At 60.0% G+C, this 57671-nt stretch carries 45 protein-coding genes (2 of these 45 cut by a window edge); 18 read left to right on the forward strand and 27 right to left on the reverse strand.

Translation table 11 applies throughout. The annotated features are described in order from the left end of the window. The 4 genes from larB to HUU46_14965 form a co-directional block, all read right to left on the reverse strand. A protein-coding gene (gene larB / locus HUU46_14950) for a nickel pincer cofactor biosynthesis protein LarB (protein ID NUM54943.1) crosses the window boundary here: on the reverse strand, positions 1-666 show its 5' portion. The gene continues 93 nt to the left of window position 1, outside the view; 666 of the gene's 759 nt are visible here — the first part of the coding sequence; the start codon lies at positions 664-666; the stop codon falls past the left edge of the window. A 12-nt stretch (positions 667-678) separates the two neighbouring features. Then, positions 679-828 carry a hypothetical protein gene (locus HUU46_14955; protein NUM54944.1) on the reverse strand — a complete coding sequence of 50 codons (150 nt, stop codon included), beginning with the start codon at positions 826-828 and terminating at the stop codon, positions 679-681. 64 nt (positions 829-892) lie between these two features. Beyond that, on the reverse strand, positions 893-1300 hold the full coding sequence (locus HUU46_14960) for a hypothetical protein (GenBank protein NUM54945.1): 408 nt from the start codon (positions 1298-1300) through the stop codon (positions 893-895). 48 nt (positions 1301-1348) lie between these two features. After that, a complete protein-coding gene (locus HUU46_14965) occupies positions 1349-3160 on the reverse strand; it encodes a carbamoyltransferase (GenBank protein NUM54946.1) in 1812 nt (603 codons plus the stop codon). A gap of 247 nt (positions 3161-3407) precedes the next feature. Between HUU46_14965 and HUU46_14970 the strand changes: the two genes are divergently transcribed. Continuing rightward, entirely contained in the window at positions 3408-5741 is a 2334-nt protein-coding gene (locus HUU46_14970) for a hypothetical protein (GenBank protein ID NUM54947.1), read from the forward strand. Positions 5742-5801: 60 nt separating this feature from the next. Further along, positions 5802-7514, forward strand: a complete 1713-nt coding sequence (locus tag HUU46_14975; protein ID NUM54948.1) for a hypothetical protein — start codon at positions 5802-5804, stop codon at positions 7512-7514. Positions 7515-7547: 33 nt separating this feature from the next. Here the strand turns inward: HUU46_14975 and HUU46_14980 are convergent, their stop codons facing one another. Next, positions 7548-7847 carry a gamma-glutamylcyclotransferase gene (locus HUU46_14980; GenBank protein ID NUM54949.1) on the reverse strand — a complete coding sequence of 100 codons (300 nt, stop codon included), beginning with the start codon at positions 7845-7847 and terminating at the stop codon, positions 7548-7550. 210 nt (positions 7848-8057) lie between these two features. On the opposite strand from HUU46_14980, the gene HUU46_14985 reads away from it, so the two are divergent. Further along, positions 8058-8666 (forward strand): ATP-dependent Clp protease proteolytic subunit, encoded by a 609-nt coding sequence (locus HUU46_14985; protein NUM54950.1) that lies wholly within the window; start codon positions 8058-8060, stop codon positions 8664-8666. Positions 8667-8799: 133 nt separating this feature from the next. On the opposite strand, the gene HUU46_14990 is transcribed toward HUU46_14985, so the two are convergent. From HUU46_14990 to HUU46_15010, 5 genes are all read right to left on the reverse strand, one after another. After that, positions 8800-9837, reverse strand: coding sequence for a DUF4097 family beta strand repeat protein (locus HUU46_14990; protein NUM54951.1), 1038 nt, complete (start codon positions 9835-9837; stop codon positions 8800-8802). Then, positions 9834-10628 (reverse strand): hypothetical protein, encoded by a 795-nt coding sequence (locus tag HUU46_14995; GenBank protein NUM54952.1) that lies wholly within the window; start codon positions 10626-10628, stop codon positions 9834-9836. Before HUU46_14995 ends, HUU46_14990 begins: the two co-directional genes overlap by 4 nt. 604 nt (positions 10629-11232) lie before the next feature. Continuing rightward, entirely contained in the window at positions 11233-11739 is a 507-nt protein-coding gene (locus HUU46_15000; protein NUM54953.1) for an RNA polymerase sigma factor, read from the reverse strand. A gap of 453 nt (positions 11740-12192) precedes the next feature. Beyond that, positions 12193-12516, reverse strand: a complete 324-nt coding sequence (locus HUU46_15005; protein ID NUM54954.1) for a type II toxin-antitoxin system PemK/MazF family toxin — start codon at positions 12514-12516, stop codon at positions 12193-12195. Further along, positions 12503-12733 carry an addiction module antitoxin gene (locus HUU46_15010; GenBank protein NUM54955.1) on the reverse strand — a complete coding sequence of 77 codons (231 nt, stop codon included), beginning with the start codon at positions 12731-12733 and terminating at the stop codon, positions 12503-12505. The genes HUU46_15005 and HUU46_15010 overlap by 14 nt, the downstream gene beginning before the upstream one ends. A gap of 531 nt (positions 12734-13264) precedes the next feature. On the opposite strand from HUU46_15010, the gene HUU46_15015 reads away from it, so the two are divergent. The 3 genes from HUU46_15015 (at position 13265) to HUU46_15025 (ending at position 17634) form a co-directional block, all read left to right on the forward strand. Next, positions 13265-13750, forward strand: coding sequence for a hypothetical protein (locus HUU46_15015; GenBank protein NUM54956.1), 486 nt, complete (start codon positions 13265-13267; stop codon positions 13748-13750). Positions 13751-14349: 599 nt separating this feature from the next. Continuing rightward, the gene (locus HUU46_15020; GenBank protein ID NUM54957.1) at positions 14350-16884 is read left to right on the forward strand and encodes a dehydrogenase; all 2535 of its coding nucleotides are present in this window, start codon (positions 14350-14352) and stop codon (positions 16882-16884) included. Between the two features lie 6 nt (positions 16885-16890). Then, positions 16891-17634, forward strand: a complete 744-nt coding sequence (locus tag HUU46_15025) for a DUF4145 domain-containing protein (protein NUM54958.1) — start codon at positions 16891-16893, stop codon at positions 17632-17634. A 330-nt stretch (positions 17635-17964) separates the two neighbouring features. Here HUU46_15025 and HUU46_15030 read toward each other — a convergent pair whose 3' ends face one another. The 6 genes from HUU46_15030 to HUU46_15055 all read right to left on the reverse strand — a co-directional run bounded on the left by HUU46_15030 (position 17965) and on the right by HUU46_15055 (position 23263). Continuing rightward, positions 17965-18936, reverse strand: coding sequence for a ChbG/HpnK family deacetylase (locus HUU46_15030; protein ID NUM54959.1), 972 nt, complete (start codon positions 18934-18936; stop codon positions 17965-17967). 65 nt (positions 18937-19001) lie between these two features. After that, positions 19002-19577, reverse strand: coding sequence for a hypothetical protein (locus tag HUU46_15035; protein NUM54960.1), 576 nt, complete (start codon positions 19575-19577; stop codon positions 19002-19004). Between the two features lie 16 nt (positions 19578-19593). Next, positions 19594-19818, reverse strand: coding sequence for a hypothetical protein (locus HUU46_15040; protein ID NUM54961.1), 225 nt, complete (start codon positions 19816-19818; stop codon positions 19594-19596). 14 nt (positions 19819-19832) lie between these two features. Continuing rightward, positions 19833-20150, reverse strand: a complete 318-nt coding sequence (locus HUU46_15045; protein ID NUM54962.1) for a hypothetical protein — start codon at positions 20148-20150, stop codon at positions 19833-19835. Further along, a complete protein-coding gene (locus HUU46_15050) occupies positions 20150-21712 on the reverse strand; it encodes a sodium/solute symporter (GenBank protein ID NUM54963.1) in 1563 nt (520 codons plus the stop codon). Before HUU46_15050 ends, HUU46_15045 begins: the two co-directional genes overlap by 1 nt. A gap of 105 nt (positions 21713-21817) precedes the next feature. Further along, positions 21818-23263: a DUF502 domain-containing protein gene (locus tag HUU46_15055; GenBank protein ID NUM54964.1), complete on the reverse strand. Its 1446-nt coding sequence runs from the start codon at positions 23261-23263 to the stop codon at positions 21818-21820. A gap of 373 nt (positions 23264-23636) precedes the next feature. On the opposite strand from HUU46_15055, the gene HUU46_15060 reads away from it, so the two are divergent. The 3 genes from HUU46_15060 (at position 23637) to HUU46_15070 (ending at position 28282) form a co-directional block, all read left to right on the forward strand. After that, positions 23637-24125, forward strand: a complete 489-nt coding sequence (locus HUU46_15060) for a prepilin-type N-terminal cleavage/methylation domain-containing protein (GenBank protein ID NUM54965.1) — start codon at positions 23637-23639, stop codon at positions 24123-24125. Positions 24126-24381: 256 nt separating this feature from the next. After that, on the forward strand, positions 24382-26733 hold the full coding sequence (locus HUU46_15065) for a glycosyltransferase (GenBank protein ID NUM54966.1): 2352 nt from the start codon (positions 24382-24384) through the stop codon (positions 26731-26733). A 247-nt stretch (positions 26734-26980) separates the two neighbouring features. After that, a complete protein-coding gene (locus HUU46_15070) occupies positions 26981-28282 on the forward strand; it encodes a glycosidase (protein ID NUM54967.1) in 1302 nt (433 codons plus the stop codon). A 564-nt stretch (positions 28283-28846) separates the two neighbouring features. On the opposite strand, the gene HUU46_15075 is transcribed toward HUU46_15070, so the two are convergent. Beyond that, the gene (locus tag HUU46_15075; protein NUM54968.1) at positions 28847-30901 is read right to left on the reverse strand and encodes an exo-alpha-sialidase; all 2055 of its coding nucleotides are present in this window, start codon (positions 30899-30901) and stop codon (positions 28847-28849) included. Positions 30902-31439: 538 nt separating this feature from the next. Then, the gene (locus HUU46_15080; protein NUM54969.1) at positions 31440-35948 is read right to left on the reverse strand and encodes a S8 family serine peptidase; all 4509 of its coding nucleotides are present in this window, start codon (positions 35946-35948) and stop codon (positions 31440-31442) included. Positions 35949-36224: 276 nt separating this feature from the next. On the opposite strand from HUU46_15080, the gene HUU46_15085 reads away from it, so the two are divergent. From HUU46_15085 to HUU46_15095, 3 genes are all read left to right on the forward strand, one after another. Then, positions 36225-39026 (forward strand): beta-propeller domain-containing protein, encoded by a 2802-nt coding sequence (locus HUU46_15085; protein NUM54970.1) that lies wholly within the window; start codon positions 36225-36227, stop codon positions 39024-39026. 109 nt (positions 39027-39135) lie between these two features. Next, positions 39136-39276, forward strand: coding sequence for a hypothetical protein (locus HUU46_15090; protein ID NUM54971.1), 141 nt, complete (start codon positions 39136-39138; stop codon positions 39274-39276). Beyond that, positions 39249-40208 carry an MBL fold metallo-hydrolase gene (locus tag HUU46_15095; protein NUM54972.1) on the forward strand — a complete coding sequence of 320 codons (960 nt, stop codon included), beginning with the start codon at positions 39249-39251 and terminating at the stop codon, positions 40206-40208. Before HUU46_15090 ends, HUU46_15095 begins: the two co-directional genes overlap by 28 nt. Positions 40209-40212: 4 nt before the next feature. On the opposite strand, the gene HUU46_15100 is transcribed toward HUU46_15095, so the two are convergent. Then, positions 40213-41610: an MATE family efflux transporter gene (locus HUU46_15100; protein NUM54973.1), complete on the reverse strand. Its 1398-nt coding sequence runs from the start codon at positions 41608-41610 to the stop codon at positions 40213-40215. A 272-nt stretch (positions 41611-41882) separates the two neighbouring features. Beyond that, a complete protein-coding gene (locus HUU46_15105) occupies positions 41883-42593 on the reverse strand; it encodes a hypothetical protein (GenBank protein NUM54974.1) in 711 nt (236 codons plus the stop codon). A 214-nt stretch (positions 42594-42807) separates the two neighbouring features. Here HUU46_15105 and purE point away from each other — a divergent pair, with 214 nt between their 5' ends. Both purE and eat read left to right on the forward strand, forming a co-directional pair. Then, positions 42808-43311 (forward strand): 5-(carboxyamino)imidazole ribonucleotide mutase, encoded by a 504-nt coding sequence (purE, locus tag HUU46_15110; GenBank protein NUM54975.1) that lies wholly within the window; start codon positions 42808-42810, stop codon positions 43309-43311. A gap of 216 nt (positions 43312-43527) precedes the next feature. Then, positions 43528-44868 carry an ethanolamine permease gene (gene eat / locus HUU46_15115; protein ID NUM54976.1) on the forward strand — a complete coding sequence of 447 codons (1341 nt, stop codon included), beginning with the start codon at positions 43528-43530 and terminating at the stop codon, positions 44866-44868. Positions 44869-45301: 433 nt separating this feature from the next. Here eat and ychF read toward each other — a convergent pair whose 3' ends face one another. After that, positions 45302-46360, reverse strand: a complete 1059-nt coding sequence (ychF, locus tag HUU46_15120; protein ID NUM54977.1) for a redox-regulated ATPase YchF — start codon at positions 46358-46360, stop codon at positions 45302-45304. Between the two features lie 632 nt (positions 46361-46992). Here ychF and HUU46_15125 point away from each other — a divergent pair. Beyond that, positions 46993-47823: a YwiC-like family protein gene (locus tag HUU46_15125; protein ID NUM54978.1), complete on the forward strand. Its 831-nt coding sequence runs from the start codon at positions 46993-46995 to the stop codon at positions 47821-47823. A gap of 76 nt (positions 47824-47899) precedes the next feature. On the opposite strand, the gene HUU46_15130 is transcribed toward HUU46_15125, so the two are convergent. Further along, positions 47900-48376, reverse strand: a complete 477-nt coding sequence (locus HUU46_15130) for a hypothetical protein (protein ID NUM54979.1) — start codon at positions 48374-48376, stop codon at positions 47900-47902. Positions 48377-48861: 485 nt separating this feature from the next. Here HUU46_15130 and HUU46_15135 point away from each other — a divergent pair, with 485 nt between their 5' ends. Continuing rightward, positions 48862-51093, forward strand: a complete 2232-nt coding sequence (locus HUU46_15135) for a protein kinase (GenBank protein NUM54980.1) — start codon at positions 48862-48864, stop codon at positions 51091-51093. Positions 51094-51190: 97 nt separating this feature from the next. On the opposite strand, the gene HUU46_15140 is transcribed toward HUU46_15135, so the two are convergent. The 4 genes from HUU46_15140 to HUU46_15155 are packed head-to-tail and all read right to left on the reverse strand — an operon-like array spanning position 51191 to position 53561. After that, complete coding sequence (locus tag HUU46_15140) at positions 51191-51691, reverse strand: DinB family protein (GenBank protein ID NUM54981.1); 501 nt, start codon at positions 51689-51691, stop codon at positions 51191-51193. A gap of 51 nt (positions 51692-51742) precedes the next feature. Next, positions 51743-52243 (reverse strand): DinB family protein, encoded by a 501-nt coding sequence (locus HUU46_15145; protein NUM54982.1) that lies wholly within the window; start codon positions 52241-52243, stop codon positions 51743-51745. Between the two features lie 55 nt (positions 52244-52298). Then, on the reverse strand, positions 52299-52943 hold the full coding sequence (locus tag HUU46_15150; GenBank protein NUM54983.1) for a TetR/AcrR family transcriptional regulator: 645 nt from the start codon (positions 52941-52943) through the stop codon (positions 52299-52301). 12 nt (positions 52944-52955) lie between these two features. Continuing rightward, positions 52956-53561 carry a DinB family protein gene (locus HUU46_15155; GenBank protein ID NUM54984.1) on the reverse strand — a complete coding sequence of 202 codons (606 nt, stop codon included), beginning with the start codon at positions 53559-53561 and terminating at the stop codon, positions 52956-52958. Positions 53562-53702: 141 nt separating this feature from the next. Here HUU46_15155 and HUU46_15160 point away from each other — a divergent pair, with 141 nt between their 5' ends. Continuing rightward, a complete protein-coding gene (locus tag HUU46_15160; protein NUM54985.1) occupies positions 53703-54848 on the forward strand; it encodes a class I SAM-dependent RNA methyltransferase in 1146 nt (381 codons plus the stop codon). 158 nt (positions 54849-55006) lie between these two features. On the opposite strand, the gene HUU46_15165 is transcribed toward HUU46_15160, so the two are convergent. Continuing rightward, positions 55007-55585, reverse strand: coding sequence for a tyrosine-protein phosphatase (locus HUU46_15165; protein ID NUM54986.1), 579 nt, complete (start codon positions 55583-55585; stop codon positions 55007-55009). A gap of 259 nt (positions 55586-55844) precedes the next feature. Here HUU46_15165 and HUU46_15170 point away from each other — a divergent pair, with 259 nt between their 5' ends. Continuing rightward, positions 55845-57671 carry the 5' portion of a PIG-L family deacetylase gene (locus HUU46_15170; protein ID NUM54987.1) on the forward strand. The gene runs 471 nt beyond the window's last position, so 1827 of the gene's 2298 nt are visible here — the first part of the coding sequence; its start codon is at positions 55845-55847; the stop codon falls past the right edge of the window.

The raw sequence follows: 57671 nt of genomic DNA on the forward strand, positions 1-57671 counted from the left end.
CGAATTCAGCATCGTCAGCAAGGCGGAAAGCCCGCCGAAATTCGCGCCATACCCGACACTCGTCGGCACCGCAATGACCGGCACATCAACCAGTCCTCCGACAACGCTCGGCAATGCGCCTTCCATTCCCGCGCACACGATAATCGCGTTCGCCTTGGTCAGCGTTTCGTGTTGGCCCAGCAGACGATGCAGACCCGCCACGCCGACATCGAACACGCGCTTTACGGAGTTGCCGTTGAATTCGCACGTGACGGCGGCTTCCTCTGCTACCGAGAGGTCGGACGTCCCCGCGCACACCACCGCAATGTAGCCGTCCCGTACCACCGGCGGCGTCTCCATCAATGTGACCGCGTGCGCCGCTTCATGGTGGACCGCTCCCGGATACGCCGCGATGATCGCCGCGACCGTCTCCGCGGGACATCGTGTCACCAGAATGTTACTGCCCTTGTCCCGCATGCGCGCCATGATCTGGACGACTTGCTCCGGCGTCTTGCCCGCGCCGAAAATCGCCTCCGGATGGCCCTGGCGCAAATCGCGGTGATGATCAACCTTCGCGAACCCGATATCCTCGAACGGCAACGCGCGCAACCGGTCCAGCGCGGCCTGCGTGGACATTGATCCCGCCGCGACCGCGTCGAGCAGTTCCCTGAGTTTATCGCGATCCATTCGCAGGACCGCTTACAGCGCGTACAGGAATGGCGACAACACGCCCGCCTGGCCCGCCGCCAACATCAGCAGCCCCAGCAACACCAGCGCAATGATAATCGGCGCGAGCCAAAACTTCTTGCGCACGCGCAGAAACGCCCAGATTTCGGCAAGAAATTCCATATAATCTACTCGGTTAAAGGTAGTCGTATGCTACTCCAATTCTGGCAGGAAATACATCCGAACGCTAGAATTGATTCTTGTACGCGTCCAGTTCGCCAGGCTGATCGTCCGGTGCTTCCCAGTACGAACCCGCATGCGGGTCCCACGCGCGCTTGAGCGGGTCGCCCGCGACGAGGCGATAGATAATGCCGGTCGGCGTGATCAGTCCATAGAACGCGATCGTCAAGAACACCCGCGTCATCACCCAATTCAGCGCCAGCGCGAATTTCATCCACGCCCGGTACACCGGCTTCAGCGCGACCGGCGCCGCCAAACCGAATACGAGAAACGCAGCCGCAATCACGAACAACACCGTCGGCGCGTGGCCCTTGATCCACCACCGCAGACACGCGATGACTGCGAACGCGCCACACATCAACAGCCCAAAATTGCGCAGTTCCCCACGCGATACGTTCGCCGGATCGGGCTTCATCGTTGGGACTCCCAACCCAGAATCCACAATCCAAAATCCAGAATCGCATCAGTCGAGTTCATACTGCGCCTTCCAATCCACCTTGTCCTTCCACTCCGGCTGATTGCGCTTGTCGAGCACGCACGACCCGAGCACAAGATAGTCCATATTCGTCCGCATGAAGCAGGTGTACGCCTCCTCCGGCGTGCACACGATTGGCTCGCCGCGCACGTTAAACGACGTGTTGATGATCACCGGACACCCGCTCAACGCCTCGAACTTCTTGATGAGGCCGTAGTACCGCGGATGGTCCTCTTCGCGCACTGTTTGAATGCGCGCCGAATTGTCCACGTGCGTGATTGCCGGCACGTCGGAACGCGCTATCTTCAGCTTCTCGAAACCCGCCGCGCGCGATGCCTCGCCATCGAGCGGCGCGAGGTGTTGCTTCGCAACGTCCGCCACCAACAGCATGTACGGACTCTCCGTATCCAGATCAAAATAGTCTCCGACGCGCTCCTCGAGCACCGCGGGCGCAAACGGGCGAAACGACTCGCGAAACTTGATCTTGAGGTTCAACACCGACTGCATGTTTCGCGATCGCGCGTCTCCGAGAATGCTGCGCGCACCCAGCGCCCTCGGCCCAAATTCCATGCGCCCCTGAAACCAGCCCACCACATTTTCGTTCGCCAACAATTCGGCGACACGCGAACACAGCGCCTCGTCGTCGTACTTCTCGTACGGCGCATTGACCGACTTCAGGTACGCTTCGATCGAATCGTCCCCATAAGCCGGGCCGAGATACGTCGCCTTCTGTCTGCGCCGGTCCGGCGTGCGCGGATTGCCGAGCAGTTGGTGCCATGCATACAACGCGCACCCCAGCGCGTTGCCCGCGTCGCCCGCCGCCGGCTGAATCCAGATGTTCTCAAACGGCCCCTCGCGCAACAGCCGGCCATTCGCAACGCAATTCAGCGCCACGCCTCCCGCCAACACGAGGTCTTTGCACCCGGTCTCCTTGTGTGCCGTGCGCGCGATTTTCAGCATGACCTCTTCGGTCACGACCTGGATCGACTTCGCAAGGTCCATCTCGCGTTGCGTGATTTTCGATTCCGGTTCGCGGCGCGGCCCGCCGAACAGGCGCGCGAATCTGTCGTTGGTCATGCGCAGCCCCGCGCAATAATCGAAGTAATCCAGGTTCAACCGATACGAGCCGTCCTCGCGCAGATCGATCAATTCCTTCCGAATCGCATCCGCGTACTTCGGCTCGCCATACGGCGCGAGACCCATCAGCTTGTATTCGCCGCTGTTGACCTTGAACCCCGTAAAGTAGGTGAACGCGGAATACAACAGCCCCAGCGAATGCGGGAAATTGATCTGCTTGAGAATTTCGACCTTGTTGCCGCGCCCGATGCCATACGTCGTCGTGGCCCATTCGCCAACGCCGTCCAGCGTCACAATCGCGGCCTCCTCGAACGGGCTGGGGAAAAACGCCGCCGCCGCGTGCGACTGGTGGTGTGTCGTGAACAGTACCGTGCCCTTGTAACCGAGCTCGCGCCGGATGGCGTTGCGCGTGAACAGCTTCTCCTTCAACCAGAACGGCAATTGATCGATGAACGACCGAATTCCCTTGGGCGCGGTGCCAATGTACGTCATCAACAGCCGCTCGAACTTCACGAACGGTTTGTCGTAGAACACGACGTAATCGAGTTCATCGGCGCCGACCGCCGCTTCCTTCAGGCAATACGCGATGGCGTGTATCGGGAACCGAGGGTCGTGCTTCTTTCGGCTGAAGCGCTCTTCCTGCGCCGCGGCGACGATGTCGCCGTCGCGCACGAAACACGCCGCGCTGTCGTGATAGAACGCCGAAATGCCGAGAATATTCATGGATGGGCCGGGGATTGGTTCGCTGCGCCGAAAGCCTAACAAACGCGCGATCGGGGGTCAATGCCATCGAGCGTAATCCCGCCTGCCGGCGCCGCGTTGCATTCTACGGCCGGGGCACGTATAGTCGCGCGGCGCAAACGCCGGGGGCCTGGCGTTCATGAAATGGGGGAGTCGGGAGTTGTCAAGCAGGGGCGCCAGGGCAGCATCGGGTGTGCGTCTAGCCGGGCCTGCAGTGGCGGCATTCAGCGTGGCCGCGGCTACGCTACTGCTGCAACTGGTCCAGACTCGAATCTTCAGCGTCGTCTACTGGAACCACGTTGTTTACTTCATCGTGTCCATCGCGCTGCTGGGGTTTGGAATTAGCGGTACATGGATGTCTTTTGGAAAGGACTCCCGCTTGGCGCGGGTACTGACCGTCCCCCTGGCCGCCGTACTCTTCTTCGTCTCGACGCTCGTCTCCTCGCTCGCAATGACCCAATTGGATATCAACACCGCCTCGGTCGCCACGGTAAAGAGCAACCAGTATCTACTCTACCTGACGTACGCGTGCGCCGTGCTGCCGTACTTCTTCTCGGGCTGGATTCTCGGCCTTGTGTACCGCGATTACGCCGAGCATATGAATTTCTTGTACTTTGCGGACCTCGTCGGCGCCGCCTCGGGATGCTTCTTGTTTCTCGCGCTCATTGGGCCGCTCGGCGCCGTAACGCTCGTGGTCATCGCGGCCGGCTTGGTGACCCTTCCCGCGCTTGCACTCAATCCCCGCTCGAGAATAAGCCTCTACGGCGGCGCCATATGCCTCGCGACCGCCGCCGCAATCGTCGTCTTTGAACGCGACATCGACCGCTCGATCCAGCCGGAAGAAACCAAGGCATTGGTCTCGCTCTACAAAGCCGCGGGTCACGTTCCGGCCATCGAACCTTCGATCGAGTTCTCCGAATGGAATTCTATCTCGCGAATCGACGTGACGGGCAGTGTCCGCCACCCGCGCGAGAAACGTATATTCATTGACGGCGACGCATGGACAGGTATGGCCGTGCATTGGACGCATCCACCTTCCGACTGGAATCCGGAACGCGAGTGCCTCATAACGTGGGCGTCGCCGTACCTGCTGATCCCCAAGCCGGATTCGGTGCTCGTTATCGGGTCGGGAGGGGGCGTCGACGTGCTGAATTCGCTGCGCGCAAACCCCAGCCACGTCGACGCCGTCGAGATTAATCCCACAACCGCGCGCATCGTGAAGCAGGAATACGGAAAGCAAACCAAGGTCGTATTCGGGCGCCCCGAGGTCGACGTCCACAACGAAGAGGGACGCAGCTTTGTGCGCCGCAGCGGCAGACAGTATGACGTAATCGTCATGAACGCGATCGATACCTTCGCGGCGCTGAACTCGGGCGCGTATGTGCTCTCCGAAAGCTATCTCTATACCGTCGAGGCCATGAAAGACTATATTACCCATCTCACACCGGGCGGCATACTGAACATCTCGCGATGGAAGACCCCGGCGGAGTCGGTCCGGCTGTTCACCGTGATGCTCGAGGCCATGTACGAACTCGGGTACGAAACCCCGGAGCGGCACATCCTGGCCGTGTTCAATCCGTTCAACGGATTCATCGGAATCATGGCCGGCAATCGCCCGTTCTCGGATATCCAAATCGAGACCGTCCGCGAACACGCCGAGCGGAATAAACTGAACATGATGTTTCCCGTGGCGCAAGAAGATATGACGTACGCGATTCAAAAGACTTACAAGCAATACGCCGATCTGCGCCAAACGGGCAAACAGTTGGACGCAGTCAAACAGTGGGAGTTCGACGCTCGCCCCGTCTGGGACGACAGCCCGTTCTTCTTCAATTTCCTCAGCGTCCGCAAATTGCTTATGGCGCGTTATTCAAGCGGCGCCGCTGAAATCCTGCGTGGTGGGCGCGCGTCGCTCACGCTTTTCACTCTGCTCTTCTGGCTGACCGTAGCGGTGCTCGTCTTCATGTTTCTTCCGCTGCTCAAGCGCGGCAGGGCGCGTATTCCACGGTTCCCGTCGTGGCTTGTCTATTTCATTTGTCTCGGTATCGCATTCATCTTCGTGGAAATTGCGCTGATGCAGCGTTTCTCGCTCCTGCTCGGTCACCCCGCGCGTTCGTTGGCCACCGTGCTCGCCACATTGCTTCTGTTCGCGGGTATCGGCAGTCAAATGCGCGCAACGTTGCGAATCCCGCTCGCGGTTGGTATCTCCGGCGCGATCGTCACAATTCTCGTCGCGGGGTTCGTGTATCCATCGATTGTGCCGCTTACTCTGGGCTGGCCGTTATGGCAGCGTGGCGTGGTTACCGCGGCCATGGTCGCGCCCCTGGGGTTCTTCATGGGCATGCCATTCCCGGAAGGAATACGCCTCGTCTCTATTCACGGACGCGACGCAGTGCCTTGGATGTGGGGGGTGAACGGGGGTGCAACGGTCCTCGGCTCCGTGCTGGCAATTGTGCTTGCGATGGCCACGAACTTTACGACCGTGTTTGTGTCGGCCGCGGCGGTGTACGCGCTTGCCCTATTCCTGTTCGTGCGCAGGTTGAGTTCGATCCCTGCGCCGTAGCGCTGGCGGCCGTCCCGCGCGGCTGCATTTGATCGTCGTCTCCTCGAGTGATAGACCAGCATGAACATGTCCAAGCCAGCGGATTCGCCCACTCGCATCCATATTGTTCGTCTTTGCATCACCGCCTTTGCGATCGTCTGGGCGACCCAAATCTACGGAGTCGTCGGGAACTCTCCCGTACTGGCGTGGTTGTACGTCCCCCTCCTCATCGTGTGTACATTTCGTGTATCACTGTGGGCGCTTGCCTTCATGTGCGCGCTCGTTGCAAACGAAGTGGGCGGGGGCCGGTTTCCAATCGCCGAGTTAGGGACCGCGGTGCAAGCCGTGTTCCTGCTTGATTTGGCTTGGCGCCGCACCGTGTTGCGGCCTGCGCCCGCGCTATCCACGCTCGCGACCGCCTATCTCGCGTTCCAACGCGTCGCCCGTACGTGCTTCATTCTCGTGTCGATAATACTGGTCACGTCACTCACCGTCCGTGGTGTGCCCGCCCTCGTCAGCGCGCTGTGGGCCGTTTCAATGCTCACGGTCGGCCTGTCGATTCCGGCGAAACCCCGGTTCCGGTGGAAGGCCGCCGCCGGCACTGCCCTCGTTACGGTTCTCTCGACCGTAATCTCCGGCGCTGTGCTCGAAATGGGCGCGCGCATTCTGTTTCCCATGGCGAAGCCGATCCCGCCCGTTTCCGTATATGACCCGGACACATGGTGGACACTTGGGCCAAATTCACACGGCGAGTTTCAATTTCCAACCAATCCGTTGGGCGCCCCCAAGACGATGGGAACCTTCACCGCGGATACCTCCAGTCAGGGACTTCGCGACCGCGACTACGGGCCGAAACAGCCCGGCGAATATCGAATCCTGCTGATCGGCGATTCTTTCACCTACGGTTGGGGTGTCAACGAGGACGACATGATCTCCCGCCGCCTCGAAGCGCACCTCAACAGCGCCGGCGGTTCGCGCAAGTTCACCGTCATGAATGGCGGTGACGAGGGTTACGGCCCGTGGCAGGAGCGCATCCGTCTCAACAAGATCGGATTCTTGCTCGAACCCGATCTCGTCATCGCGCAGCTCTTTCCCGCGAACGACGTGGACAACTCGCTCGCCAAGATCGGCAAGCACATGCGCGCATATTCCACGACCTGGCAGCAGATACTCGAGAACCGCAGGCACTGGGGCGCATGGCAGGTCCGTGCCCATGAGTGGTTTCGCCGCCACAGCGCCGTCTACAACCAACTCCTCGTGACCACCGGCAAACCCGCGCTGCTCGTCGAGACCCTCGACGCGATCCGGTTCCTCGAACCCAGCCGCATTCCCCCGGCGAAGGCCAGCGTCGATCGCCCGTTCTGGCTCGAGATCCAGCTCAAGGATTGGTACGACGAATTGAACGAGGGCCAGGCCATACTCGAATCCGACGTGCTCGGCATGCGAGAAGACTGCCGCGCGCGCGGCGTCGACTTCCTTGTCTACACCGTCCCCGACATCAACAGCGTGTGCGACTTCTCGTGGGAATGGAACATGAACTCGGTCGAGGACCCCGCAATCTACGAGCGCGGCGTCGACATCGCGATCACCGGCGAGTTCTACGCCCGCGAAAATCTCGACTACATCGATCTACCTGCCGCGATGTTGGCGCATCCCGACCCCTGCGAACTCTACTTCGGCAACGACGGCCATCTCACCCCCAAGGGCACCGACTTCGCCGCACGGACGATTGCCGCTTATCTCCTGGCAGATGCCTCCCCAATCAATAACCTGGATTCGAAAATCCCAAACTGATCGGATGGGGAAGCCCCGCTGCGCACGTAGTCCCTACGAATAGTAGACCCACGCCTCCGTTCCGCTTTCGAGTGTGACCCTGTGCCGCGCGTACAAGTCGCCCTCGTACATGTCGATCCGGTTCAACTCGTCCTGCGTCACTTCGATGACGCGCCCATCGACCCGGCCATCAGCCTCCGGCGCAAGATTGGGAAACGAATCGGTCCCGTCTTGCAGCGTGGTCTTCCGATACCCACGCAATCGGTCCGGCCTGCCCGGGATGGCGCGCCCCAGCACGGCTTCCTGCACGCCCGAAATCAACAATGTGCCATACGCAAACACAAGATGGTTCATCGGTCTCCACCTAACCCATGGCTGCGATGCCACCGCCAGTGTACCGTATTAGGCCATCCTTAGCCAGCTATTAGTACATTCCTTGATATCCAAAAGTCTCGCCGTTCAGCCCCGCCCCCGCTGCATTGACCCGCCCGCGCGCCGAATGGCACAATTCGACCGGTTTGTTACCCGCCCACGCGATTCAATAACACCGAAAGCGAGGATTCGATGGACACCCTCAGGTTCGATACGCCGGACGGCGACGACGAAGAAAAGGAAGAAAAGAAAAAAGAAAACGGCATGCTCAGCCACCTGCTCAAGACGCGGACAGTCGTCCTCACCGGGCAGGTGGACCAGGAAATGGCCGAGCGCGTCATCTCTCAACTCGTCGTCCTCGATACGGAATCCCACGACCCCATCAAGGTCTTTATCACGTCCCAGGGCGGGCACGTCGACTCCGGTTACGCCATTCACGACGTACTGCGCTTCGTCGAGTCCGAGGTTTTCTGCATTGGCGCGGGCTGGGTCGCGAGCATCGCCGTCCCCATCCTCCTCGGTGCCCGCAAGAAGTCGAATCGCCTCGCCCTGCCCAACACCCGCTTCCTCCTCCACCAGCCCAGCGGCGGCGCCGGCGGCCAGTTGCAGGACATCCGCATCGAGGCCCAGGAAATCCTCAAAATCCGCGAGAAGATCAACGATCTTATCTCGAAGGAAACCGGCCAAAAAATCGAGAAAGTCGCCCAGGACAGCGACCGCAATTTCTGGATGTCCGCCGAGGAAGCGATGCAATACGGCCTCATCTCCCGCATCGTTGCCAACGCGAAGGACGTAAAGTAACCCGACCTACCTGGACAAGCGAAGCAGCCGGCGCATTCATACCGGACTTACACCTCCCACGGCGGCCTGTACGTCCTTTCGGTCGTTTGGGTCCTTTACGTCCTTTGCCGCCCGCGGCAATCTGCCCCCCCCGCTATTTCGGCGACAGCGTCACGCTCCCGCTGAACGCCTGCGCGTCGATGCTCGCGGAACCCGAACCCAACTTTATGTCGAGCGTTTTCCCGGGGCCGTCCTCCAACTTCACTGCCGTCGGCCCGCCGAGGTTATTGTTGATGCCGCCGCTAAACGTCTGCGCGTGAACACGCGCCGACACGTCGGCGGGCAAATTCAGTCGAACACTCCCGCTGTGTGTGCGTGCCCGCAACTTCGCGTCCGGCGCAAGCCCGCCCGTGTACGAAACGCTGCCGGAATTCGACCTGCCCTCGATCTCCCGCGGGGTGACGCCGCTAATCTCAATGCTGCCGCTGACCGACGACGCCCGCGCCGTTTCTCGGACCGTCTTGATGTGCACGCTGCCGCTGGTGCTTCGCCCCTCCACGTCGCCGAAATCTCCATCCACCTCGACGCTGCCGCTGAAACTTTCCGCCTGAATGTCCCCCGAACCGTTTATCGAACGGACGCTGCCGCTCACACTCGATGCCTCGACATCGCCCTTGCAGTTGTCGAGACGGACGCTGCCACTCGTGCTCTTCGCTTCAATGTCGCCCGAACAATTCTCGACGCGGACACTGCCGCTCGTACTCTTCGCAATGACGTCGCCCGTGATTCCCGCCACGCGCACGCTGCCGCTAATGGTCACTAATTCGACATCGGCCTTGATGTCGCGCACCTCGATTGACCCTGAGATACAATCGACAACCAGTTCGTTGCCCACGGGAATCTGAATCACGAGGTTCGTTTCCCCGACGCGTCCGCGCTTCGGCAACACTACGCGCACTTCCGTATCGTCGTCTTCGTGCGTGAATTCGAGCCGCTCGACATTGTTGCCCAGCGTGCCCGACACGCGCACCTCGTTCCGGTCCCAGCCCGCCACGTCGACGCGCCCCTTCACGTTCGACACCTCGACGGTGCCCGTTGCGCCGACCGTACGGACCTCGTCAATCGCCGTATCCGCAAACGCCATCATCGCGACCGCCATCGAAGCGAGCGCTGCCGTGCTTACCCGCATCATGCGTTTTCCTCCCGCGGAAGTTCCGAGATGCGCGCCAGTTGGTGGAGCAACTCGACCTCCTGGTCGTGCATCGCCACCAACGAACGAATCAGACTGTGATTGCCCGGGTCGTTCGCAAGCGCCATTTCGATTTCCTTAATCGCGCGGTCAATCGTCGCGAGGCTGTCATCGACCACCTGCAACGTCTCCGGCGCGAGGTTCGGCCGCGCCGCATCGAGCTTCTCGATCAGCGCCTCGCGAACGATCGCGTACTCGAGTTCGATCTGCTTATAGCCCGCAAGCTCCGCCTGCGGCGCAGGCCCTTCGGCGTCGTTCCCCTGGGCCACACCCACGGGGTTCGGCGCAGTACCGTCTTGTTCCTCAGGCGTATCGCCGCCGCCCGGCGTCACACGGCCATCCGCGTCGCCGGTCCGCGCCACGTTCGTCTCCAGCCCCGGCGCATTCGCCACCTGCCCTTCGCGCCCGTACCACATTCCCGCCGCGAAGATGACCGCCGCCGCGGCCGCCGCCAGCGATGCGCGATACACGGTCCGCAACGCCGTCCGCGCCGATTCCTCCCGCCCGCACACCCGCTCGCACAACCGCGACTCGATGCCCTGCCACAAATCGCACCGCGGCACCGCCGCCTTCGGAAGGTGCTTCGCCTCGTCAAGCAACGCGCGCAACGCGCGCTCCTCCGCCCGAAACGCCGGGTCGCGCTCCAACTCCAACTCGACCTCACGCGCTTCCTCGACGGACAACACCCCGTCGACGTAGTCGTTCAGTCTTTCGTATCGCTCGCTATTGTTCATGGCATTACGCCCCTAATTCGCCCGTCAGACCTGACCATCCAAATTCATGCTCTCGTTCGTATTCGTACTCACAACTGCGCTTGTCCACGAAAGCCGATCCTGCCATATTCTCGTGCTCGTGCTTCGTAATCGTGCTCGTAATCGTAATCGAAAACTCGACTCTCGCTTCCCGCAAACACCCACGCCTGTCGATACAACTTCTTCACGCCGCAAGACTCCCGCCGCAGTTTTCTACTCGTTGCGAAGTTTCCACCCCGTAACGCACTCTTGAAGATCTCCGCTGTGTACTTCCTCCGCGCATCTGGCATTTTTTACTCGATACGAAGCTTCCACCCCGTAACGCACTCTGGCATTTTTTACTCGATACGAAGCTTCCACCCCGTAACGCACTCTTGAAGATCTCCGCTTTGTACTTCCTCCGCGCATCTGGCATCCGCCTACGAGCACGACCGCGCGAAGCGCACATGACTCGACAGACCCATCCGCTCCCTCCCGATACCCGATACCCGATACCCGATACCCGATACCCCATACCCGATACCCCATACCCGATACCCGATACCCGATACCCGATACCCGATACCCGATACCCGATACCCCGTCCTCACGCCAACTGCTCCCGCAACAACCGCCTCGCACGGTGCAGATGCGCCTTCGACGTCCCCTGCGCAATGCCCGCGATCTCCGCGATCTCCTCGTGCTTGTACCCCTCCACGTCGTGGAGGATAAACACCTCCCGCGCGCCCGGCGGCAGCGCCGCAATCGCCGCCTCCAGGTCCGCCCGCAATCCCGGCCGCTGCCCCTGCGCCGGGTGCCCGAGCGATTCCAAATCGTCCGTCCCTACGACCCGCGCCTCCCGCCGTTGCTGCGACCGCTTGTCGCCCAGCACCACGTTAAACGTCAACCGGTACAGCCACGAGAAAAACTGGCTGTCGCCCCGGAACGACTCGAGCCGTTCCCACGCCCGGATAAACGCCTCCTGCGTCAACTCCTCCGCCAACGCATGCTGCCCCGTCATCCGCAGACATAGCCCATACACCCGGTTCACGTGCAACCGGTACAACTGCTCAAAAGCCCGCCGATCGCCGTCCTGCGCCCGGCGCACCATCATCCCATCGTCCAACTCGGCAGTACTCTCCGCCACACGCATCCCGCTAGGTCGTCCCGCTATAACGGCTTGGCAACATATGCTCACATCCCCTGAGATACCCCCGCCGCCACAAGGGTTTAGATGGAAATCAAGGACGTGACCTCAATTACAGTCCAAGCCTGCACCGAATACAAAAAGTTCCAGGCGTCCGCATTCGATTTTCGTAGCGCCCGGCTTCCACGCCGGGCGTCACCCGGGACTGGCGCGGTCTTTCGCGCAGGCCTTGCGGCTTGTCCTCCACAGCTTTAGCGAAGGAGGAAGCGAAACACGGTGCTTGTCTCTCTCTCGGCAAATTGATCAGGTTTCCTCGTTACGAAATTTCCATTTCGTAACGCACTCTTGAAAAGCTCTGCTTTGTGTCTTTCAGCGCCCACGCCAACATAGGCGAAGACGCGCCCCTCGTTGCGTAACCGCCTACGCCAGCCCCAACTGAACCTCGACCGAACGCCCAACTGCATCCATATCCTCCGACGAAACCTGCGCCAACTTCGACGATAACCTCGCCTTGCTCACCGTCATGATCTGCGTCGCGAGCGCTTTGCGCTGTTCGCCGTTTATAGTGACATAGGCCTCGCCCGGATACAGCCGCGAAACATTCGTAGTTAAAGGAACGACCTGCACGCGATTTAGGTGTTTGTTCGACGCGTCGTTGCTGATGATGATCGCGGGCCGCCGCTTCTGAATCTCGCCACCGATCGATGGATAAAACGACACCCACCAGACCTCACCGCTCGTCATCGTTCACGTCCCCAAGCGTGCCCTCGATCCACTCCAACGCTTCTGCCGCGTCCTGCTCGTCTTCGGCAAGTTCGCGATACCCCTGATCCAGTTCTTTGTCGATCACGTGAGGCCGAACCAGCATCTCAATGAAATGGCTGATTCGGCGCCGCCCAATCCGCTGGTGCAAGCCCGCGTAAACGTCTTCGTCGATAGATATGGTGAGCTTCTTATTCATAACCCAATTATACGTACAGCATACGTATAGAAAAAGGGACGCGGAAATTCGCCTTTTTTTCTCGTCACAAGATTTCCATTTCGTCACGCGCTCTTGACTTGTCCGCCGAAGCGGTATCAGCGAAGGGAAGGAAAAGCTCCGCGTTGTCCGGCGCACTTATCCCGCCAACGACCCGGGAAAACGCGCCGACATCATCGGCACGGTCCATCGTTCTAGTCCTACTTCGCTGATTTCTCCGAATCGCACGCCGTCTAAGCGCAAGCAGCGTGAGCGCTTCCGCGCAAAATACGAGCGGGCGATTCGATCGCAAGAACCACGCCTGCGTACTGTTCCGCCATCTTGCGCAAGATAAGACACTGCCGCCTTAATCTGGACAGTCTTCTAATCCAAAATCCAAAATCCAAAATCCAAAATAAGCCCGGGGCGCTCAATTACGAACCTCGCGTTGTAGGACTAGGTATATAATGAGGCCGTACGTTCCGGGGACCGACAAATCGCCGTAAGCCCGTCTTACGGCTCTGGGGATGCGCCATGAACAAATCCGTTTTCGCCGCAATACTCGCTGGAATCGCCGTATGCGCCGGCTGCACAAGCACCGCGAAACCGGACCCGGCCATGGCCGGCAAACGCATCGGCGTGTACGACTCCCGCTGCGTCGCCGTCGCCTTCGCCGGCAGCGAAAAGCACGAAGCCAGCCTTCGCGGTCTGGACGAACCGGCCATGCGCGCAGCGCAGGCCACGATGCACGAACAGGGATTCAGCACCGCTCCCGTGGACGACATCCTCGCCCTGTACTCCGATGAAATCGCAGCGCTAAAAACGAAGCACAACCTCGACGCGCTGGTCTCGAAATGGGACAAGTCCACGCTGGACCGATATGCAGGCGCCGCACAAATCGACGTGACGGACGAACTCATCGAATTTCCGAAACCCAACGAACAACAACGCCGCTCCGCCCTGGAAATCAAACAGCACAAACCCATCTCCCGCGAAAAAGCCCGCAACATGAAGCATTAAGGATCGCCCGCGTCCTTTTAGGTCCTTTTCGTCCTTTAGGTCCTTTTGTCCTTTTGGGCCACTCCCCAGCGGGCTGCCACCGGCTGTGTCCACGGCCCAACGCCACCTTCACCGCACCGACGCAACCAATCCGACCCCTCCGGCAGCCCCTGCAGACCGCCCCTCCTATACTTCCCATACCTCCCATAATTCCCATTCGCTCAATCCCCCTTTAACACCAAGCGGCCTATAAGTAAACGCTTATAAATAGGAAACTTATACAAAATTAGTCAACCAATTACCCCTCGTCTTGTAAAATTCCTCGTATCGCCAACTGTCAACCGAACATGGCGCAATTCGCGGCAGCGTCAGAACCGCCTTCACCCCCTCGCGACCCCCCCGCCACGGCCTCCCCAGCCCCCAAACCCCAGACCCTAAACCCGCTCCGAAGTGCAACACCGTGGGCATAGTATTAAGGGAGGTCGAGCAATCGGGATTCCTCCGCGAATCACCATAGCGCGTCGCGCGTCCGTCGCCCTGCGCGTAGAACGCGATGCGGCCTATCCGATATACTCTCCGATTGTTTCCACGACCCAAATTACCGCTAGCAGGGGAATGTCATGGCCAAGAAGTTGATGGTGGTCCCGTCCGAAGTCCGGAAAGGGGGCGTACTCGAACTGGGGTCCATCCCGGTCAATACGTATGCAAAGTCCCTCCAGGACGAGCTCAAGTCCAACAAGGACATCACCCCAGCGCGCTGCCTGCGCGCGTTCCGCGACATGGCGCTCATCCGCGAATTCGAGACCATGCTCGACGACATCAAGAAGCTCGGCGCGTACCAGGGCATCGAATACAAGCACGCCGGCCCCGCGCACCTGTCCATTGGCCAGGAAGGCGCCGCCGTCGGCGAGTGCTTCCACCTCTCGATCGACGACCACATCTTCGGCAGCCACCGCAGCCACGGCGAAATCATCGCGAAGGGCCTCGCGGCGATTCACGAGGTCAAAGGCAAGACCCTCGACAAGATCATGCGCGAGTATTTCGGTGGCACAATCCTCGGTATCGTTGAATCCGGCGGCAAAACTGAAAAGCCGCTCGCCATTGGCAGCAACGGCAAGGCCACCTTCCGCGCGGACGACGAGGAAGAACTCGGCATCGACTACCTGCTCTACGGCTTGCTCGCCGAAGTCTTCGGGCGTGAAACCGGCTTCAACAAGGGCATGGGCGGTTCGATGCACGCCTTCTTCATGCCCTTCGGCGTGTTCCCGAACAACGCCATCGTCGGCGGCAGCGCGGACATCGCGACCGGCGCCGCGCTCTACAAGAAAATCCTGCGCAAACCCGGCATCGCCGTCGCCAACATCGGTGACGCGTCGATCGGTTGCGGACCGACCTGGGAAGCGTTCGGCTTCGCGGCCATGGGCCAGTACTCGAACCTCTGGGACAAGGAATTCCGCGGCGGACTACCCATCATCTACAACTTCATGAACAACTTCTACGGCATGGGCGGCCAACCCATCGGCGAAACGATGGGCTTCGAACGCCTCGCGCGCGCGGGCGCCGCAATCAATCCCGAAAACATGCAGGCGGAATGCGTGGACGGAAACAACCCGCTCAGCCTCGCCGACGCGTACAAGCGCAAGATCGAGACAATCAAGAACGGCGGCGGCCCGGTGCTGCTCGAAGTCGTGTGCTATCGCCAGAGCGGCCACTCGCCCAGCGATCAGTCGTCGTATCGCGAACGCGAAGAGATCGAACTGTGGAAACAGGTCGATCCGCTAATCGAGTTCGGCGGACGCCTCGTCGAGGCCGGTGTCGCGAAGGAAGACGATCTGAAAGCAGTCCGCGAATACGCTACGCGCAAAGTCGTCAAGGCGCTCACACTCGCGATCGACGACGCGAAGTCGCCGCGCATGACGCTTGGCCCGCACATCGGCCTCGAACCCATCATGTTCTCGAACCAGATCGACGAGAAGTTGCCAGGTCTCCAATTCAAGAACGACGTGCTCATCCCGCTCGATCAGAATCCGCGCGTGCAACAGATCGCCAAAAAGTCGCGCAGCGGCATCGGTCCGAACGGTGAGATTCTGAAAGAAGGCAAGGCCGTTAGCTTCCGCGACGCCGTGTTCGAAGCGATCGTCCACCACTTCTACAACGACTCGCGCATCGTCGCCTACGGCGAAGAAAACCGCGACTGGGGCGGCGCCTTCGCCGTCTACCGCGGCCTCACCGAAGCGCTGCCATACCACCGCCTCTTCAACTCGCCCATCAGCGAAGGCGCCATCGTTGGCACGGCGGTCGGCTTCGCGCTCGAAGGCGGAAAGCCGCTCGTCGAATTGATGTACTGCGACTTCATGGGCCGCGCGGGCGACGAAATCTTCAACCAGATGGCGAAGTGGCAGGCCATGTCCGGCGGCTACTGCCATATGCCCGTTGTGCTGCGCGTGTCCGTCGGCAGCAAATACGGCGCGCAACATTCGCAGGACTGGACCGCCCTTTGCGCGCACATGCCCGGGTTGAAAGTTGTGTTCCCCGCAACGCCCTACAGCGCGAAGGGCCTCATGGCGACGGCGCTCAGCGGCAGCGATCCCGTCGTCTTCTTCGAGAGCCAGCGCACCTACGACGTCACCGACCACTTCCACGAAGGCGGCGTGCCCGCGGAATACTACCGCCTGCCCATCGGCGAACCAGCGATCGTCAAGGAAGGCAACGACCTCACCATCATGACCTTCGGCGCAACCCTCTACCGCGCGCTCGACGCCGCCAAACGTCTTGAAAGCGAATTCGGAATTTCGGTGGAACTGATCGACGGTCAGTCACTCGTACCGTTCAACTACGACGTGCTCTACCGCTCCGTCAAAAAAACCGGCAAGCTCATCCTCGGCAGCGACGCCTGCGAACGCGGCAGTTACATGCACACCATCGCCGCCCAAATCACCCAACTCGCCTTCGACTTCCTCGACGCCCCCGTCTGCGTCATCGGCGCCGAAAACTGGATTGTCCCCCCCGCGGAATTGGAGGATTCGTATTACCCCCAACCCTCCTGGTTCCTCGACGCCTACCACACCCAGATCAAACCACTCCCCGGCTACACACCGACGACGAACCGCTCGACAAACGAGTTCATCTCTCGCGCGCGTTATGGAGTGAGGTGATCGACAGTGCTTTCTCCTAAACTCAAAAAGCGATACATAGATCACTTTGATGAATTGATTCGTGAGGGAGAGCGTATTCAAGCAGGCAGAAAGACGAAAGACTACGTGTACGATCATGGAGACCCAGAGCACGGTCTCGACCCAATTATTGAATCCACCGAAGAGATCGATAGCGCCGCGTTTTATTCGTGGAGATCCCGTTGTACGACGTTGCTTGAAAATGTTACTCGCCAAGGCAGCGTGCATACCGCACGTGTAGACGAAACCTCGAAGATTAACGAGACACCGCACGCAATAATGAAAACCCTCGGCCATCTTCGCGCAATGAAGCAAGACCTTGAAGATGGTTTTATGGATGATTTGTCAATTCGCATAGAGTCGGAGGTTGCGTCAGACTATTTGGCACAAGCGGAACAATTACTCAGCGAAGGCAAGTCAGGAACTAATGAACATATCCCTGCAGCCGTGCTGACTGGTGCCGTACTTGAAAAGGCGCTTCGAACACTTTGTGACAAGCAAACTCCCCCAATTCCAACTACGAACCCGGACGGCAAACCTAAGACTCTAGATCCACTGATCACCGATCTAAAAAAGTCTGGCTTGTACGAGGAGTTCAGAGCGAAGCAACTTCGCACTTGGGCAGCCTTACGTAATCACGCCGCGCATGGCCAATTTGGTGAGTTTACACGACACGACGTTGAACAGATGGTAGCAGGAGTAACAAGGTTCTTGGCCGATTACCTTAGCTGACTCCGCCGATCGGCCCTCGTTTTATCGGTGAATCAAGTCGACTGGATCAAGAGAAACCAATGAATCCCGAAACGAACTTCGATAGATTCCTCGACGAGCAACTGCGCGATCCAGAATTTGCACGCGCCTTCAACGACGCAAGTCACGCTTGGGACATTGCATTAAAGCTGACTCACCTTCGAGAGTCTGCGGGAACCTCGCAGCATGAACCTGGTCCGCGTGCAGGGGCATCTTCGGAGGGCGGGTTTTCCAGCCCGCCAGCATGCAAGCCAAAGAAAAGAGGCGGGTTAGAAAACCCGCCCTCCGAAGATGCCCCAATGGACGAAGAGGTTAATTAACCTTCTTCCGCCGCTCCATCATTTCGCGCCAGGTCGACAGAATAAACTTCTCGTCCTCGATGAACTTCTTGAACTCGGGATCCGTCATCACCCGCGTATCGTTCAACCGCGTTTCGCTGGAACTCGTAAACAACGGCCAATCCTGATCCGGCACCGCGCAGTGCATGATCACCATGGTCACGCCCGGCTTCATCTGCCGCAGCGCGTCCATCAGGTTCTGCTTCTTCTCCGCGAACGTCTTCCAGCCATAGGTGCGGTTCAGCAGATCGTCGAGCACCGGCAAACCGCCCTGCCACACCTTCTCCGCCAGTTCCTTGACCTTCAGTTGGCGCACGATGTCCTGCTCGTCTTCCGCGATGAACTGCATGTGCCCGCCCATGATCATGATCGGTATCTGCTTCTCGATGCCGACCTTAATGTACGCCTCGGTGTATTCCGGCTTGGCGTACAGCGTGCCCATGTGGGTGTCGAGGTGCGTGATCGGGATGCCAAGCGTCTCCGCGCGATCGATCTGCGCCCGGATTTCCTTCTCGACTTCCTCCGCGCTCGCGTGCGTCACCACGGAGATGACGTTCGACCACATGCATCCTTCCGGATCGACCAGACCCGGCACCGCAGCCTTGCCCGCCAGCGGCGCCCACCGGTAATTGTGCCACTCCGACGTCAGCGTCAGGTGCAAGCCATTGTCGACGTTCGGGTGCTCCTTCAGATAGCCCGCGAACTCCGGCACCCACGGGCACGGCATCATCGTGCTGACCGACGTCAGCACGCCGTATTCGAGCGCGTTGATCGCGCCCTGGTTCTGCCCGTGCGACATCCCCGCGTCGTCCTCGTGGATGATGAGGACCCGCGACCCCTTCGGCCAACCCAGCCGCTCGGCATACGTCGGCGCATCATCCTGCGCAATCGCCGTCGCCGCCAACCCGCACATCACTAGAACGAAACTACACCACCGCTTCTTCATGAAAACCCCACTACTTCCAATTGACCCGCACTTGGGTCCCCTGCGTTGTTTGTGCCCTTTTGCCCTTACGTCGATGCCGCCGCGCGCTGAAACGCCCGCACAATCGCGTACTTCGTCTTCGATCCCGGCAACTCACCCGTCACCGCATCCGCTATGCGCACATCCAGCAGTCCGCGCCGCCGCTGATAGTAGTAGACCCAGAAGGGATACCGCAAGACTTCGATCGATACAAGCGCGCCGATGGTCAGCCTGCGTACGCGGTGGTACCGCAGCAGCCACTTGTGCGCATTCGCGCGCGCAGTCGCCTCGGCCCGAGCGGGGGACAAATCCGGCTCCGGCAGTTCTCCGTCGGGGACGCCGCTTCGCACCTGATTTTCGGCAAAGAACAGTGCGAATTGCGACGAATAGGCATCGACGGTAACACACGCGGTTTCGGGACCGCGAATGCCGTGCATGGCAAAAGTCATCAGGTACTGAGGCATCCAGACAAGTTCGAGATAAGGCAGCGCACGAGCAGGTGCGAGTGGTTTGCGAAAACTGGGGAGTAACGCGCCGACGAGAATATCAATGCGGAATGCAATACTACTCTCGATCTTTGCGCGCGCGGTTTCCGCGCTAATGGTGGCCGGAAGGTGTTTCACGGCCGGCAAACGGGAATCAGCGCTTGACGCGCTTCAACAGCGCGAACCCGCGCCACACCATGCCCGCACCGACAACAAATAGCGCCGCCGTCGCAAAGAGGTTGACGATTTGCGCGTGCCTGCTGTGCCATTCCCAGAAATGGCCCAACCCGACCGGTATTGCGAGCAGGAGCACAAACCCGCCGATGATGAGAAACGTTTCGGCGTCCCGTTTCGTGTGGTCGACTTGTTCCGGTTCCATGATTCGGCTCTCAGCTAGGTGAAGTAAAAATAGACAATTAAGTGCGGCACCATGGATGCGATGGTCCAGAACCGCAAATCGTGATAGAAATGCTTGCTCGGCGCGTCGAGGTTTACGTAGTCCTTATTCAGCGTAAACACCCAAATCATCGCGCCGATAAAAAGCGCGATGGCGCCTGCGGTTGCCCACGGTTCGTAGAGGTTCTCGATGGCCCCGTGTATCGGCGACAATACAGGCTCCAGAATAGGTTTGAACACCGGCGTTACAAAGTCCGAAAGTGAACGCGTTGTGGCCTCATGCGCGACTTCGGCAACAGCTTCTTCCGCAGCCATTAGTTCACCCTATCCAGCAGCACGCGCTGCACTCTGCCGTCTTTCATAACTTGTCCGAATATCAATCCATGAAGTTTGTCGTCAGGCTCAGGCTTCGTTAGCAGGCTCACGACAATCGTCACCGCCGCGGAGAACACAAACGACCACCACGCAACGAACAGGAAGGGGTCCTCGTATGGAAACAGTCCCTTCGTATTATTGAGAATAGTCGTGAAGCACACACCCAATACCATACCCGCAAGTCCACCCCACTGCGTCGCGCGTTTCCACAGTATGCCGAGGAGAAGAATGGCAAATACCGGCCCCTGGAACATCGCCAGCGCCGTCTGCACAAACGAATACATGCTCTCGTGCTTGATAATCCATGGCGCAATCAGCGCAGCGCCCACGATGAACACAACTGTGAAGAATCGACCGATCGTCAGCGCGTGACGCTCCGTCGGATACTTTCCGGTAGACAGATGGAGCGCGCGACCATAGATATCGGTCGTCCAAATGGTCGTCGCGGAATTCAGCGACGAGTCTACGCTCGACATGAGCGCCGCGAAGAGCGCGCTGAACATCAAGCCTGTCAGTCCCGGCGGAAGTATGTCGTGAATCACACGCGGTATCGCGTCATCGCCGCGCTCGAGTCCGGGCACGAGCACGACCGCAGCCAATCCAGGAAGCGCCACCATCAGCGGAATGAACGCTTTCAGAAATCCGCCGAACAGCATACCGCCTTTGGCGTCCCATTCCGAACGCGCGCCGAAGCACCGTTGCACAACGGCCTGATTGCCGCTCATGTACGCCGTGGCCATCACAAGGCCCAACCCAAGTACAATTCCGGTCCACGGGTAAGGCGTACTCGTCGAGTTGGGCAACAGGATGGTGAAATGGTCTGCGTGGCCCTCCATCGCGAGAATCTTTTCCTTCATCCCGGCCCAGCCGCCAGCTTCCCAAATGCAGAGCACGGCCATCGCCAGACCGCCGATGAACATGACGATCATCTGGATAACGTCTGTCATCACGACGGCAGCAAGCCCGCCTGAATACGTGTAAATACCGACGATGAACACCATGAGCCAGAGCGAAAACTGGAAGTTCCAACCGAGGACCGTATTCAACAACTTTGCAGTCGTGCCAAGCATCACTCCCAACATGACGAAAAGGAAGATGCCCCAGAGCGTGGCGTGAATCATTTGGACCGCGACATTGTAACGCTTCCCGAGGAATTCGGGGATGGTGTACACGCCCGAGCGCCAGAAGTAGGGAATGAATAAGAACGCCGCGAACACCATCGCGGGCATCGAACCCATCCAGTCGAAGTTTGCAACCGCGATTCCGTACGTATACGCCGCGCCGCCGACAAAGATGAAGTCCGTCGCGCCGATGTCGCTCACGACGATCGACATGCCAATCGCCCAGAAGGGAAGGCTTTTACCGGCAAGGAAGAGGTCGCCCGCGTTTTTTACGTACTTGCCGTAGTACGTGCCGATGACGAACACACCCGCCATGTAGAAAATGATGATGGCGTAGTCAATATTCGCCAGGCCCTTAATGGCCAGTTGGGTAGTATCCATCGGGTCCCCTTACCGCACCACCTCGATCCGCGTTTGCGCACCCTCGAACGACGGAACGGGCGGAGTATGACAAAAACCGGCGGCGCGGTTCAACGGAGCGGGCGCTTATACTTCACATGTCTCGGCGTTCGCCGCGTCGCAGTCCGCGTCCTCACCAACGCTTCGGAACTTCATTTTGTCGGGCGCTATCAGCCCGCAAGACACAACCATCTTTACCGTTTCCTCGACGCTCATTTCCGCGGAATGAACCTGATCCGGCGTGAACAACTGTAGCAGGCCAACCGAGATGTTTGGCGCGGTCGGCATGAACACTCGGTGGTACGATTCGCCGGTTGTTGTGCGGGTCTTTCCAACGAGGAATCCCGCGGTGAATACCCCTTTGTACGGAAATTCGACAATAACGGCTTCCTGAAATCCAGTCCCGCCCTTCTTAAACAGAAGCGTCTCGACGATCTGTTTCGATGCGCTGTACACGGTAGCGATCAACGGGATTCGGTCGATGATCGCTTCGCCGAGCCGAATGAGCCTCCCCCCGAGGACCCACGTGGCAATGTAGCCCGTCACGTAGAGTGCCGACAGCATAATCGCAATAGACAGCAGCGCTGTCACAATCGGCACCGCTTGCTCCGGCACGTATTCCCGCACTGGCCGCAGTACAGGGGCCGTCACAAACTCAATCCGGCCAGCCGTGAAATCGTACAGAAAATTGACGACGAACGCGGTTATTGCCAAGGGCACCAAGACGAAGAATCCGGACAGAATCCGCCTGCGAAAAACGTTCTTTGTAAACTGCCAGAGCGTCATACGCTTCGGGGCGGCGGCCGGAACAGCGCGACTTGCCCCGCCCAACTGCGAGTCCCATGCCGAGGGCGGATTCGCCAATTCCGGGGACGTGTCAAGGATGTCGGGCACAAGGATGCCCGCAGACATAACGCCCTTTACCGCGTCCTCAACGGACATATCAGATTGCTGCACGCTCGATGCGTGAAACATTTCAAAGTAGCCGCTGGTAGGGTTTGGCGTGGTCGGTATAAACACGCGGTAGTGCTCGCCCCGTCCTTCGATCTGCGTTCGTCCCATGACGAAGGCGATCGTCTTAATGCCCGGGCCCGGGAAATTGACAATGACCGCCTCCTGGTAGGCGGGGGCCGACTCGTCCTTCGGCTGGACCAGGTCGATGACCTGTTTCGAGGCGGCATAGATGGTCTTCACGAGAGGGATGCGCTGCAGGATTGCTTCGCCCAGGCCGATAAACCGCCTGCCCACCACAACCGCCGCAGCCACTCCGATGATATACAGCATCGTCACAAACAGGACCACCGAAATGACCACTACTGCGTAGGGGACTGCGTACTCGGGAATCGGAATGCTGAATCGCCGGACCAGGGGCGCGAGGTTTGCGGCCGTAAGTTGGTAGCAGAGAATCAGCGCGTACGCCGTGATTCCAAGCGGGACCAGGACGAGCAGCCCGCGGAAGATGTAACCCCGAACGGTTGTGCGCATGCGGTCGAAGGCGGTTTGTTTCGTGGTACGCGGAGTGGACTTCTTCAAGGCGTGTATCTCTCCAAGTTTGGAACGCGGCGCGCTATTTTACATGAATGCCGTTCCCCAATGAATTGCGCCAGCCACGCGAAAGGTTGCCGTGTTCGGTATGTGCGCTGAAACGGGTGCGGAGTCGGGGGAATTCCCGCCGCTGCCGTATTTTTGACACAAATTGTCACTCGGTCCCGATTATTGTAGCCGATTTGGCGCAATTCTCACTTCAATCCGTTCGCGGTCCTGCTTCCTATGGTGGTGTCGTAAAAGGACTTATATTCTCTCTATTACAGTTGGCACGTTTCGTGTGTCTAGCGGGATGTTCGCCAAGGGGGCGAACGTGGAGGCGGCCCGGAATTATGACGGGCACGACAGGAGAGGGATAGCGATGACGCGGCGCACCGGATTCACGTTGATCGAGCTGATGATTGTAGTCGCAATCATCGCGATAATCGCGGCAATCGCCATTCCGAACCTGCTCCGCTCGCGCATGAGCGCCAACGAGGCGAGCGCCTCGGGTTGCATGCGCACGATTTCCACTGGCCAGGCGGCGTTTCAGACCGCGGCCTTTGTCGATAGCGACGGCAATGGGCAGGGCGACTACGGCACGCTGGCCCAGCTTGCGGACCCCGATGGCGGCGGCAGTACGCCCCCGTTCATCGACACCGTCCTCGGCTCGGGCAACAAGGAAGGCTACGTCTATACCGTGGCCGTAACGCTTGGCGCCGCCGCAGTGACCCCTTCGTACACTTGCACGGCAGTACCGTCGGCATCCGGGCGTACCGGGTATCGTCAGTACTTTGTAGACGAGTCTGGAGTAATTCGATTCACCAGTGACGGGAGCGCGGTAAGCGTGGCTTCGCCTCCCTTGAACTAAAGTTCTTCTCCCCACCCACCCACACCGCACCTGACGGCCGGGGGCCTTGGCTCCTTCACCCCGGCCGTCAACCTCTTTTTGGGGCTGTAGTTCATCCAATCGGACTGTTCCAGATTCAATAAGAATGGAACTTCAGTCCAAAATGGAACATATTGGTTTCCGCTGAAGCGAGTTTTTGTCCATACTCGGGGTACAATTGGGAAAACTGCGTACGGCGTCGCCGCTGGAGGGGCGGCGAAGTAGTTGGAGGTGCGTCATGGAGCAAACAGGGGGCGCCGGAAGGCGCAGCTTGGCGTTGTTGGGGTCTTATGTGCCGCGCCGATGCGGAATAGCGACGTTCACGAAGGATCTTCACGACGCGCTAATCGGCGCTTCGAACGGTGCGGCAGATGTGTCCGTTCTGGCAATGGAAGACGTTGCGGAAGGGTACGACTACCCGCCGGAAGTCCGGTTTCAGATTCAGGCACACCGCCGTGCCGACTACTTGAGTGCCGCCGGGCTCCTCAACATCAATAAGATCGACGCGCTTCTCGTACAGCATGAGTTTGGGGTATTTGGCGGCCCGGACGGATCCTACCTCTCGCACCTTACGAACCGGCTGCGCATGCCAATCATTACCACGTTGCACACGGTCCTGTCCGACCCCACACCGGGCCAAGCCAAAGTACTGCTCGAATTGGCGCAACGCACCGACCGGTTTGTCGTCATGTCGAACCACGCGGCGCAACTCCTCCAACGCGTATATGAGATTCCTCCGGGTCGAATAGTGGTCATCCCGCATGGAATACCCGACGTAGCTTTTGTCGACTCAGCGTTTTGGAAGGACCAGTATGGGCTGGAAGGTCATCACGTTTTGCTCACGTTTGGCCTGTTGTCCGCCGGAAAAGGTCTCGAGTACGCGATTCGGGCGTTGCCGGAGATTTGCGAGAAGCATCCGAACGTGGCATACGTTGTCCTGGGCGCGACGCACCCGCATGTGCTGCGGCGTGACGGCGAGGCGTACCGCACCGCGCTCGAGCGACTCGCCGAAGAACTGGGGGTGTCGCAGTCGGTCATTTTCCACAATCGCTATGTCTCGTTGCGTGAACTGGTTGGATTCATCTGCGCAGCCGACATCTATCTCACGCCGTACCTGAACAAAGCGCAGATCGTGTCGGGGACTCTTGCATATGCGGCGGGCGCAGGCAAAGCGGTGGTGTCGACCCCGTATTTGTATGCGGAGGAGCTGCTGGCTGATGGGCGGGGCAAGCTGGTCCCGTTTAGGGACTCGGACGCCATTGCGAGTGCCGTTATCAGACTTCTGGACAACGAAACCGAGCGCAACGCGATGCGCAAGTGCGCCTACGTGCATTGCCGGGACATGGTCTGGAATGAAGTCGGCAACAAGTATATTGCGCTGGTAGACGAGGTCTTGGCGGAGCACCAAAAGCGACCTAAAGCGAATTTCTTTCACCGAGCGAAGTATTCGGCACTCGACACGCTCCCGGAGGTCAACCTCTCCCATCTGCGCGCCATGACCGACACGACCGGGCTATTTCAACACGCCGTATATTCTGTTCCCGATCGGCGCCATGGGTACTGCACTGACGACAATGCGCGCGCGCTGCGAGTGGCGATCATGCACTACGATCTGTACCAGGACGAGTCCGTGCAGCCGCTCGCAAGTACTTACCTGAGCTTTCTCCATTTCGCGCTCAATATGGAATCGCGCCGCTTCAGGAATTTCATGAGTTATGACCGGCGCTGGTTGGAGGACGTAGGCAGCGAGGATGTCCACGGGCGAGCGATTAGCGCGCTAGGATGCGCCGCGGCGTTCGCGCAAAACGAGTCCATCCGGAATTTTTCCGTCCAATTACTGCACGAGTCCCTGGAACCTGTAGAACAGATGCAATCGCCACGGGCCCTCGCGATCACGGTCATTGGCCTTCACGCGTACTTGACCACCTATCCGGGCGACCGGACAGTGCGGCGTTTGCGCGACGAATTGGCCGCACGAATCTTGCGCCAGTTCGGCGAGGTGCAGTCCGGCGACTGGCCCTGGCTGGAAGATGTTGTGGCGTATGACAACGCGAAACTGCCTCACGCACTGATTCTCAGCGGACAGTGGGTGCCGAACCACGAAATGATCGACCAGGGACTGCGGTCGCTCGAATGGCTGGTTGCAAAGCAAACGGCGAAGGGCGGCCGAATAACGCTCATCGGCAACAACGGGTGGATGACGCGCGACGGCCATCGCGCGCGTTTCGATCAACAGCCGATAGAGGCGATGGCGATGGTCGAGGCGTGCGCGGAAGCATACCGTTGCACACGTGAGCAGATCTGGCTCGATCGCACGCGCGCGTTTTTCGGGTGGTTTCTCGGCAATAACGACACGCAGTCGGTGCTCTACGATTTTTCGACGGGAGGGTGCCGAGACGGTTTGCAGGCGGATGGCCCAAATCTCAATCAAGGCGCCGAGTCAACGCTTGCGTGGCTCATTGCGCTGCTGACACTACACGACCTGAACAGAAGCGCACACGATGACGACGACGCGAAGGGAAGATCGAAGAAACACAGCATAATGCCACTACCCCAGAGGGCGATGGACGCCCATCGCGACAGCCTGTGAACCGCGCCGGCACGCGGCTCACACTACAGAAGAGGCCATGTGCGGCCCGATGAGTACCAATTCTTATCCGACTCCGATCGTTGCGTCGGAACGATTCCGCTTTCGTTCGCTTCCTGTGACACTCGAAAGTGACGACAAACGCGTTATCACGCTCCCGTTTATGGCCGGGACGGCGTCGCGACTTTTCGATTTAGTAGAACGAATCAAGAATCTGCCGACTGAAGAGGCCGAGGAGTGCCTTGCGCAGGTGCGTCACCAATTTTCGCATCGGCACGAGAACCTGGAGGTCGTGTTTCTCGAGCACTTTGGATTGGCAGCCCGGCTGACGGGTCTCACGGAGCATATTTCGGCGGTCAAGCAGCTATTGATTGGCAGTTACTTCACGATGGAGTACTCGTTTCAATCCACGGCATTGTTCAACCCGTCGATTGTGCCGCATCCGGATCAATCCAACATTCCCGAAGGCGCGACGCGATTCATAATGAGCCTGCGAGCAACGGGCGAAGGGCATGTTTCGTCCAGCGTATTTCGGACGGGCGTCATACAGCCGGACGAAAGTCTGGTCATGGACGAAGCGCCGCGGTTTTCGGCCCGCACACGACTCGCGCCGGACCACCAGTACAGCAAGGCGATGTTTCGCAGAAAGCTCGTGGAGATGTCGGCTTTCATGGATGCGGCTGACTTGGTGCTTGCGCGATTGGAAGACACGTTCACGTTCGTCGATTTGGAGCGTGCGATTCAATCGTTCTCGGACGCTGGCGGCGAGCACGCCGATCGTTCCGAAACTATCGAGAGCATGTTGTACCTCGCGCGATCGAACTACCAACTCAAACTCGGACCCGAAGCCGATGTGTCGCACTTGGTATTGTTCCCGCAGAGCGACAGCGAATCGCGCGGCATCGAAGATGTCAGACTCGTGCGCTTTGTCGACGATGACACCAAGGTGACATACTACGGGACTTACACGGCGTTCGACGGAATCCACACGTTGCCGATGCTGTTTGAGACGGACGATTTCAAACGCATTCGCATTCACACACTGAATGGAGCGTGCGCGATAAACAAGGGGATGGCCCTGTTTCCGCGCCGAATCAATGGCCACTATGCGATGTGTTCCCGGATCGACGGGCATCGGCTCTTCATTATGTATTCCGACATGGTGTACTTCTGGGAAACGGCGGAACCGATCGCGGAACCGAAGTACTTTTGGGAACTGCGGGTGATCGGAAATTGCGGATCGCCGATCGAGACTGAGGATGGGTGGTTGCTGCTCACGCACGGCGTCGGCCCCATGCGACAATACGCGATCGGGGCAATGCTGTTCGATCGCGATAATCCCGCGAAAATGATTGGACGCCTCAGGCATCCGCTGATCATGGCGCCCGAAGATGAGCGCGAGGGCTACGTGCCCAACGTCGTTTACAGTTGCGGCGCGATGCGCGTGGGGGACCGTTTGTACGTTCCCTACGGCGTTGCGGACGAAAAGACACGCATGGCGTCGGTTTCGCTGCGCGGTTTGATCGATCAGATCAAGAGCGACGGGCCGTAGCGCTTGGCGCCGGTCGGGCACGTACGCCGAGGACGTAATCATCGTCGCGTGACTCCGAGGTCATTTGTGTACGCGCGACTTCAGTGCGCGAGGGGTGCTTCCGGTCATGGTTGCCGGGCGAGTAAACCTCCCTGCTCTATAGCCCATCGTGTTGCACTGTCGATTGATCATGGAAACACGGAAACACGGGTGAGGTGATTTTGCTGCTAAACGACCTCTGTTTGGTTGACAAGAGTTGAGGAGTAATGCGAGGAGCCGGAAAGTCGGTTTCGTGGGGTTGTTTGCGAAACAAGGGGTTTTTATGGAAAGGTACAGAGTTTTGTTGAATTGGTCAACATAGAATGCTTGTCCACAGATTGCACAGATTTATCAGATTAAGAGACGGATCGGCGTGCGGCCGCGCGGAGGAAGGCGAACACGTGGCGGTTCACGATTGCGTGTTTGCGCCGCAACATCCGAATCCTCGTTCCTTCGCGAACTTGAACGTGCCACCGTTCCGATCGGTGACGATTCGGACCATCAACAACACCGCTGGCTTGATCGGCTATATGCGCTGCTTCACCGTTAATCGCCCGAAATCACGCGAAACGCGCCGTCGCTGATGTCCTCGATTGCGGGCACCGCAAGAGAGCGGATCAAAATCTCGTAGCCCTTCTTGGGCGGCAGACCATCCGGGACGCGCCAGTTCAGTTTGCCGTCGTTGTCGGTCGATTGCTTGATAGTTCGCACGAGTTTGCCCTTGCGCCACAGTTCGATATGGACGGAATCGCCCGTGGCCCCTTCGGAATTCCACCGGATCTTCTCTTTACGGCCACGAACCCAGGTTTCGTCTCCATTGGGCATAGTCGCTTCGAGTGTATCCGGGTTGTTGGGGTCGGTGCCGGTGTCCCAGTCGTCGACGTAGACTCCGGTGTCTGTTTCGCTCGTGTCGGCCAGTCCGTCGCCGTCGGTATCGGTTGCGCGGTCCAACGTGGCGACCAGAATGTCCCCGTCGTTGCCGTTGGTTCCGCACTGCGAATCGTCGGAAAACCATGCGGAGACAAAGTGTCCCAATCGATCGGTGGCAATAACAGGGACCAAATCACGTCCGGTATCGATAGTGGCGTTGCCGGCAAGTGGCGTGGGATCGCTCCATATGGCGCCATTATCCGTCGAATAAGCGACTGCGATATCGTCTTCGATGAGAAGACCCTGGATTAACACGCGTGAGGACGACCACACTGCGACCCAATGTCCCATACCATCGGAGATCACATCGTGATACCGATCGTCTTGCGCGCCGTCCGATGCGGCGTCCGTATTGAGGGGTTGCGGATCGGTCCATGAGGCGCCGTTGTCTTCCGAACGGGCAATCAGAATATCGAAGTCAGAGCCACTCTTCCCCGCGGCAGTCCACGCGGCTATCCAATTACCCAAACCATCGGCAGCGATAACAGGGTCCGTATCGTCATCCATATCCGTGGCCGCGTCAGTGTTGAGCGGCGCGGGATCGGTCCAGGTCACGCCATTATCGGTTGAGTGCGCCGTCAAAATATCGCGGTCCGTGCCCAAGGACCCTTTGTCGGCTGTCACCCGTGCAGCGACCCAGACACCCGATTCATCGGTCGCCACAACAGGCCCTTGGTCATTGGCGTCGTCGGTACCCGCATTGGTATTGAGCGCGGCCGGTGCTGTCCATGTAGCGCCGTTGTCCGACGAACGAGCCAGGAGGATGTCGTTGTCGGTCCCGATGCTTCCGCCGAGGGAGTTGTTCGACTGCCAAGTTGCCACCCAGTGTCCCAATCCGTCCGTCGCCAAACCGCCGGTGTAATCGTTCGCCGTGTCGCCTCCTGCGGTTGCGTTCAACGCGACGGGCGGCGTCCATGATGCTCCGTTGTCGGTTGAACGGGAAACGAGGATGTCGGGATCCGCGCCGATGGTTCCGCCGAGCGGATCGTTGGAATGCCAAACCGCGACCCAGTTGCCAAGTTTATCGGTGGCCAGTAACGGCACGCCGTCGTCTCCGGTGTCTGTCGCGGCGTTTGTATTCAGCGCCGCGGGCGGGGTCCACGTCACCCCGTTATCGACGGAGCGTGCGACCAATAAATCCAGATCGACGGCGGGCGTTCCGTCCATGATGCCGTCCGTGTCCCACACAGCGATCCAGTGACCCGCGCAATCCGTGCGCACGACAGGACTGATGTCCAAGGCGGAATCGGTTGCGCCGTTCATATTCAGCAGCGCGGGACCCGAAAAGAACCCGCTGCCCGGCTCGGCGATGTTGCCGTACACCGCCGTCAAGGTATGCGGTTGATCCATGGCGATGTCGATCACGTCGTCGGCGGAAAACAGTACACCGTCTTTCAGCCAATGCAAGAATGGGCGGCATTCCCAAATCAACTGCGCCGCCAGCGTGAGTTCCGTGCCCTGTCGAAAATTGGCCGTGTGCGGCGTCGTAATTGTTTGACCGGACTCGTCCGTGAGACCGATCGTGACGCCATCCCCGGGCGAGCTAACAACCTGTAACTCGTGCAAGGGATCATAATGCATCGTCAGTGTTCGGTCGCGGCGAAGCAATCGCACCGTTATCTCGATCTCCGTGGACAGTACGGTGTCTCCTTCCTGCCAATGGGAGAACACATAGTCCTCGTCATAAAAAAAGTCGTATGCGGTGAGGGTGACGTTCTCGTTGGCCGGGACCGCGAAGTCTACCGGAGTTTCCCAGTCCCCGTTCGATCCAGGGAGCCCGTGGACCCCGAACAGTGCCGGTTCAAACGGCTCGCTCCGAACCGAAAGTGTCTGGTCTATTGTTATTCCCTTGGAATCCTGGGCATGACAGGGCAAACTACAGAACACAACGGTGGCGATGAGCGTTGCACGCAGGCAAAGACTGGAAAAACAGTTGAAGCGTCTTTGAATGGTTGTACCTGCGCGGGGCACGTTGAAATGTCGCACACGAAGCTCCTTGTAGCGTATGTAATGCGACCCCGCCGCACCGAACGAGTGCAACATGAAATCGCAAAACGATCAGAACAACTGACTCGCCCTGAGCACTGGGATTTCTCGACCATCGCGGCCGGGTTCGCCGCGATGTCCGTTGTACCTGCCTTCGATTTCACGAAGTGATGGCTACTGCAAATTCGGCGGTGGCCGCTCGCATCTTGGCAGAACGCTTTGTTTACTCCTTGACGAATTTGAACGTGCCGTCGCTTTCGTCGGCGATGACTGGGTTGGTGGTGGAGGTGATACGGATACGGTAGCCTTTGCCTTTGGTGTTGTTGGGGACCTTCCATTTGGTTGAGCCGGTGTTTTGCGCGGCGGCTTTGATGTTCAGTTTGACTTCGCCGTTCTTGACGAGGTCGATGGCGACCGTTGGGCCCGTGTCGCCTTCGGTTTCCCATTCGATCTTTGTTTTCTTGCCGCGAACCAGTCTTTCGCCGCCGTTTGGATCGGTGACGGTGATGCTTGCTTGCGCCGCGGCGGGGGCTTGGGTGACGGTAACGTCCGTTGGACTGTTCAGCGCGCCGGAGGCGTTGATGCGGATTGTGCCGACGCGCTGGCTGCCGGTGGTGTTTTCTTCGAATGCGGCGTCGATGGTCCCGGCGTTCACGCCGTTCATTCCGGAGGTGATGCTGAGCCAATCGTTGCCGCCGATGACGGACGCGGCCCAATTAAGCGTGTCTTCGCCGTCGTTGGCGACGTCAAAGGTCGTCGAGCCGGCCGCGGCGGCGACGTCGCGATTGGCGGGGGTGACGTTCAGCAAAGGCGCGCCGGCCTGCGTGACGGTAACGTCCATGGGGCTTCCGGTCGCTCCCGTGGCGGTGACGCGGATCGTGCCGACGCGCTGCGACACCGTTGGGTTTACGGTGTACGAGACGTTGATAGTCCCGGAGTCCGTGCCGCTGTCGCCGGACGTGATCGACAGCCAATCGCTGCCGCCGATGATGGCGGCGTCCCACGGCATGCTGCCGGTGCCGGTATTGGAGACGGCGAAATCGGTTGCGCCGGATGCGCTCGGGACATCGCGGTTGGACGGCGTGACAGAGAGTACGGGCTGCAGGAGCGTTGCGACGTAGTCTTGCGCCGTTTGATCGCTGGATACGTTCGAGTACATGCGGTTGGTGGGTGCGAAAGAATACCCCGCGAGTTGCGGCGTGACGGTGCCGGAGAAGCCGCTGTCGACCATTGCGCTGTATTCGCCGGATGCGTTGGTGGCGGGGCTGCCGGGCAGCCCGTCGAGGGTGACGCCGGCAAGCGGTCCTCCGCCGGACATGGTAATGGCGCCGGATATCGTAAACATTTCGCCCGAGCAATCGCCGTAGGCGGTGATATCGCTCTCGATGAAGTCACCGGGGCGGCCGAATCCTTGACTCAAGCCGACGAGCCCATCCAGCGCGGCGATAGCGAGGTGGGTGATGCGAATGCGTCCGTCGAAGAACATTTCGATTTGGAAGTTATTCGAGTTGCCGGTGCCGAATTCGGGAATGTGCGGCCACGTGACGACCGCGCGATCGTCAAACTGCTGGTAGATGAGCGGGTTCGACGACGAACTTGGCGCGAAATCATCCCACAATGCGGAAATGCGCGGCGTGCGGAAATGGCGCGTAAAGGACTCCGAAGGGTTGCTGTCGCCTTCACCGAACGTGACGCAGCCGTTCGGACTGAGGAAATACGAGTTGTAGTTCACGCCGAAAAAGGGAAACACCTTTCCGCCGGTAAGCGGTATCTCCTGAAACGAATCGGTAATGAAGTTGATGGGCGTGCCGCCCGTGGGGTCCGTGGGAAACGCAGTTGCGGGGGTGCGGCATATGGAGTAGTGATCGACGGAATTCTCCGGCGTGAACAACAACGTCTGATTGTCGATGTCATTGTCGTTGCTGCTGAACCGTTCGGTGAAATAGTCGGGGACCTCTTTCGTGGTGAACGAGAAGCACGCCCCGCCATTGTTATTCGAAGACGTGTTGCCCGCGCCGTCCGTGGCTTCGACGCCGAAAAAGTAGGTTGTTTCCGAGGAAAGCCCGGAAAGGGTGGCCGCGTGCGTCAGGGCGTCTTTTCCGCCGCCGCGCGACATTGTCAGCGAGCCGCAGGCGCTGCCGAAGTGGACGGTGCTGTCCGCGGGCTCGTTAGTATCGAACGTAATAATCGCCTTGTAGCTGTTGATCTGCTGGACCTGGACGGTGGAGATCACGGGCGGCGCGCAATCCACCGCACTCGTATCGTCGACGGTGTCCGCGCCGCCGCCCTCGACGTTGGCGTCGTCGTACAGCGCGGTAACTGACCCGCCGTTCGCGACTTGGAGTTGCCCGTCCGCCGCGACTGCGCCGGTAGTTGTGTCGATTGTGTTTGTGAACAAGCCGCTGCCCGAGACGGTCTCGTTCAGTGTGAGTTGTTCGGTGTCGCCCGCGCTTGTCGTGAGCGTCACATCGACCGTCCCGTCCCCTTGCAGGTCTGCGTCACTGACGGAGACCGTCAGGGTGTCCGCGCAACCAACCGAATCGGGGTACATGGTAATGGCGCCTGTCGCACTTTGTACGCCCGCGTTCCATGCGAACAGCGCAAAGTCCTGATCAAGCGCCTTGGCGCCGGGGATTCCATCGCCGGCGATATTGAATGCCTTTACGCGGACGGTAATCGGCCCGCCGGTCGGCTGGATGAAGACCGCTTCGAGGTTGTTCAGTCTGTCGGCGGAGCCGCCCGCGGTTGACATGCCGTTGGCGAATACATTGCCGCGATAGGTTGTGCCTCCGTCAATCACCTCGAGGTCCAAATCGTTGATCAATGCCGGCGAAGCCGCCGGCGCGGCGGGCTGGTCCGTCCAGGCGAGCGTCACTTTGAAGTGCGTGTCGAGCAGGACGGGGGTAAGCGTCACTTCGAACATCTCGCCGGACGCGTTGAACACGTGGGTCTGGTCCAACGAGTACAAGGCATTCTTGATCGAGGTAAGGTTGGTCAGGTTTACCGCACCCCACCCTTGATTGGTATTTGGAATATTCGCCAGGGCGCCGCCTGCGCCGTCCGCGCCGCCGACGAGGTCTGTTGCCGTTGCGACGAGGACCGCCTTGATAAGGGCCGGGCTTGGGTTGTTCGTATGCCCGAGCGAGGCCAACTGGTCATCGAACAATTCGTGGACAATCATGCCCGCGCCGCATGCCAACGGGCCGGCATGGCTCGTGCCCGACGAGCGCGCGTAGTCTGTTTGGGTCGTCGGCCAGTACTTTTCGCTGATGCCTCCGCCGGTATACCCGTCAACCGTTGGCGCGGGGCCTTGAACGTGCGTTCCAACCGACACCACGGTGACACCAAGCCGGCCGTCGGCTGCGGGGCCGCGGCTCGAGAAGGCGGCCAAGTCGCGGATGTTGTCTGACTCAGCCGGTCCAATGTTGCTTCCGTCAATTCCGTCGGCGTCGCTGTTTTCCGAGGCCCCGACGGAAATCACGTTTTTGGCGCTGGCGGGGGAGCCGACGGTCATGGCCGTGGGACCGGCGTTACCCGCGGAGACGAAATAGATCATTTGTTGGTTGCCCGCTTCGATTGGGTCCGCGTCGCGCACGAGCGCATCGAATTCCGCCGCGCGCGCGTTGTAGGCCCCGTTGACATCCGCTCCCCACGAATTGTTCGAGAATGTCGCGCCGGCATCTTGCGCATCTTGAGCGAGGGAAGGGATCGTATTGGCGCCAATGCTGAAGACCTCGGCATTCGTGAATATCTTTGTCTGATACACCGAAGCCCCGGGGGCGACCCCTTGTCCCAACAGATAGCCCGCAGGGTCCATCGTGCCGACGGCGGCGTTTCCGACGATGATTCCGGCGTCGATGGTGCCGTGGCCTGCTTTGTCGTCTCCGGTGGCGTCGGTTGTCGCGTTGAAGATTCCGGCGATACGGCCGAGGATATCGGCGTGCGCGGTGCCGGGCGCATTTGTGGCGATTCCTTGATCCAGGCCGAGGTCCTGTACCTGCACGACGACGCCCGGCGCGCCGCTCAGTCCTTCCGACGCAAGCCACTCGGCGTATCCCGGCCCGGCGGGAGTCGTATCGCCGGGCGCGTATCGCCCCGCGGCGGTCTGCGCTCCGCGTTCGCCGTGCAGCTTGGGTTCCACGAATTCCTCGATGTGAAACACGGAATTCAAGCTTGATGCGTATTCGAGCGCGGACAGCGGCAGATGGACGTCGGTTTGGTACCAGCCCATTTGCGTGAGATCGGTTTCGACGATTCGATGACCGCGTCGCTCGAGTTCGGCGGCGGGGCGCTCGTCAACGCTGAGCACGTTTACGTGGATAAGTTTCGATTTCGCGTGTTTGTCGGTCGCCGCAGCGGCCTTGGCGCGCAATGGGGCTGCGATCTTCGTTTCGGCGGGCTGAAGGCCAACCCAGATTACGCCCCGCGCTTTCGCGCAGGCGCCGGCTGCCGTGGCCGGAACCGATACCAGGTATGCGTACTCGGGGATGTAGTGATGTACGGTTGCGCCGAGCTTCTCGATGTTCTCGATCCAGCCCGGTTGGATCGGCCCCTCGAACTGCACCAGGACTACGACCTGGCCGGACGCACCGGCCGCTTTCTGCAACGCATCGGCGGACGCCACGGTCTTCGATTTGTCAACTTCGATCCCGTTGAGGCGGAGCGATTGCGCGAGAGCAAACGGGCACGAAAAGACCGCGACAAGAATCAATGCGCGAATACGGTACTCCATGGCACACCTCCGTACGCAGACACACAGACACCGCGAAACGAGAATTACCGATGGGCAGCCCGTGCATAGTATAGTGAATATAGGTGAATTGTGCGACATTCGAGAATTGCTGTTCCGTGGTAACGCCCCAGACGGCGGGCGGTATAATTGAGTGGGAAATTGTGCGGTACGATGGCGGAGCGTCCGCCCATCGGGGCCTGTGGCCGCTTTCGGGAAGTTCGGGTTGGCGAGGCAGTACATGGCGCCGGCCCATTTGCGGAACAGGGGAACATATCCATGCGTAAGTCTCTGGCGCTCCTAACGATTCTTCTGATTGCGGGATTGGTTGCCGGCTGTCCAAGACCTTCCGGGCCGGGTGGATTCAAATACACCAGCGCAGACCTGACGGGCGGGTATCGCAGCCTTGGCGGGTACCTGAACGATGTCGCGGCGGGCGGCGAAGGGGGTGGGGGAGGCGACGCGCCAGCGCGCGAACTCGTCGAACCCGATGTAATTCGCCAAGTGGGCGACACCTTGTTTGTCCTGAACCAGTATCGCGGTCTGACGCTGGTTGATCTCGAAAGTCAGACCATCCTCGACCAAGTGGCGACGCTCGGGTTTCCGCGCGACCTGTACGTTGCGGGTAATCGCGCGTACGTGCTCGTTGCCTATGCGGCGGACTTCGAGCGCCACGGCGACACAGTCGCCTACGAGATCGCATCGCGGTTGTATGTCGTCGATATCTCCGACCCGGAGGATTGCGCGATCGTGTCGACATTTGGCCTCGAAGGCGACCTGACCGACAGCCGGCTGGTTGGCGATGTGTTGTATGCGGTGACGGCGGAGTACGACTGGAGCTGGGTGGATGCGATTCCGTTGAAAGCGAAGACTTCGGCATCGCATATCGTCAGCGTGAACATTGCCGACGAAAACAACATTTTCAAAGCGGATGAGGTGTCGACCAGCAACATCGGCGACGTGGTGTACGCGACCACGTCCGCGATCTTCGTGGCAGGGTGGGATTTCGACAAGGACGGCAGCGAGGTTACGCTCATCGACATCAGCGATCCTGCGGGCGACCTTCAGGTGGGCGACAACGTCGATGTGAAGGGATACATCGCGGACAAGTTCAAGATGGACGTGTACGACGGTGTGCTGCGGATCGTGTCGAACGGCTGGGCGGACGGCCGGCGGACCTTCATTACGACGGTGGACGTGGGCGATCCGAACGACCTCGATACGCTCGCGGAGATCGAGTTCGATCGGGCGCACGGCGAGACGCTGTTTGCGACGCGTTTCGACGGTACGCGCGGGTATATTGTGACCTTTTTTCAGGTTGACCCGTTGTTCGTAGTCGACTTTACGGATCCGGCGAATCCGGTAGTCGCGGGCGAACTGGAAGTGCCGGGCTGGTCGACGCACATCGAACCGCGGGGCAATCAGCTCATCGCGCTGGGCGTGGACAACAGCAACGGCAATTGGCAAGTCAGCGTGAGCTTGTTTGACGTGACCGATCCCGCAAACCCGGCGTTGGCGGACCGCGTCAGCTTCGGCGAGAACTGGAGTTGGTCAAGCGCGTATGAAGATGTGAAGGCGTTGACCGTCCTCGACGACGTGATTATCGTTCCGTTCTCGGGTTGGGAAGAAGTTGGCGGCGGATTCGACCGGCTTCAGTTTGTGTCGTGGACGCCGGACGATCTGACGAAGCGCGGCACGGTGGACCTACAGGGAAGCATTTTGCGATCGTTTGAGCACGGCGACTTCTATTACGGTGTGACGAGCGAGCAATTGGCGCAGATCGACGGTTCGGACCTCGATCATCTTGAAGTCACCAATACGATCACGCTTGCCGAGAACATCGCGGATTTTGTCGAGTTGTCGTCGAGCGTGGGCGTCGAGATCGTGACGCAGTATGACACGGGGAACACGGTCGCGCGCGCGGTGGGTCTGCCGCTGAAGGGCGGTCTCGGCGAGGTGGAAGTGAACATCGGGCAGCTTGTCGGGACGCACAAACGCGGCGATGACGTCATCTTGGTTGGCGCGTCGTGGTATGACGAGCCGGGATATAAGATTGCCGTCGTCGATTTCAGCGATCCGAGCGAGCCGGAAGTCACGGGCGAACTTGATGTCGATGTGTGGCCGTATTACGGGTACTGGTGGATCCTGCCCTACTACGAAATCGGCGGTGGCGGCGGCGGAGGCGTTGTGCCGGCAGGCGGAGACGCGGGTGTTGCCGTGGGCGGTGACGTTGCGGTTAGCAGCATTTGGTGGCCGTGGTTCCCGTCGTACCGGCAGAAGTCGACGCTGCTGGCCGGCGATACGCTGGTGCTGCGGTGCACGTCGGAGTCGTTTGATGAGACACTGGGCGATGGCGCGGCGTACGAAGGACTGGCGCTGGTCGATCTCGATGCGCTCGAATTGACGACGACGGTAGGGCTTGGGTTCGATGCGGTGTCAGGTGTGGATGCCGTTGGCGACAAGGTCTACATTTCGAGCAAGACGTTCATCGACGGCACGGTGTTTCCGCTGAACCGCGCGCCGGAATGCGCGTACTTCATTACGGAATTCGATCCGGCGACGGTGGATGCCGGGCCGACGGTGAACGTTCCCGGCGTGTTTGTACAGTACAATCCGGGTGCGGACATTTTGACGCTGCGCGACGACGAGTGGGGCGTGAACTACGAGTACAATTCATTGCTGCGCACGGTGTCGTGGGACGGCGGTCTCGGTGTGGACGAGATTGACAACACGGACCTCCCCGATGGTGCGTCGACGGTGCTGGGCCGCGGCGGGAAGGTGTACATCGAGGCGTTTGACAATGGCGTGCGGTTGCACGTGGTTGACCTGTCGCCGGGCGGGGCGATGCAGTCCGGCGGTGACGTGCTTGTGACGGAGTCGTGGGCCAACCTAATCGACGCGAATGGAACGAGCGCATACTTCGGCGTGGGCGGCGGCGCGATTGTGCGGTATGACTGCAGCGGCGACCCGGACCTTGAAGAATTGATCGAGGTCATGGGCACGCCGAGCGCGATCCGATTTGGCGAGGCCGCGGCGTACGCGCCGTTGGGGTACTTTGGGATCGTGCAGTTGCCGCTTTGAGACTTGCTTGATATTGGTGGTGTACAGCCCGCACATTGTGCGGGCTGTGCTTTTTTCGGAGTGGTCGTAATCGTCGTCGCAATCGTAATCGGTTTTTGGTGTGTGGAACGTGCGAAGGGAAATTGTCGATTACGATTACGATTACGAGCACGAGCACGAGCACGAGCACGAGAAGAGAAGCGCGTACATTGATTTGCAGATTAGCATGCAGGGGAAGGTGCAGTGGGAATCCGTAACGATTCGGTTGTGACAATCGACTGTCACTATGGTGGTGAGGGCTACACCTCGGCGTACTTAGTCGTCGAGAACGGGCGCGCAGCGTTTGTCGACACAAACACGGCGCACGCGTTGCCGTATTTGCTCGGTGCGCTCGATGCGGCGGGTATTGCGCGCGATGCGGTCGATTACGTCATCGTGACGCACATTCATCTCGATCACGCCGGTGGCGCGGCGCCCTTGATGAAGGCGTGCCCGAATGCGACGCTCATCTGCCATCCGCGCGCCGCAAGGCACCTTGCCAATCCGCGGCGCCTTGTTGCGGCCGTGAAGCAAATCTACGGCGATGAAGTGTTCGATCGGCTGTATGGGACGATCGAGCCGATTGAGGAATCGCGCATCCGTTCCGTCGCCGATGACGAGACGATGGCGTTTGGCGCGCGGACGTTGCGTTTCGTGCACACGTTGGGGCACGCGTCGCACCATATCTGCATCCACGATTCCGGGAGCAACGGCGTGTTCACCGGCGATTCGTTCGGGCTGTATTACGAGTGGATGACCGTCGATCCGGAGCGGCCCTTTATCATGTGCCTTTCGACGCCGACCGAGTTTGACGCATTGGAGGCACGCCGTTCGGTCGAGCGGCTGCTCGCGTTAAACGCGGAACGTGCGTACGCCGGACATTTCGGCGAACTGCGCGGCATGCGCACGGCGGCGCCGACGCTGCTATATACGATTGATGCATTCGAGCGCATCCAGCACGACGCTTCGGAAACCGACCTCGATGACAGCGGCCTGCTGCACTTCTGTCAAGAGCGTGTCGAGCGCGTGGCGTGGGAGGTATGCCGGCGGTGCGGTGTCGAGCCGGCGCAGCAGCACCAAGTGCGGCTCGCGGGCGACGTGCTCATCAACGCGCGCGGACTCGCGCACAACGCGCACAAACTTCGGGGCGCGCGCGCGGGCTGATGCGTCAATGGCCCATCTCGATCAGAACGGGCCGTAGCTTTGCGGTGCGAAACGTCACGTGTGTGAGCGCGTAGCGGCCAAAGTGGCTGATGAGGATGGCGCTCCAGATTGCGTTCGCGGACAGCATGCCGAGTTGATTGTAGATTTCGCAGACGCCGAGCAACACGAATATCTGCGTGATGATCGCGATGTACATCGGTTTCTTGGTGTCGCCGGCGCCCATCAGCCCGCCGGTCAACGCGAGCGCGACGGCGAGGAACACGCCCGAGACGGACAAGTAGTGCAGGAGCGCCGTGCCGAGTTCGAGCACGATGAAGTCTTCTCCATCGCTGGAATTGAATAACGCCAGTAATTGGTCTGGCGCGACCCAAACGGCGACACCCCACACCGCCGCCCACGCACCACCCATCGCGGCGGCCACGTGGACGCCGCGGCGCCCACGCTCGCTCTTGCCGGCGCCGATGTTTTGTCCCATCAACGCCGCGGCGGAGCCACGCAGACCAAGCGCAGCCCACGTTACGAACGAGAACAACTGCGCGTAGCAGATCGTGTAGGCGGCTTGCGCGGCAGAGCTGTCGGCCAGCCCGCCGATGTACCGGTAGAGCCAGATGCCGCCGATGTTGAGCACGACGGCGTGAATGCCGCTAGGGATGCCGATGCGCGCGACGGCGCGGATGACATTCCAGTCCGGTACGAGGGTGAATCGGTCGGGCAACCCGAGGATTGCTCTTCTGCGGATGATTAGGGAGAGCGCAATAAGGACTGTGGGAATCGGGGCAAGACCCGCACCCAACGCGGCGCCTGTTGTCCCCAGTTCGGGGAATGGGCCAAACCCGGTAATGAACACCGCGCTGAACAGAATGTGGAGGCCGGTTGTCAGCACGACGAGTACGAGCGGCGTCTTGGCGTCGCCGGAGGTTTGCATCGCCGTGCCCAGCAGGAAGTTCATCGACAGCGTAATGCCGAAAAGAAAGAGGGTGCGGAGGTAGGGGAGAGCGTACGCGCGCACTTCCTCGGTCGTGTTCGCGAGCTGCAGCAGGTACGGGGACACCAAGTATCCGATCGGCGTAACGATGAAGAGCACGAGATACGCGGTCAGCAGAGCGGTATGGTAGAGCACGCGGTTCATGCGCGCGCGGTCCTGCTTGCCGGCGGACTGGGCAATCAGCACGCCCATGCCGTGAAACAACGAGGCAAGCGAGACGACGACCACGAGAAAGAGGTTCCAGGAGACGCCCACGGCGGCGTTCGCTTCATGGTGCCGCACGCTGTGGGCGATCAGAATCTGGTCGATCATCCCGTGGACCCCGTTGATGAGGTTCATGAGGACGATCGGCCAGGCGAGTTTCCACACGCTCCGCACAATGCTGCCGGAAACGAGTTCTTCGTCAAATGGTTTCATGCGCGCCTTCTAGGACCAAACGGGAAAGTATATCACGACGCGGCGCAGGGAGTTGGGGGCATGAAGCCGCGCGCCAGGGCAATTGCACATAAACTGCCGATAATTGGGGCCTGAGCGAAGAATAGCGCCGCTATCGGGGCGCACTCCAAAGCGCTCCGCGCGGGCAATCGACGCCGTGTATTTGCGCGAAGCGCCTTTGAGGTGTGGCGAGGTATCGCCGTTTTGGTCCATTTAAGCGCGACGAACTTGCCCGTTTAGTGCAATTGCCCTAATCAGCGCGCCTTTCCGGGGCGCTCCGGCAACACGACGCGGATCAGATCGATCCCGGCCTTAATCACGGCGAAGGGAATACGAAGCAGCATCGAAACGAGTAAGACGATGATGAGCGCTCCGGCAAGCCTTGGCAGGCCGCCGCGCGTGAGCGCATCGGTCAGCACGCTGATAGTCTGCGCGAACCGGGTCTCTTCGTCCGGTTCCGCGTGAGCTGCGCGGCGCGTCCTCGCGGCGGACTGCTCTCTCAGTTCCTGCATTTCCTGTTTTCTCGCAGCGATGGGGGAATCCGATGTTGCGGCTTTGCCGGAGGTTTCGGAGGGAGTTTCAACTTGGGGTGGCATCGACTCGGCGTTGCCCGGGCCGGGAGGAGTATCGGATTCTGTCGCAACGGGCGGGGCATCCGCGTTGGCTGGCTCCGACGCCGCGGCGGGTTCCTTCAGAGGGATGTACCATTGGTCGAGGTAGGCATTAAGCTGTTCGGGGGACTTCAAGACGTCGCTTATCACTTCAAAACTCAATGCGGCAAAGTATATCCCTGTCACCACGAGTACGCCGCCGAGTGTGGCCGCGCCAAGCCGCACGTAATGAAATGCATCCCGCGCTGTCGGCGTGGAATTGCGCGCCGCGCCATAGGGGTCGTTGCGCGCAATGGAATCCGGTTCGATCGGTTTCGGCAATTCGTACGGGTCGTTGCGTTCCACGGGGTCCACGGCCGGTACCCTCCCAACGTGTACGACAGTATGCACTAATTGCGATAGCGCAGGCGATCCGCGGGGGCATGGTGCGAAGAGCGGGACGCGTGTGGTACCTTTCCACGTTCCCCGCCGCTGTCGAAACGTGCAGTGGGTTTCCGCGGCCTGAGTGGGTGTGACAGGCCGTAGCAGGTTTCGGCGAGGCCGCGGCGGGAATCGAGAGGAAAGCAGCATGGCAACGCGAAAAACAGCAAAGCCCATCGTTGGCGTCATCATGGGCAGCAAGAGCGATTGGGAAACGATGAAGCACGCGAGCGAAATGCTCGAGGAGATGGGCATCGAGCACGAGTGCCACGTCATGTCCGCGCACCGTACGCCGGACGAGACGCTCCGCTACGCGGAGAAGGCGGAGGGGCGCGGCATTCAGGTCATTATCGCGGGCGCGGGCGGCGCGGCGCACCTGCCGGGGGTAATCGCGGCAAAGACGATTCTGCCGGTGCTGGGAGTGCCGGTGAAGTCGCGCGCGTTTAACGGACTCGATTCTCTGTTGTCGATTGTGCAGATGCCGAAGGGCGTGCCTGTCGGAACGCTGGCGGTTGGCGATGCCGGGGCTGCGAACGCGGGCCTGTTGGCGGCGGCGATCGTTGCGCTGCGCGATCGCAAGGTGGCGCAACGCCTGCAGGCGTTTCGCGCGGCGCAGGCTGCCCGGGTGCGGGCGGAGAAGCTTGAGACGTGATCGATGGTTGGAGTCAAAGCGGAGCTTTTCAAGAGAGCATTACCAAATGGAAATTTGGTAACGAGAATGGAATGGAAATTTGGTAACGAGAATGGAGTTGAAATCTGGTAACGAGAATGGAAGAGTGCGTTACCAAATGGATGATGGGAATTTAGTGACGAGGAAGAATCGCAACGCGTTGGTAACGAGAATGGTGCTTGGTGAATTGATCGGTCGATGAATTCCGCACAAGGCCAGCCGCAATTCCACAAGACTCTCGGCCCGTTCATGCTATGGGGGCTAGGCGTCGGGTACGTCATATCCGGAATGTACTTTGGCTGGAACCTGGGACTGCCCGCGGGTGGGCCGTACGGACTGCTGGTTGCGGCGCTGATTGTCACGGTCATGTACGTGGCGTTCATCCTCAGTTACACCGAACTGACCTGCGCGATTCCAAAGGCTGGCGGCGTGTTTGTGTACGCCACGCGCGCGTACGGGCCCGCGTTCGGGTATCTGGGCGGTGTCGCGCAGATCATCGAGTTCGTCTTTGCGCCGCCCGCCATTGCGATGGCGATCGGCGCGTACTTCACGACGTTTTTCCCTGCGATTAGTCCCGTGGCCGTTGCATTCGGCGCGTACCTGATGTTCACGGCGCTGAACATACACGGCGTGCACCATTCCGCGATGTTCGAGTTGTTCGTGACTGTCCTCGCCGTGGGCGAGCTGCTTGTCTTTGCCGGCGTCACGTTGCCGCATTTTTCCGTCGAGAAGTTTGCGATGGACCCGCTGCCCAACGGCTGGCTGGGCGTCTTTCCGGCGATACCGTTCGCGATTTGGTTCTATCTGGCGATCGAAGGCATCGCGAACGTGGCCGAGGAAACCAAAGACCCGCAACGGCACCCGATCATCGGCGGGATTTCCGCGATGGCAACACTGGTTGTCTGCGCAACGCTTACGTTCTACGCGGCGATCGGTGTGGGCGGATGGAAGGCGATCGTGTATCCGCCGGGAGTGACGGAGGCGTCGGACAAACCGTTGCCGCTTGCGCTCGGGCAGATATTCGACGTGAACCATCCCTTGTATCACATGCTGGTGGTCATCGGATTGTTTGGTCTCGTGGCATCGTTTCACGGCATTATCCTTGCGGCGGGGCGCGCAACGTTCGAGTTCGGGCGGATGGGCTACGCGCCCGCGTTTCTCGGGACGACGCTGGCGAAACGGCGGACGCCGGCGTGGGCGTTGATAGTGAATATGTTTGTGGGTTTCGCGGCGATTCTTACCGGCCGGACCGGCGATATCATTACGATCTCGGTCTTCGGCGCGCTTGTGTTGTATATCGTGGCGATGATCGCGTTGCTCCGCTTGCGCGGGATCGAGCCGGATCTGCTGCGCCCGTATCGGACGCCGTTCTATCCTTTGCCGCCGATTGTTGCACTGGCGATCGCAGTTGTTTGTCTGGTCGCGATGACGTATTACAACCAGAAGCTGGCCGGGATTTTTGTTGTGCTCGTTGCGGCGGGTTATGCGTGGTTTTACGTGGCGTCGAAGTCAAATTGGATTCGGGAAAGTCACGACTAGCGCAATTCAAGTTTGAGCACACTGTCTGTTTCGTGCTCCTGCTCGTGAGTCGTCATCGTACTCGCACTCGATACTCGAAAAGATCGAGTACGATGACGCGCAGGATCCTCCTTCGCCCGATCGGCTTCGGAGGACAAGTCACGAGCACGCGGTGCAGTCGACCTTGAAATGCTCTAGAGAATCAGGTTGCGGTGCGCTTTCAGCGTGTCGCGGTAGCGGCACGGGCTTTAACCAGGGCAAATTAAGGAAAGTCTTCGCCGCTATGCCCGGTAGTTTTCGGTGCTAATCGAGTGAGCGAGCACGAGCACGAGCACGAGCACGAAAACGAAAGCGAAAACGGAGTCACACAATAACTCAAATTGCTTGAGAATAGGGCGGGCGCACGATTTCACGGTTTTGGCGACGAAGCCATCGTCGTGTTCGGTCACTATGTCTACACGTTGAAGCGGAACAGGACGATGTCGCCATCGTGCATGATGTATTCCTTGCCTTCGAGGCGGACGTGACCGGCTTCTTTCGCCTTGACCATCGACCCCGCGGCGATGAAGTGATCGTAGTTGACGATTTCCGCGCGGATGAAACCGCGGGCGATGTCGCTATGAATGACGGCCGCAGCATCAACGGCCTTGGTGCCTTTTTGAATCGTCCACGCGCGGACTTCCGGCTCGCCGGCGGTGAGGAAGCTCATGAGGCCGAGCATGTCGTAGGCCGTGTGCAGGAACTGGAGGCGGGACTCCTCGCCGAGACCGAGGTCGGCGCGGTAGGCGGGCCGGTCTTCTTCGGATAGTTGCGCGATTTCGAGTTCGAGCGCGCCGCACAGTTCGATCAGGGCGAGGTTGTTATTCTGCGCGAACGCGCGCAGTCCGGTTGGGTCGTCGTTGCCGATCGATTCCTCGCCGTAGTTGCCGAGAATCATCATGGGTTTGAGCGACAAGAAGCCGAAGCCCATGACTGCGTGCAGTTCCTGTTGCGAGAGCGCGAGCGTGCGGAGCGGCTGGCCGGATTCGAGGTGATCCTTGCAGCGTTGGAGCGGGGCGAGTTCCACGCCCTTCTTGTGCTCCTTTTCCATGCGTTCGAGGCGCCGCTCGACAATGATGAGGTCGCCGAGTTGTAGTTCTTCTTCCATCGCCTTCGCGTCGCGCGCGGGATCGACGCTGCCGTGCGGGTGCATTACGTCCTCGTTCTTGAACGCGCGCACGACGTGGACGAGTGCATCGACCTGTTTCAGCGCATTCAGTGCGGCGGTGTCGAGCGCCTTTTCTTCGCCTGCGGCTTCATTTGGCGCGATGTCGATGAACTGGAATTCGGCGTAGGTGATCTTCTTGGGCTTATGGATTTCCGCCAGCTTGTCCACTCGGGCATCCGGCACTTTCAAAACGGCGACGTTCGACTCGCGTGCGCCGAAGGTGCCGACAGCGGCGTGCGCGCCGGTGAGCGCATTGAATATTGTCGTCTTGCCGGAACGGGCAAAACCAATAATACCGACTTTCATTCGAGTCCTTTCGAGTTCCTGGGGGAGTAGGAAGTAGCGGCTAGCACGCAGTGTCTAGCGTCTGAAAGGTGGATCATACCGAAGGCCGAGTGTTTCGTGCTACATAGCGAAGAGTCCCCCCTGATCCCACGCCCAATGTCTTGCGTCCTCCTTGGCCCAGACTTTTACAGATAGGATTCATGTCGTGTGCATTCGCTGCGCGAATTGGGCCGGATTCGATTGACCAGTTGGGCTGACAACTGCGAATGGCACGTCAGCGCGAGGGGTGGGCGGAATCTGGAGCAAGAGCGAACCGAGGATCGTCGGGGAGTTCGAGAATGATTGGCCACGAAATCGATCAAGGATCGCAGCGCGGCGTGGCCGCAACCATTGAGTCTTATCATTCAATTTCAAATTTGAGATCTCAGATTCTCAGAGAGCAACTCGCTGAAACAATAGAGCGTACGCGAGAAGGGCAAGGTTATCTGGATATCTTCGGCAGAAACCACGCGAAGCGGGTGACCACTGGGACACGGGTAGTATTGGGAACACGTGCGAGAGCGTGTGCAAGTGGATCACGTATGAATGCGCGACGTGGGAGACGGTCTTGCGGATGTCTGGCCGCAGGGCAAGTATTTGTTTAGCATACCTGCATGGACAGTGAAGGCCGATATTTCCGTTGGAAGTTCGCGATACCGCCGGAGAAGGGCGGGTGGATTTGGTGGATTGGACCGCTGGCAGTTGGCATTGCCGCTGCGGGTACCGTGCGCCCCGGGACGATGGCCGTAGTGGTTGGCGCGTTTGCGGCATTTTGCGTGAGGCAGCCGCTTACATTGTTCATCAAGTCTTACCGGCTGGCGTCGCTTCGGGTGGAGCGGGGTCCCGCGGGGTTTTGGGTCTTGCTGTACGGGGCAATTTGTGCGTTGGTGGCAATCGCTCTGTTGCTCGACGGAAACCTGCGAGTGCTCGCGCTCGCGATACCGGCAATCCCGGTGTTCGCGTGGCACTTCTATCTCGTTGCGCGGGGAAACGAACGGCGGCAGATGCTGCGCGACGTGCTGGCGGCGATGGCGCTGGCGTTGTCGGGCACCGCGGCGTACTGGAGTTGCGGGGGCGGGAACGATGTCACCGCGATATTGGTCTGGCTGCTGCCGGGGTTGCATTCGAGCGCGTCGGTGGTGCACATGTTTCTGCGGCTCGATCAGCGGCGGTGGGAGGAGGCAGGCGCACTGTCGCGGCGGTTGCGGTTGGGGACGGGGCCGTTCGCGCACCACGCGGCAAACGTCGTGTTCGCGTGCGCATTCTGGGCGGCGGGGTATGTTTCGATCTTGGGTGTCGTGGCATTCGTGCTGTGCTTTGCGGACGGTGTCTGGGCGATCCTTGTCCCGCAAGTTGGACACACGCCGAAGCAATTGGGTATGCGACAACTGGCAGTCTCGGCGATATTTTCCGTGCTGATGTGTCCGGCGTTTTGGACGTATTGAATCGTCCCGCCGCGCTGAATGTTTGGGCGTCGACCTCCGGGCGCCGCAAATAACAGGTGACTGTCCCTATTTAATGTTAGTCTTCGAATACCACTACGTAGGCGATCGCGCAGCATGAATCGGGCTCGGGCGACGTGAAGCAGTTGAACTGGATGCCGAGAGCGTCTTCGATGAATTCAGTGCCCTTTTCGCCGGGTCCGAGGATGACGGTTTCGAACCCGCCACCATCAATTGGGACTTCGACGCCTATCGAGCAGTCCCCGATATTCTTGAGTGCGAAGCCAGCATCCTCGACGGAAGAGAACGTTACGCGCGCTCGCATGGGCTCGCCGCAGCCGGCAACGGACACGCCTTTCGTATGCCCGTCGGGGTCGACGACGAGGTCCTCGGCATCGTTGCGGAGTTTTTCGATCAGCTTGGCAGTCTTCTTGGTAATTTTTCCGCAGGGCGAATCGCCTTTGGACGCATAGGCCGGCGTCTCCCCCGGCACGATCATGCTGAGGCCGGCGATTGCGAATGCCGCGACACACGGGATTACGGCGAGCCAGAGCAACTTCCTTCTACGAACTGCGTGTGCTGCACTAAGGACTGTTCTTTTTCCCATTGATCCGCCCTCCGGGGTTGCAGTACTGCACCGAGGTACACAACGCCTTGCATGGCGGAAGTCATATTACAGTAATCGGGGAGAATTGCAACGAAAAAATGGCGATTTACAGTTGACAAAAGCCGCGCCCGATACCGCCGCGGTCGGGATTCGATTGGGAGTGTAAGTGTCGATCTCGTGTCTACGAGTTGTCACGAATTGCAGTTTCTCCCATGGACGTTATGGACGGAGTGGACGCTATGGACGATGCAAAACTTGTGGCGATTGCGGTGGCGAATACGAGTACGAGCGCGGGCACGAAGCGTTGTTTGAATTTGGCACTTGGAGGGTAGATCGAACCGTGGGCGGCACGGGATGACGCCGCGTGCAATGCGCCGCGCCGTTTCGTTACGATGCTGTGACCGGGGCGCGGTGCGTGTGATGAAGGGTGAAGTATGCCGTCTCGAACGAATCCGGAGGAAGCCGTTCCCGCGGAGTGGAACGAGGGCGACGTCATTCTCGGGGTGTACGAGGTGAAGCGGCTGCTGGGGCGGGGCGGCATGGGCAGCGTGTACCAGGTACACCACCGCGGGTGGGACATGGACCTCGCGGTGAAGTGGCCGAAGCCGGAGGCCATCATTGCGCGGCGCGGCGCGGACCTGTTCGAGCGCGAGTGCGAGACGTGGGTCAACCTCGGCCTGCACCCGAACATCACGACGTGTTATTACGTGCGGCGTCTGGGCGGTATCCCGCGGGTGTTTGCGGAGTTCGTAGCCGGCGGCAATCTCTCGTTCTGGGTCCGGCACGGAAAACTGTACGCGGGGACGAGCGCACTCGAGCGGATGCTCGATATTCTCATTCAGATCGCATGGGGACTGCGGTACGCGCATTCGCAGGGGATCGTTCATCTCGATATCAAAAGCGCGAACGTATTGATGACGCCTGACGGCTCGGCGAAAGTCACGGACTTTGGGCTTGCGCGCGCGCTTCACGTGGCGACGGCGCCGGAGGACGGCGAGCAGTCTAAGCGCGGCGGACCGCGGGGGACGCCGGTCTACAACTCGCCCGAGCAGGCGAATCGCGAGCCGCTGACGTTGGCGACGGACATTTGGAGCTGGGCGGTCGTCGCGCTGGAACTGTTCGTGGGCGATGTGACGTGGATGGCGGGGCCCGCCGCGTTGCAGGCGCTCGATGGGTACCTCGAACTCGGCCCGGAATCGTCGCGCATACCCGCGATGCCGGAGCGTATGGTCGCGCTGTTGCGCCGGTGCTTCGACGAATCGCCGGCGAAGCGCCCGACAAGTATGGCGGAGGTTATCGCGGAATTGTTGAAGGTCTACGAGGATGCGCTCGGTTTTCCCTACGCGCGGAAACAGCCCGAAGCGCAGGAGACTTCGGCGGAGCGACTGAACAACCGCGCGGTTTCGCTGATGGACCTTGGGAAGAAAGCGGAAGCCATCGACACGTGGGAGCGCGCATTGCGTTTCGAGCCGGCGCAGGCGGAGGCGATTTACAACCTTGCGCTGGCGCGCTGGCGGTCGGGGGCGACGACCGACCAGTCGATTATGCGCGCGCTGCGCGACCTGTGCCGGTCGCGTCCGACGGATTGGACGGCGATCTACATGTTTGCGCAGGTGCGGTTGGAGCGGGGCGATTTCGATGGCGCACTAAAGATGCTGCGGCTAATCAAGGGCAGCGCGACAGACGGTCACGAAGTGCGCACGGCGTGGAATGAGGCGGAGGCAAACCTCGACAAAGCGCGGCGGCTGGTCAGGGAATTCGGCAACGACGTGACCGATGTGTCCGCGCTGTGCCTGAGTGGCGACGGTCATATCGCGCTTACCGCAAGCGCGCCCGAGAAGGGCGACGGGTGCGTGACTGTGTGGGACGCCACAACCGGGGAAGTGCGCGGGACGATCGGAGGGCATCAGGGAGGCGTGCGGTGCGTGGCCTTGAGCGCGGACGGCATCCACGTGCTGACCGGCGGCGCGGACGGCACGGCGCGGTTGTCCGAACTGGCGACGGGCGATTGCGCGGGCGTCTTGCGCGGGCACCAGGGTCCGGTGAATGCGGTGATGTTCAGCGACGACGGACGGCTCATGTTCACCGGTGGCGCTGACGGCGTCGTGCGCGCGTGGGACCGCGCGACGGGCGAGAAGCGGGGAAAATTTGTCGGGCACAAACGCGAGATCAAGGCGCTGTGTTACGGCGCGCATGGGCAGTCGTTTCTCAGTTCCGGCGCGGACAACGCGTTGATTCATTGGGACCTCAAGCAGGGCACGCAACTTGGCGCGATCCACAGCTTTCAGTCGCCCTTGCTGTCCGTGGCGGTGAGCAATGATCGGCGTTATCTGCTGGCCGGCACCGCGGATGGCTTTCTCGAGTACCTCGATCTGAACTCCGGCAAACGCCTCGGTCGGCGGCGCGGCCACAGTGAACCGGTGACGGCGGTGTGCCTGAGCAAGCGTGGGCAGTTCGCGCTAACCGGCGGGCACAAAGGAAAAGTGCGGCTATGGGAGACGTCGGGCCATCGCTGCCTTTTTACCTATAAGGCCTACGCCCCGGTTGCCATCAGCGCGGACGGACAACTCGCCCTGACGATCGGCGAAAAAGGCGGCCTCAAACTTTGGTTCGTCGGTTTTGAGATGCCCATCCACCATGCGCCGCTGATGGTGTGCCGGGCGTAAGCCGTTCGACCCGGCCGCGGACCCAGTGTCAACGCGCGAGAAGGACCGCCGGACGAAACGCATCCGGCGGTCCGTGCCTGAATTCGCTTGTGTCGTATCAAGCGTTTGCGAGCAGATTCATTTGTCCTCGATGGTAGGTATCGTGTGTCACCATCGTACTCAATACACCCTCGAAGGACTTGAAGAATTCTTCAAATCCGGGCGGGGTTTGGCCTTTCATTCCGCCCGCGAGGTCTTCGTCCTTGATGCTCTTCAATTTCTCCATCGTTGTCGCCGCGACGCGTTCGTACTGGGCGACCACGTCGTCCCACGCAGGATAGGCTGATGCGTCCGGCGTAACGGGCGCGCCCCCGATCATGCCCGGCGCGAACACTTTGCGGTATTGTTCCGGCAGCGTCAGATCGCCGCCGAGCAGCACTCCGTTTAGGATGGTGTCCGTGGCGAACGCGAGATGTCCCATCAACCATAGCGGGTGCGCCTTGCCGTCTTTGGTTTGCGTCAATCGCTTTTCCACCGGGACGTTAGCCGCCGCCTTTGTCGTGGCGGAGAACGTGGATTCGTACAGCTTTTCGAAGACTTCAATCTTTGTCCGGCCCATACTTTCAGCCCTCATGTGTTGTGCTGAGCGCGCTCAGCCCTTGCAGCCCTTCTATAGCTTCGCGAGCAGCGCAAGCTGTCCGCGGTGATACGCATCGTGTTGCAGCATGAAACTCAACAGCCCTTCGAACGACTTGATGAACTTCTCGAACCCGCGCGGCGCCACGCCCTTGATGTCGCCAGCGAGGTCCGTGTCGTTCGACGCAGCCATGCGTTCGAGCGCGTGCGACGACACGCGCCTGTATTCTGCGAGCACGTCGTCCCACGCGGGGTAGGCCGATGCGTCCGGACTGATTGGCCCGCCGCCCATGAAATGCGGGGCAAACAACTTGCCGTACGCATCGGGAAGGGTCATTGGCGCACCGAACAGCACCGAGTTCAGCATGGTGTCCGCTTCAAGCGCGAGGTGCCCCATCAGCCACAGCGGGTGCGCCTTGTTCGGCGCGGCCTGGCGCAGGCGCTTTTCGGCGTTCACTTTTTCCGCGGCGCGCGCGGTTTGGCGAAATGCCTCGGCGTATTGCTTCTCGTAGACTTCCATTTTGGTCCGGCTCATGGATGCACCTCTCCCGGCAGATAGTTTGTCCCAATCGCACCGATTGCGCGGCCTATCACCGTACGGCCGCGTCCAGAATCGCCTTGCCCTTGTCCGTTGCGAGGGCGCGCAGCCGCTCCCGCACGGAAATTCTTGCCCGCTCGAATGCGTCGTCCTGTTTCAATAATTGTGACGCCCAGTTTGCCTGCTGCTCGAAGGCGTGAATCTCGAACGCCAGTTGTATTTCGTCGACATCGGGCAGCAGGTGGCCGCGCTCCTTTGCAAGCACGATTTGGCGCTGAATCCACTCGAGCCATTGCTTGCTGGCGAGGACGAGGCGATCGCGCACCGCGCCGGGGCGTCCGTCGAATTCCGCGGACACGGCGTAGAAGAAACAGCCGCCCTGATCGCGCGCGCACTCCGTCAGCGAAATCCAGTCCATGATGACTTGCAGCAGCCGCGGCAGGCCGCGTTCGGTTTGTTCGGCCGGGGCGAGCACGCGCTTGGTGAACCGCGCCAGCGCGGCGTCGAACGTGGCGAGCTGCAATTCTTCTTTCGATCCGAAGTGCGCGAAGAGTCCCGCTTTGCTCATGCCTACTTCCTTGGCGAGGGCGCCGATGCTGAGGCCTTCCAGCCCGACCTTGCGCGCCATTGCGACGGCAACTTCGAGTATGCGTTCGCGCGACGATTTTGATTCAACGTTCGTGTCCGCGGTGCTCATGGGGTGTCGTTACTATCCTTCGGATTGAACCGCGGCAATCGTGCGTTTGATTTGTTCGATGTGCTCGATCGTGTGGACGCGAAAGGCCTGCGCGTAAGCCTTCCAGTCAAGTTCGTACGTCCACGCTCTCGGCGCGGGCTTTCCGTTCTCGTCGGGTACTTTTACCACCATCACGACCGGCGCTTTCACGTGCAGCGATGTGGCCTCGTCCGCACGGCCTATTGCATCGAGAAAATCTTCGTGCATGCGGTGAAGCCGGTCGGTCAGGGACTGCCACGACGCGGCGAACGGATTATTCGAGGTTAGTCCCGGCGGAATGGGTTCGGTTTCGGGGCGTTTACCCGCCGTCAAACCGCGCAGCTCGATTACCGCGCGCTCGTGCGTCTCGACAAGATGATCGAGCACTTCGTGAATCGTCCACGCGCCCTCGCGCGGGGCCACTTGGCGCAGGCCGGCGGGTACCTCCGAGAGCGTGGCCTCGAGTTTTGCGAAGGTCGACGCTACCTGCTCGCGGATGCGGGCGATTGGCGCGACGGTGCCGCGCAGCCGCAGATAGTCCATCGCACGCACCTGTTCGGGATACAGGCTCGTAATGTCCAGTTCCAGGGCAGTTGTCATTGGGTGTTGCCTCGTTCGGCCGCATAACGAACGACCGTTTACGTAGGATTAGTCTACATTACGACCGTTCGTTTGTCAAGAGGCTCGGGCGTTGGTACCGTTTCTGGCGCGGAGGCAACCGTATCTCGTACACTTCTCGGAATGGCTACCCTTGAAATCACGAGCCTTGCGCACGGCGGCTACGGCGTCGGCAGGGTCGACGGACAAGTCTGGTTCGTCGCTTATGGTCTGCCCGGCGATCGTGTAAATGTCACCGAGACCCGGCGCTCGAAGGGCGTCGTGTGGGGCCGGATCGAGGCGATCGAAAGCCCCTCGCCACTCCGGACAGCGCCCATGTGCCCGGTGTTCGGGACGTGCGGCGCATGTACCTGGCTCCACTTCGCATACCCGGCGCAGTTGGAATGGAAGGAACGCATTGTTCTCGACACGCTGAAGCGGTTGGGAGGCGTCGTTCCGCAAGAATTTGCGCGGGTCGAGGACGCGGACCTGCGTCTCGGCTACCGGACCCGCGCCGAGTTTCACGGTGACGGTTGGAGGCGGGGGTTCTACGCGGAAGGTTCGCACGACATTGTGGATATTACGCAGTGCCCGCTGTGCCACCCGAAATTGAACGAGGCACTTGCGCGGCTGCGCGAGGCAAGCGTGCCCGGCACGGTCGAAGTCACGATCAACCCCGAGGGCGAGGACGTCCTGTTTTGGACCGCGAAGCCGAACCGTCGATTGTCGAAGGTGTTTCCGGAGGCGCAATCATTTGCGTCCGACGATGAGCGGTCTACGTTTTTTTTCGATGGTGCGCCAGTTGTGAATGGAACATTCAGTCAATCGAGTTTGCTGCTCAATCGTACGCTTCGCAAGCAGGTACACGATGCACTGGCGGGCGCGGGCAGCGTTCTCGATCTATTCTGCGGCACGGGGAATTTCACGTTGGGGTTGGATGCGGAGGTGGTCGGCGTCGATCACAATCGCGCCAGCGTCGGCGCTGCGCAGGCGATCGGAACGCACGACTACCGGGTTGGAAGTACCGCTGACATTAACCGCGCCATAGGCGAGAAATCGTGGGACGCGATTGTGCTTGACCCGCCGCGGACCGGCGCGCGCGACATCGTGCAACGGCTGGCGGAATGCGGGGCCGGCAATATTGTCTACGTTTCGTGCGATCCCGCCACGCTCGCGCGCGACGCGAAGGCGCTCGTCACGAGCGGGTGGACGATGCAGCGCGCGGCGATCGTGGACATGTTCCCGCACACTGCGCACATCGAGACGGTGGGCGTTTTCGCCAGGGTGTAGGGGACCGGTCTCGAAAAGCTCCGCGCCGATAAACGAAGTGGGCGCGGTTTCCTGGCACGAATTGACTGAGCGCGCCAAACGCTTTCTCGTGAGCATTTCTCACCCCACCGAAGGATAGTACTTCCACTGCGACCTCGTGGGGCGGTGAGAAATGCGGACTATTCGGCCGTGTAGGCGGCGTAAATCGCCGGATAATCCTCGCGCGCCCATTTTTCGAACGGTTTCGATTCGTCGTACAGATCGAGCAGTGCCCCAATTGGCGCGTCCATGAAGAAAATGCCGAATTCCTCGCGCGCTTCTTCGACGCTGTCGCCGCGCAACAACCGGTAGACGGCGGATGCCACCGCCGCGCGGTGAACGCCCGCCTGGCAGTGGACGAGAATAGGGCGGGGTTCGGAATTGATCCAATCGATCAGTTGCAGCAGCGACTCGGGAGTTGGGATGCGGCGCATCGTCCAGGAAAGATCGTGATGCGCGACGTCGTTCTGCTCGCATACGGCGACCTCACACGAATACCACGACTCGTCCGGGTTTTCGCCGCGCAGGTTCACGACGGTTTTGATTTCTTTCCAGCCGATTGCGGCGTCCAACTCGATACCGTACATCTGGCCGGATCGGTAGAACTGACCCGGCTCGACAGTTTGAAGGTTGCTGCGAAGAATGGAGCAGGATTGTGTGCCTGCAATCACAGCCAGCGCAAAAACGACTGGAATTGTGCGTGCTATACTTCGGGCCATGACTATCCCCACACGTGTTATTCGACAAAGCATACTTTCGTTCATTCACGTACGGCTCGGACGGAGCCTCGCCCCACCCCTTGCATTAGCCAAACGGCTCGGACGGAGCCTCGCCCCACCCCTTGCATTAGCCGAATGGCTCGGACGGAGCCTCGCCCCACCCCTTGCTTTAGCCGAATGGCTCGGACGGAGCCTCGCCCCACCCCTTGCTTTAGCCGAACGGCTCGGTCGGAGCCTCGCCCCACCCCTTGCGCTCGCGTTGGGGATCACGGCCGTTGCCGCATTCGCGGATTCCACCGAACTGGGCGATGTGGCCCTCCACCAGGCGCTGCTCGATCTTAATACCGATTTGAGTCTCATGTGCGTGGCCGCGCACCCCGACGACGAGGACGGCGCGACGCTTGCACTGTACCGCAAGAAGTATGGCGTGCGCACGATTGCGGTTATCGCGACGCGCGGCGAGGGCGGCCAGAACGAGATCGGGCCGGAACTTTACAACGATCTGGGTGTGATCCGCACGCGCGAGATGATACGCGCCTCGAAAATCACCGGCGCCGAACTGCATTTTCTCAATCTTCCCGAGTTTGGGTTTTCAAAATCGCCGGAGGAAGCTTTCGAAGTATGGGGAAGGGAAGAAACCGTACGTCGACTCGTACGCGTCATTCGTCTTACGCAACCCACCGTGATTATTTCCAACCACGGCACGCAGAAAGATCACGGGCATCATCAGGCGATCGGGATCGCGTTACAGGAAGCATTCGAGGCGGCCGGCAACGCATCCAGATTTCCAGAGTTGGAAGCAGAAGGACTAATGCCTTGGCAAGCGAAGGATATCTACCTTCGCGACTGGAACCCCGCTTCAAAGGAAGCGCGGATCGACATTAATCAATTGGACACCATTCGCGGTAAGACGTATGCACAGATTGCGGCAGAAGCGTTGGGTGAACACAAATCCCAAGGCATGGGATTCTTTATCGATTTCTACCTGAGCGGAAAAGTTCAGCCCGCCTATGCAAACCGGCGCAAAATTATTGTAGAAGGGCCGGACTTTACGGGGGATAAACGTGTTGCCCCCCTCATGCCGCAAGGTCTGTCTGAACTCGCTCCGGCGCCGTCGCTGCCACTGGATTCAAAGCAACTCGAGGGGTTGCTTCGCCGGACTTCCGAGTTGGACAGCAGTACTAATCAACATGTAAAGGACTGGAACCTTTCGCGTCGCAGCCGCATCGCCGCATGCGCGCACGAAATTCAGTTAAGCGCCCGTCTCGCTGCCGATCTCGCGGTGGCCGGGCAGACTGTCACGGTCGCGGTCAGCGTATCGGATTTCGGCAAGCGCGATATTACCTCGGCGAATGTCGGTCTTGAATTTGCGCCATGGTTCGGCGATGCATCGTCCAATCCCGTGACGCTCGATTTGGCGCAGTCGCGCACGGCGTCGTCCCTGTTGACGTTTGCGGTGCCCGAATCCGCTCCCAAGACAGTTCCCGAAGGCGAACATCTTTTCGACCCGCATTTCCTGGAACCGCAGGTAGCCGCGGTGGCGCGCTTTAATGTCGCGGAATCGGAAGCGCCGGTGGAGTTGCGCGTTCCATTAACGCTAGGAATCGCGCCGCGTGTCGAGGCGAATATGATCAATTCACCGCTGCTCGTGCGGCGCAAGACCATCTACGAAGCCACGATGGACGTGTTGGTGACGAATCATGCGCACGAACCCGCAGCCGGAAACGTTATGTTGTCGGTCGCGCCGGGCTTTGTTCCTGAAGCAACGACGATTCCCTACAGCCTTCCCATCGGCGGCGAGCGCATTTACTCCGTGCGATGCAAGATTGGAGACAACCTTGAACCGCGCGACTATCTGGTCAACGTGATGGTCGAAGGCGACACGCGCAATTCCTTCGGCGTAGCGCGGCTGGTCGATGTCGCCGTGCCGGAAGGCGCGCGCGTCGGCGTTGTTCAAAGTTACGACGACACGTTTATGAGCGTGCTGGAAAAACTCGGGGTTCCGCACGAGGCGCTGACGATCGAGGATTTTTCGCAGGGGAAACTCGATACCTTTTCCGCGATTATCATCGACATCCGCGCGTAC

This window comes from Candidatus Hydrogenedentota bacterium (assembly GCA_013359265.1).
Taxonomy (GTDB): Bacteria; Hydrogenedentota; Hydrogenedentia; order Hydrogenedentales; family SLHB01; genus JABWCD01.

Bases quoted from the DNA above. Each gene is read 5' to 3' on its own strand.
- HUU46_15005 (NUM54954.1), bottom strand. From the start codon at position 12,516: ATGACGAGCGGTGAGGTCTGGTGGGTGTCGTTTTATCCATCGATCGGT.
- HUU46_15160 (NUM54985.1), top strand. From the start codon at position 53,703: ATGGCTACCCTTGAAATCACGAGCCTTGCGCACGGCGGCTACGGCGTC.
- HUU46_15080 (NUM54969.1), bottom strand. From the start codon at position 35,948: ATGGAGTACCGTATTCGCGCATTGATTCTTGTCGCGGTCTTTTCGTGC.
- HUU46_15150 (NUM54983.1), bottom strand. From the start codon at position 52,943: ATGAGCACCGCGGACACGAACGTTGAATCAAAATCGTCGCGCGAACGC.
- HUU46_15015 (NUM54956.1), top strand. From the start codon at position 13,265: ATGAACAAATCCGTTTTCGCCGCAATACTCGCTGGAATCGCCGTATGC.
- eat (NUM54976.1), top strand. From the start codon at position 43,528: ATGAATTCCGCACAAGGCCAGCCGCAATTCCACAAGACTCTCGGCCCG.
- HUU46_15140 (NUM54981.1), bottom strand. From the start codon at position 51,691: ATGGGCCGGACAAAGATTGAAGTCTTCGAAAAGCTGTACGAATCCACG.
- HUU46_14965 (NUM54946.1), bottom strand. From the start codon at position 3,160: ATGAATATTCTCGGCATTTCGGCGTTCTATCACGACAGCGCGGCGTGT.
- purE (NUM54975.1), top strand. From the start codon at position 42,808: ATGGCAACGCGAAAAACAGCAAAGCCCATCGTTGGCGTCATCATGGGC.
- HUU46_15045 (NUM54962.1), bottom strand. From the start codon at position 20,150: ATGGCTGCGGAAGAAGCTGTTGCCGAAGTCGCGCATGAGGCCACAACG.
- HUU46_15155 (NUM54984.1), bottom strand. From the start codon at position 53,561: ATGACAACTGCCCTGGAACTGGACATTACGAGCCTGTATCCCGAACAG.
- HUU46_15020 (NUM54957.1), top strand. From the start codon at position 14,350: ATGGCCAAGAAGTTGATGGTGGTCCCGTCCGAAGTCCGGAAAGGGGGC.
- HUU46_14975 (NUM54948.1), top strand. From the start codon at position 5,802: ATGAACATGTCCAAGCCAGCGGATTCGCCCACTCGCATCCATATTGTT.
- HUU46_14960 (NUM54945.1), bottom strand. From the start codon at position 1,300: ATGAAGCCCGATCCGGCGAACGTATCGCGTGGGGAACTGCGCAATTTT.
- HUU46_15125 (NUM54978.1), top strand. From the start codon at position 46,993: ATGGACAGTGAAGGCCGATATTTCCGTTGGAAGTTCGCGATACCGCCG.
- HUU46_14995 (NUM54952.1), bottom strand. From the start codon at position 10,628: ATGAACAATAGCGAGCGATACGAAAGACTGAACGACTACGTCGACGGG.
- HUU46_15135 (NUM54980.1), top strand. From the start codon at position 48,862: ATGCCGTCTCGAACGAATCCGGAGGAAGCCGTTCCCGCGGAGTGGAAC.
- HUU46_15040 (NUM54961.1), bottom strand. From the start codon at position 19,818: ATGGAACCGGAACAAGTCGACCACACGAAACGGGACGCCGAAACGTTT.
- HUU46_15100 (NUM54973.1), bottom strand. From the start codon at position 41,610: ATGAAACCATTTGACGAAGAACTCGTTTCCGGCAGCATTGTGCGGAGC.
- HUU46_15030 (NUM54959.1), bottom strand. From the start codon at position 18,936: ATGAAGAAGCGGTGGTGTAGTTTCGTTCTAGTGATGTGCGGGTTGGCG.
- ychF (NUM54977.1), bottom strand. From the start codon at position 46,360: ATGAAAGTCGGTATTATTGGTTTTGCCCGTTCCGGCAAGACGACAATA.
- HUU46_15085 (NUM54970.1), top strand. From the start codon at position 36,225: ATGCGTAAGTCTCTGGCGCTCCTAACGATTCTTCTGATTGCGGGATTG.
- HUU46_15145 (NUM54982.1), bottom strand. From the start codon at position 52,243: ATGAGCCGGACCAAAATGGAAGTCTACGAGAAGCAATACGCCGAGGCA.
- HUU46_15065 (NUM54966.1), top strand. From the start codon at position 24,382: ATGGAGCAAACAGGGGGCGCCGGAAGGCGCAGCTTGGCGTTGTTGGGG.
- HUU46_15010 (NUM54955.1), bottom strand. From the start codon at position 12,733: ATGAATAAGAAGCTCACCATATCTATCGACGAAGACGTTTACGCGGGC.
- HUU46_14990 (NUM54951.1), bottom strand. From the start codon at position 9,837: ATGATGCGGGTAAGCACGGCAGCGCTCGCTTCGATGGCGGTCGCGATG.
- HUU46_14980 (NUM54949.1), bottom strand. From the start codon at position 7,847: ATGAACCATCTTGTGTTTGCGTATGGCACATTGTTGATTTCGGGCGTG.
- HUU46_15050 (NUM54963.1), bottom strand. From the start codon at position 21,712: ATGGATACTACCCAACTGGCCATTAAGGGCCTGGCGAATATTGACTAC.
- HUU46_15000 (NUM54953.1), bottom strand. From the start codon at position 11,739: ATGATGGTGCGCCGGGCGCAGGACGGCGATCGGCGGGCTTTTGAGCAG.
- HUU46_15165 (NUM54986.1), bottom strand. From the start codon at position 55,585: ATGGCCCGAAGTATAGCACGCACAATTCCAGTCGTTTTTGCGCTGGCT.
- HUU46_15060 (NUM54965.1), top strand. From the start codon at position 23,637: ATGACGCGGCGCACCGGATTCACGTTGATCGAGCTGATGATTGTAGTC.
- HUU46_14955 (NUM54944.1), bottom strand. From the start codon at position 828: ATGGAATTTCTTGCCGAAATCTGGGCGTTTCTGCGCGTGCGCAAGAAG.
- HUU46_14985 (NUM54950.1), top strand. From the start codon at position 8,058: ATGGACACCCTCAGGTTCGATACGCCGGACGGCGACGACGAAGAAAAG.